Source organism: Flavobacterium sp. 3HN19-14, from assembly GCF_051373205.1.
Taxonomy (GTDB): domain Bacteria; phylum Bacteroidota; class Bacteroidia; order Flavobacteriales; family Flavobacteriaceae; genus Flavobacterium.
In genome coordinates this window covers 1,095,757-1,153,427 of record NZ_JBPPZT010000001.1, presented here as the reverse complement: position 1 = coordinate 1,153,427, position 57,671 = coordinate 1,095,757, and the positions used below count along the sequence as shown (strand labels likewise).

Genomic DNA, 57,671 nt, shown 5'->3' with positions numbered 1-57,671 from the left:
ACTAACTATCTGTTCGGCAACGTCTAATAATATTGAAGTTTACGATCCGATTCCGGTAAATCCGAATATTACCAACTCACAAATCCAGATTTCAGATGTGCAATGGACGAGCAGCACAGGGCTTTCCGGCACTGGTGATTTATACGATGTTATCCCTTCGCTTGCTGTAGGGGAATCTATGAGCTATACCGTCAGGGTGCATGTTCCGGAAAATTATAACATTGGGGCTACTGTTGGCAACATGACAAATAACGTATCCGTAACGAGCGATACTGCGGATCCGCAACTTTCTAATAATTTCAGTACTGATGTGGATACACCTTCAAATCCATTTTTGTATATCAGCAATGACCCGGTATTGTATGCCCCTGATTTTACGCAATCAACCCTTGCAAGGGGATTTGTTGAAGACGTACTGGTTCGTTCCCATTGTGCGGAAGTTTCGAATTTTAAGATGAATGGAAGTCCGGCAAATGAGAAATCCAGTTATGGCATAGCCTATTTTAACAGGGCAGGATCGGATTTTCCAATTGAGGACGGTATCGTTCTTACCTCTGGTCCTGTTGCTTCAGTTGGAGGCCCAAATAATGTCAGCAATCCTATCGGTAATGGTGGTAATGATTGGGCTTCTGATGATATCGGCGATTTGACTTCGTCAACTTTATCACCGCCCGCCGGTATTACCGCGGCACTCCACAACCCTGTTTACTTAAAATTTAATTTTGTTCCTACTTCCCCTAATTTAAGCTTCAATTTTATTTTTGCGGCTGAAGAATATAGTTATAACCAAGGTTATGAATGTGTATTTGCTGATGTGTTTGCGTTTATCCTGAAAGACTTAGATGTACCAGGTTCGCCTCCTGTTAATCTTGCGGTACTTCCAAACACCACTACCCCTGTAAAAGTTACCACTACGCATTATAGTACAGTTCAGTGTCCGGCTGCAGTAGCGCCGCAGTTTTTTGGAAAATACAATTTGGTAACGCCTTACGGTGCAAATCCTGAAGCAAGTGCTGCCATTGCGCTTAACGGGCAAACTAAAAATCTTACTGCGAAAGCAACACTTATTCCGGGTCATCAATATTCAATTCAGTTGATTATTGCCAACTCGCAGGATACTGCGTTCAACTCAGCCGTATTTATTGAAGGCGGCAGTTTTAATTTCTCAAATGAAATTACAGGTCCGGGTAACCAGACCAATTTCGGGGCAAGTAAAGCAATATGTTACGGAGAATCATTGCACCTTACCTATGGAAGTGCTCCGCTTCCGGGCGCAACATATTCCTGGAAAAGGAACGAAATCCGCATTCCTAATGAAACCAGTTACGAAATTGATGTTGCTGAGCCGGGTATTTATAGTGTTGTCGCAGAGTTTAGCGCCAACTGCAGGGTTACAGATGATATTACTGTTAATTTTAGAGCCAAATTACCGCTGTCGGATCCAAAACCGCTTAGAAAATGTACTGTTGGCGGGCCATATACATTTGACCTCGACCAGACCAATGACATCCTGAACGGAGCCAATCCGACGCTTTACGAAATCCACTATTACGAAAATGAGCAGGATGCTAAAGATTATGCGAGCAACGATTTAGAATCGCTCGGAACCCTGCATAATTTTGTTGTAACAGGCGATATAACCACGACGCCAAAGACGATATATGTAAGGATCGATGATTTAGGCCCTTATGGCTGTGTCGAAATCAGGCCCTTTACATTAAGCGCATTTGTGTCAGAAGGAACGATTGCCTATCCGGCAGGGCCTTATTGTATAAATGGAGGCATCCTACAGGCGCAACCATCTGCTAACCTCACACCAGGCGGTCACTATATCGCAACGCCCGCTGGTTTGAGCATTGACCCGCTTACAGGAGCAGTCGATTTGGATCATAGTGCATTAGGCATTTATAATATTGTATATACCATCCCTGCGGGAGATTGTCCACAGTTCGATAGTAATATATTATCGTTTGAAGTGGAACCATGTATCAGCTGTACAGTTACTGCCGGCGGGCCTGCTTCGGTTTGTTTCGGAAGTGCCATCAATCTTACCGCCCAATCAAACAATGCTGCAGCAACTTATTCATGGGTTGGGTCTGACGGATTTGTTTCCAATCAGCAAAATCCTACCGTGACACCATTGCCTGCAGCCGGAACTTATACTTATACGGTAACCTCAACAGTTGGCGGAATCGATTGTGCGACTGCAACAGTGACGGTTGTTGTTGTTGATATTCCAACGGCAGCATTCGTGTCGAATTCGGCAACTATCTGTACCAATTCATCAACCAATATTGTAGTTGAAGGAACACTTGGCGCTGAATTGACTTATAAAATAGGCAGCGATCCCGACCAAACCATTGTGCTTTCGACGGTCTCTTCTCCGGGATTAGGCACGGCATCAATTCCGACCGGAAATCTTTCGAGCGCAACAACCTATACTCTGGTAAGCGTTAGTACCCTGACAACTCCGCCTTGTATCTATACATTTACACCACAGCCATCAATTACAATTTCTGTAGGATTACCGGATGCTACGGTCTCAGCCGTTAATCCTGTGGTTTGCGAGCAGGCTTGCGCCGATTTCATTATTACCGGTACGCCTGGCGCAAATGTTGATTATACTGATGGTACGACAACGGGCATGGTAGTCTTAGATGCAGCTTCAGGTACAGCAACGGTGAGTTATTGTAATCTTGCCGCTAATAAAACCATTACGCTGACAAATATCACAAGTAACAGTACGCCATCATGTTCTAAAGTGCTTAATTCTACGGCTACGGTAACGATGAATCCACTGCCTTCGGTTACGACTTTCACAGCAACACCGAATGTTTGCCAGGGAGCTACAGGTACACTTACAATTGTGGGCACGCCAAATTCAGCAGTGACTTATACCGACCAAAACAACACTGTCTATCCGCCTGCGCCTTTAGATGCTACCGGAAATGCAACCGTGCTTACTGGTGCACTTACTGCGGATATGACTTATACGCTTATCGATATTACAAGCCCGGGAACCGTGCCTTGTACTGCGACCACTAATTTGCAGGCGACAATTGCCATTGCGTTATTACCTGTAATCACTACACAACCGCAAGGCACAACAGTTTGTAATGGCCAGGCGGTGACATTCACTGTCGCTGCGACAGGAACTGATATCCATTACCAATGGATGTTAAACGGTGCCACCAACATCGGAACCGATCAGAATACATTTACAATTACAACACCAACCAATGCCGATGCAGGCGATTATACTGTAGTGGTAAGCAATAGTTGCAGTTCCGTTACTTCTAACATCGCCGTATTGTCTGTGAACCAACCAACGGTCATTACACAGGAACCTTTAGACGCAACCGTTTGTGAAGGGCAGTCAATTACGCTTAGCGTAGCCGCAACCGGGGTAGGTTTGTCATACCAATGGTACAAAGGCACTACGCTTCTTGGTACTGAGATCAACTCCGTTTTAAATATTCCTGCAGCAACAGTTGCAGCTGCCGGGCCTTACCATGTTGACGTTATTAATCCGTGTCAGACTGTTTCAAGTGTTACTGCGAATGTTGTGGTAAATCAGTTACCGGTAATTGTTACTAACCCAACAGGCTCAACAATTTGTTCGGGACAACCATTTACATTGAATGTTGCAGCGACCGGAACCGGTCTCACTTATCAATGGTATCAGGGAACTACGCTTATTCCTTTAGCCACAACTGACACTTATACTGTAAATAGTTCACTTGTCAGCGATACCGGCGATTATACTGTTGTTGTCAGCGGTACATGTACGCCTCCGGTAACTTCTGCAATCGCACAAATGATTGTAAACCGAGGCCGTGCTATTGTCACGCAGCCTGTCGGAGATACCGTTTGTGAAGGGCAGCCAATTAGTCTTAGTATTACAGCCACCGGAACAAATCTGAATTACCAATGGTTCTTAAATGGCGACCTTATGCCGGGAGAAACTGCACCAACACTTAACATTCCGGTGGCAGTTTTGGGCGACGCCGGAAATTATAGTGTTGAAATTTCAACCAGCAGTTGTCCTACATTATTATCTTCTGTAGCTGCGGTAGTAGTGAACCAGCTTCCGGTTATTGTTACCGGACAGGTAGCCGCTACAGTATGCGAGGGCGTTACAGTTACACTAACTGTCGACGCTATTGGAACAGGATTATCTTATCAATGGAAAAAAGGAACCGTCAATGTAGGAACCGATAGTGCTACCTATACAATTGCTCCTGCAACACCAGCCGACACAGCCTTATACAGTGTTGTCGTAAGTGGCATTTGCGCGCCGCCTGTGACTTCAGTCCCTGTACAGGTAACCGTCGATGCGGCACCTGTAATTACTTTACAGCCAGTCGGATTGACAAGATGTGCAGGAGAAACCATTACCCTAACAGTAGCTGCAACAGGTTCAAACCTTGCGTACCAATGGTTAAAAGGCGGACAGCCAGTTCCGGGAGCCAATTCCGATACCTTTACCATAGGAACAACAGTAACAGGAGATTCTGGAACATATACCTGTATGGTCAGCAACAGCAACAGTACTTGTCCGCCGGTTGTATCAGATCCTGCAGAAGTTATCATCAATGTTGCTCCGGCTATAGCTACACAACCGGTATCAAGAATTGTATGTCTTGGCGACCGTGTAGACTTTTCAGTTAACGCTACAGGCAATAATTTAGCTTATCAGTGGTTATATAATGGTGTACCAATCACAGCTGATGGAAATACTAATAGTTATACAATACAAACTACCACTTTGAACAATAGCGGAAATTATAGTGTAATCGTAAGCCAGTCCGTCTTGTCCTTCGGCAATATCGTCGGTGGCAATACTTATTGTAAATCCGTTACCGGAGGCCACAATTACGAATGGTCTGGAACCAGTTATCTGCGGTGGTAGTGCAGCCGATGTCATCTTCACCGGTACGCCAAATGCTGTGGTTACCTACACTGTTAATGGCGGCGAAGATCGGACAATTATTCTCAGTCCATCCGGAAGTGCTATTTTATCTTCTGGCAATCTTGAAGCATCCGTTACTTATCAGCTTGTAAGTGTTGCCACAAATGATACGCCAGTCTGTTCAAAATCGCTGTTAACTGAACCTAATACTACTGCAACGATAACCGTAAACGTATTGCCGGATACCAAACTTGACCAGGATGGCTTTATTTGTACGGATGCCACAACCGGAGCTACTTTACCGGATTCATCATATATCCTTACTACCGGACTTGATCCCGCAATATTCTCGTTTGAATGGTATCTTGACGATGTATTAATTCCGGTGCCAACCAACCAAGTTACGAAGCAGTTTTGGCAGGTATTTATAAAGTGGTTGTAACCTTCCTTGGGTCGGGATGTACACGTACTGCGACCGCTCCGATTATTACCTCGTCTCCACCGGAGACTGTTACAGCCGAGGTCGATACCGAATGGTTTGCTGAAAATGCAACTATTACAGTAACCGTAACGCCTCCGGGGGTTTATGAATACCGACTTGATGACGGCCCTTGGCAAGAAAGCAATATTTTCACGGGTGTAAGAACATTGAGAAATTTTGATGAGTCGGGTATACATACAGTCTTTGCGAGAGACGTAAAAGCCTGTCGCGAAAGGTTTGATACCGTGCCGATAATCGATTATCCGAAGTATTTTACACCAAACGGAGATGGATTTCATGATTACTGGAATATTTCTACATTAAGTGGTTATCCTAACGCAAAAATTTATATATTTGACCGATTCGGAAAATTGTTGAAACAAATCAGTACAACGAGCCTCGGATGGGATGGAACATTTAATGGCTCGCCAATGTTGGCGGACGATTACTGGTTCGTGGTAAAATATACTGAAAGCGGAATCAATAAAGAATTTAAAGCACATTTTTCATTAAAACGTTAACCCAATGAATTTTAAAAGAGATATTTAGTACTATTATTGTTCATATCACAAATTTCATTAGCACAAGAAGGCATCGCAGTTTATTCAGATTATTTGTCAGATAACTATTATTTGATTCACCCGTCAATGGCAGGAGCTGCTAATTGCGCCAAAATCAGGCTTACTGCTCGTCAGCAGTGGTTTGGGCAGGAAGATGCTCCTAAATTACAGACATTGAGTTTTAACGGAAGAATTGGTGAGCAGTCAGGTGCGGGTATTATACTTTTCAATGATAAAAATGGTTACCACTCTCAAAAAGGAGTTAAGCTTACTTATGCACACCACATTATGTTTTCAAGAAGTGATGTAGATTTGAACCAATTATCTTTCGGTATGAGCGCAGGTCTGGTACAGGCGCAACTTGACGAGACGCAATTTCCTGATTACGATCCTGTAATTGGCGGTATCATCCAGAAAGATTCTTATTTCAACGTCGACATCGGTGCTTCTTATAACTACCTTGAGTTTTACACCCATTTGACCGTTAAAAATGCGCTGGCAAGTAAAAGAAGCCTGTATTCAGATATCGAATCTGACAACCTTAGAAAATTATTATTGAGTGCCGGTTATGTTTTCGGCGATAGCGAAAGACTACAATGGGAGCCATCATTCTTGTTTCAGTTGGTAGATGAAACTAAAGAAAAAACAATCGATCTTAACGTTAAGGCTTACAAAGATTTTAATTTCGGTAAACTTTGGGGCGGACTTTCATACAGAAGAAGTTTTGACGCTGCACAATACGAAACCAACGGAAGCGTTTCAAGCCAAAGATTGCAATATATCACCCCTATCGTTGGTGTGAATTTCAAAGTATTCATGGTTTCTTACACATATTCCCACCTCATTGGCGACGTAAAATTTGATCAGGGCGGTTTCCACCAGTTGACATTAGGGGTTAACCTGTTCTGCAAAAGAGAGAAATACGATTGTAATTGTCCTGCAATCAATTAATTTTAAAGTTGATATTAATTCAGTCCCGATAGTTTTTATCGGGACTTCTTTTTAAAAGCTATGCTGATAAAATCTGTAAATGGTAAATCACCGCAAATTCCCGAAGATTGCTATGTTGCCGAAAATGCCACCATCATTGGCGATGTAACTTTTGGAGCTTCCTGCAGCGTCTGGTTCAATGCCGTCATTCGCGGCGATGTGCATTACATTAAAATTGGCGACAAAGTCAATATTCAGGATGGCGCCATCATTCATTGTACCTATCAAAAACACCCTACTGAAATCGGCAATAATGTTTCCATCGGCCATAACGCTATCGTGCATGGGTGTACCGTAAAAGACAATGTTCTGATTGGAATGGGCGCAATTGTAATGGACAATTGCGTGATTGAAAGCAACTCCATCATCGCTGCCGGCGCCGTTGTCACACAAAACACTGTGGTGGAATCAGGTTCATTTACGCTGGCGTCCCCGCCAAAAAGGTGAAAGACATCAACCAATCTGATTTTGCAGGAGAAATCGGCCGTATTTCGAATAATTATGTGATGTATTCAGGCTGGTTGAAGGAAGAATTATAGTCCTAAAAATCCATTTCCGAAACCGGATATTGATTCCCGACGATGCCGGAAAGTACTTTGGGATCAGCATTCGTATAAAAAACCTGCATACTTTTTTTGCAGCATTAAACGCATCATTTGCTTTCAAGACATTCTGCGTCTGACGTGCTACTGCATCGCCTGAATCAATAATCTTAATATGCGGCGGCAGTATTTTTTTATCTGCGGAATCAGGTATGGATAATGGCTGCAGCCCAAAACTAAATAATCGATATTGGCTTCAATCATTGGTTGAAGGTAGGCATGCAACAATTTATCCATTTCAGGCGAATTGATATCGCCATTTTCAATCAGCTCAACCAATCCGTGGCCAACCTGTTCAATGATGTGGGTATCCTGATAAAATTCCACAGCTTTGTTGAAAAGCTCGCTGCTGAGCGTTCCTTTTGTCGCCAAGATGCCTATCGTTTGTGTATTCGAATGAATTGCTGCGGGTTTTATGGCCGGTTCAATTCCGATAAAAGGAACGTCGTATTTTGCCCTTAATTCCTTAATCGCATTTGTGGTTGCTGTATTGCAGGCGACGACAATGATTTTGGCATTCATTTCGAGCAGCAACTCTGTATTTTTCATGCTGAGCGCAATGATAGCGTCTTTTGATTTTTGCCCGTAAGGTGCATTTTTGCTGTCTGCTAAATAAATGGTGTTTTCCTGTGGCATCAGCTGGTGAATTTCCTTCCAGATAGAAGTGCCACCAATGCCCGAATCGAAAAGCCCTATTGGATTGTTATTCATAAAACAAAAGTAAAAAAAAACTGTCCATAGTAGTGGACAGTTTTTGATATTATGATTGGTTTTTTTATTAGAAACCCAATTCCTTTTTAACGTCTGTAGTCAAATCCGACCATCAGCAAGCAATAAACCTGCAGCATTGAATACATATTGGTATCCTTTTGCTTTTCCAACTTTCTGGATAGCAGCTTTTACTTTTTCTTCGATTGGCTTCATCAAATCGCTTTCTTTAGCAGAAAGTTCTTTTGGGCTGTTTCCCTGAAGTCGCCGATTCTTTTTTCCATATCCTGGACTTCTTTCGAACGCTCTTCGTTGATTTTGTCTGTAATTCCGGGAGCTGTTGCCTCATCAGAATATTTTTTCAACTTCACCTGGTATTCTGACACCATGGTTTTGAAATCAGCGTCGTAAGTTTCGCTTAATTTTTGCAATTGTTTCTGAGCATCCATATATGCCGGCATCTTTGTCATTAATTCACTAACGTCGATGTGTGCTGATTTTGCCTGCGCATTAGCCATTTGGGAAGCGCCTAGAACAAGAACAGCCGCAATTAGTAAAGTTTTCAATTGTTTCATCATTTTTAGATATTAAGTAAGTAATTATTTTTGTTTTTAATCGTTTTTGTTTTCTTTATTATCGTCGGTGGTGGTTGATTTTGATTTGTCGGCTTTCGCTTGTTTAGCGGCTTCGCGATCGGCGGCGGCTTTCGCCTTTTTCTCTTCCAAAGCTTTTTTGCGTTCTTCTATTTTTTTGTTTCTTTCTTCAATAGCCGCTTTTTTGACAGCATCGCGGTCAGCGGCAGCTGTTGAATCTTTTACTTTTTTCGCTTCTTTTGCCTCTTCCGTTACAACAGATTTATCAGTAGTTTTTCCTTCTTCAGTTTTAGCAGTTCCACTTTTGGCCGCTGTAGTTCCTCCTTCTGCAGGAGTTGCGGTCGTTTTACCGGCTTTTTCGTCAAGTTTCTGCTGGCGTTTTGCAGCAGCATCGGCTTTCTTTTGTTCGGCAGCAGCTTTCTGTCGGCTACCAGTTTTTCACGGGCAGCTTTCTTTTCGTCAAGTTTTTTCTGTCTTTCAGACAGGCTTCCGTTTTCATCCTGAACATCTTCGCGGTATTCTTTGGCTTCTTCTTCTTTAAGTTCTTTTTTACTCAACTGGCCTCTTTTCGATGATCTGTTTAAAACCCTGATTACCTGATCGCTGATATCGAATCTTTTTGCTGAAAACAACATTGTAAGGTCTGATGATTTATCAAAAACGAAATCATATTTTTTAGCTTCGGCAATATCCTGTACGGCTGTAAAAACCTGATCCTGAACTGGTTTTGTCAGAACAGCTTTCTGTATATTCAGCTCGCCTGTCGGGCCAAATTTCTTTTGTTGAAAGTCAGACAATTCGGTTTCCTGAAATTGTATTTCTTCCTCTCTTTCCTCAATGAGTTCTTTGGTAAGCAAAACCCTTTCGGTCTTAAGCGATTCTTTAAGCCTGGTTATTTCATTTTTTTTGGTTTCTGCATCCTGTTTCCATTTTTGTGCTTTGAGCTCCAATTGGTTTTTGGCTTCGAGGTAATCAGGCACATTCTGTAGAATGTACTCCATATCGATGTAACCAATTCTTACGCCTCTTCCGGACTGAGCCTGCACTGTAAATGTTACAGCAATCAATAAAACCAGTAATAAAAAATGTTTTCTCATAACTTAAAATTGTATTAGAAAATATCGTGCCAAATTTAGAACTGCTGTCCGATGATAAAGTGGGTCTCCCATCCGTTAGGCCTGCCCGAGTTCGAACCCGGAACAGCGTCAAACCCGTGACCAAAGTCGATTCCCAATAAACCAAAGGCGGGCATGAACACCCTGATTCCAAATCCAGCCGATCGCTGCAATACAAACGGATTATATTGCTTAAAATTGCTGTAACCTGCTCCTGCTTCGAAAAAAGTTAACGCATAAATTGACGCTGATTGTGCCAAAGTTATCGGATATCTTAATTCAAGCGAGAATTTATTATAAATAGTCGCACCATCCTGCGATTGTTTTTTAGTCACCGGATCAGTATTAATTGGTGTCAGCGACTGGTTCGGATAACCTCTCAACTGTATGGTTTCCCTACCGTCAAGCGCAAAATTCGCCAGTCCGTCTCCGCCTAAATAAAATCTTTCAAACGGAACATCACCTCTTTCCCTGTTATAATTTCCGAGGAAACCAAATTCAGCCAAAGAGCGCAATACGAATTTACCATAAATTTTTGTATACCAATCAGCTTTGAATTTAATTTTATAATATTCGAGCCATTTGAATTTTTGCTGGTCAACTTTCGACTGGTCTGCAGCAGCTTTTGTGTAGTCATTACCAGGCACGCTTTGATAGGCAAGATTCCCCGGCGCGAGCTGTACGTAATCTGTAGTCTTTATAACGGTGCCGTCAGTATTTGGATTTACCGTATAACCTTGCTTGATCGCTTCCGCGTAGGTAAGCTTGTAACTTTCCTGCTTTTCGAGGTCGCTGTAATCAACGCCATTCCACAACGAGTAAGGCGGTGTAAATTTCGCAGAGACACTGAATTCAGAGCCATAAGTCGGGAAAATAAGATTGTTACCTTTATTATTTCTTTTCAATTCCACTGTGTAAGCAAGGTTTCTCGATGCACCATCACCAAACTTAAACAAACCTGTGTTGTAATTGTTCAAATCGTAATACTGGAAGCTCAATGCCTGTGAAAAGTAGAAATCGTTATCCGGTTCTCTTAACCTTTTTGACAATCCTACAGAAAGGGAGATGATATTAAAGCTTCGGCTCTTATCAACATTATTATAGCCTTGATTCAGGTATTGCTTACTGTAAGATAACGAAGTATTGAAACGCACCGGCTTTTTTCCTCCAAACCAAGGCTCAGAAAACGAAAGGCTGTAAGTCTGGAAATAACTGCTTCCCTGAAGGCGAAGTGCCACTTGCTGCCCGTCGCCCATAGGAAGCGGCTTGTAAGCCTCCTTATTGAAAATGTTGCGCATCGAGAAGTTGTTGAACGAAAGCCCAAGCGTTCCGATGAAACCGCCGCCGCCATAACCTCCCTGGAGTTCAATCTGGCTGGATCCTTTTTCTGTCAATTCATATTCGATATCAACTGTTCCTGCAGCTGCATCCGGGTTTTTGAAGTTTGGCTTGATGGTTTCCGGATCAAAGAATCCTAAAGTTCCAAGCTCACGAATCGTTCTAACCACAGCATCCTTACTATAAGTATTGCCCGGCTTTGTTCTTAATTCGCGATAGATTACCTTGTCGTTGGTCTTATCATTTCCAACTACAGAAATTTTATTGAATTTCGCAATCGGCCTTTCCATGATCCTGATTTCAAAATCGATGGTGTCATTGGCAGTACGCGTTTCTACAGCATTGATTTGCGAAAACAGGTAGCCGCTATTTTGGTAAAGGTTCGTAATATCGTCTGCATCGGGATCTTTGCTATCGGCGATTCTTTTCTCGAGCAATACACCATTGTAAACATCGCCTTTCTTGATACCTAACATCCTGTTCAACCCCTGGTCTGTATAAACGGTGTTCCCGAGAAACTTGATATTTCCAAAATAATATTTGTGGCCTTCCTCGAGTTTGATGTGGATGGCAAGTTTATTTCTCTCCTTATTATAGATGACAGAATCAGTGATGATACGCGCATCGCGATAACCTTTTGACTTGTATTTGTCGATGACGCTTACCAAATCTTCATCATACTTTTCACGGATGAATTTCGATGCTTTGAAAACACGCAGGAAATTGATCTGCTTCGTATTTTTCATTGCCTGGCGCAGCTTCTTGTCAGAAAGTTTGTCATTGCCGTCGAAGACAATTTCGCTGATTTTGACTTTGTTGCCTTTGTCGATATTGATCAGCATTTTCACATTATTGCCAGAAGTTGTATCCGGAATGGTAGTAATTACGGCTTTCGTCTTAAAAAAACCGTCTTTTTTGTATTTGTTTTCGATGTAATTACGCGTCGTGGTGATCAGGTTTTCATTGACGATTTTTCCGGTTGTAAGACCGTTGTCCTTTATTAACGCTTCGGCTTTTGATTTTCTTACGCCATTAATTTTTACATCGCTTAATTTCGGAAGTTCCTTCATTGCGATTTCAAGGTAGATGCTGTCACCTTCAATCCTGTCTACATAAAAATCGATGTCGCTGAAGAGGCCGAGTTTTCCTAATTTCTTAATGGCATTGCTGATTTCTTCGCCAGGAACGATAATACTTTGTCCTTTTTCCAGTCCGGCAAAAGTGGTGATGGCCTGTTGGTTGTAAGTGAGTTTTCCGGTAACTTTTACATCGGCTAAAATATAAGGCTGGCCCTGATCAAAAGCAATTCTTTCTTGTGCTTTTACTTGAGAAATACTTCCAAAAATGATTATTGTGAAGAGTAATTGTATGCTTTTATTTAACACTAAGAAATTATTTAATTTGTTCACTTGTTTTTCCGAATCTGCGTTCTCTTTTCTGATAACTAATGATAGCCTCATATAAATGTTGTTCTGTAAAATCAGGCCATAATACATCGGTAAAATAAAGTTCTGCATAAGCGATCTGCCACAACAGGAAATTACTGATTCTATGCTCGCCACTGGTTCGTATTAGTAAATCTACATCCGGTAAATTTTGCGTGTAAAGATGCTGATTAATAATTGATTCGTCAATAGCGTCAATTGAAATTATATTATTTTTAACTTTACTACTTATGTTTTTTATTGCCGATATCAGCTCTTCCCTTGAACCGTAGCTTAATGCGATGGTAAGGGTCATTCTGGTATTGTCTTTTGTTTTGTTAATGGCTTCTAAAAGTTCTTTTTTTACCTTCGCCGGAAGCATCTCAAAATTGCCGATTGTGTTCAGACGGATGTTATTTTCGTGAAGCGTTTTGAACTCATTTTTGAGCGAATTGATGAGGAGTTTCATCAAAGTGTCGACTTCGAGTTTCGGGCGGTTCCAGTTTTCTGTGGAAAAAGCGTATAGGGTAAGATTTTCAACGCCAAGCCTCGCGCAGGTTTCAACAGCGGCGCGTACCGCTTTTGAACCATTTTCATGACCAAGAGCACGAATCATTCCGCGTTTTTTTAGCCCAACGGCCATTCCCGTCCATAATAATGGCAAGGTGTTTCGGAAGATTGTCTGTGTTAATGGTCTCTAATAAGCTCATAAAATTTTTAATCCTGACAATAACAAGGCGAATTTCCGAAGGTATACGTTAACGTAAACCCGCTGAAAACATACCAATCCTTGTTAGTAGTGTTACCGAATTTTAATCCGGGGTATTTATCCTGACTCGGACTGCTTCCGTCCAGATCGTCTTCAAATGTATATCTTGCGCCGACTTCAAATCCTAAAACCAGGTGCGGCGTAATGTTTGATTTCACGCCAACCGCCATCGGAATATTCATCGAATTGTTCCGCCCGCGTCTTCAGTCTTGCCATTTCGCACGTACTTCGAATCATACATGAAATAACTCAATCCACCATATATATAAGGTGTAACTTGCCTGTCAAGCTCATGCAAATCGAAATCAAAAAAGTTGAATTCGAGTCCCAAAGATAATTCTTTTACGGTATTCTGAAATTCATAACCGCGTTGCTCGCAGCCAGGAGAATCAGAATCTTTGTCCTGCCCGATCAGCCTTCCGACGGTAAACGATGCCCTCCACGAATGGCGCGGGCTCCGGTTCCATTTATAAAGAATACCCACCGCCGGAGCGTTAGGGTAAACATAGTTGGTTCTTCCTACATCACCAATGAAATTAGCGCCTCCGGCAAAAACACCGATTTCATGGATTTGCGAATGCATCAGCGAAACCATAAAAAAGCATAAAAATGTCGTTAAAATTCTATTCATTGGTTTTAAAATAGCGTGCAAATATAACAAATATGACTACCAATCAGCACTGAAAAAAGGAAATCTGTCTATAATTTAGACCAATTGCCCGTTTTCACTGACCAGCGAATTTTGAATTCGATAAAAATTAAACGAAAAGCCGCGCGGATTGTTATAAATGGAAAGTTAAAAAAGACAAGTTAAGACCGCTGCGCTGTTAGAAGCAAGACCGCTGCGCTGCAAGATGAAAGATATTGCGATACTTGTTTGAAGATTAAAGCGAATGTTCCGTTGACCGGAAATAGCTGTCAGATGATTGTTTTTTGTCGTTTGAAGGATGAAACTGAATGTCAGATAACCATTCCGGATTGTCCGAAAATCATTCCTGATATTCCGAAGACCATCCCGATAAGTCCGAAGACCGTTCCGGGTCGTCCGAAGACCATTCCGAGCGGTTTTTCGCGGCTTCCCAATGGTTTTGCTATTAATAGACTAAAAAATAAAATCGCAGATCAGCCTTTTTAGTCTTTCAGCGAAGCGGTCTTGACTCTAACAGCGCAGCGGTCTCCAACTGGTCTAATTCCTCTTATCTTCTCCCCAAAGTAATTTATTGCGGAGCGTTTTCAGGAAAGTCTCATCGGTAATTTCAACCATGTTAATCTTGAATGGCGTCTTTTTAATCGTAAGCACCGATTCATTTGTAATCGAAGTAATTCGAGAGTCAAGTGAAACCAAATATTGCTCCTCCCTTCCGGTAACTTTAAGCCTGATTTCCGTATCATCCGGAATTACCAATGGCCTCGCATTGAGATTATGCGGTGCAATTGGCGTAATCACCAAACTCTGGACTTCCGGCGTCAAAATCGGCCCGCCGCAACTCATCGAATAACCGGTAGAACCCGTCGGCGTTGAAATGATCAGTCCGTCTGCCCAATAAGAATTCAGGAATTCGTCGTTGAGATACGTATCGATTGTAATCATCGAAGTCGTGTCTTTCCGGCTTACCGAAATTTCATTCATCGCAAAATTGATGTCTTCGATTCCGGGATTATCAGGCGTAATGTCAAGGCTTAACAGCGAACGCGATGAGATTTTGTATTTTTTATCGACAGCCATCTGCAGAAATTCTGCGATATTTTCTTTTGTACGGAAGCCAGAAATCCCAATCTTCCGGCATTAATCCCTAAAATCGGGATTTCGAAATTGCGCACCAAAGTCGCCGCACGCAAAATCGTTCCGTCGCCGCCGATGCTGATGAGCATATCGAAACTGCTGTCGAGTTCTTTATAGGAAGAAAAAGTATTGTAGTCTTTTTTAACGAGCTGTTTCTCGTAAAGCATTTTCAGGAAATCAGCCTCAATCACCATTTCAACATGATTATCGTTGAAGAAAACAAAAATATCCCGGATAATCGGTTCGGTGCTGTTTTGGTAATATTGTCCGTAAATGGCTACTTTCATAATTTGAAAATTAGATAATTAGATAATTAGATAATTTATAGATTGTGCGCACATTATCTAATTTTCTAATTGACACATTATCTCATTATATATTAAGGTATTTATCGAGATAATCCGAACGCTCTTTCAAATCATTCAAATAAATATCTTCCTGATGTTCGGAGATGATTTCATATTCATATCGCCTGAAAGTCTGAATAATTTCGTTCATGCTGCCCAAAGCGATTTTAACCGTCACCTGAATTGTATCAACTTCGGAATTCGAAACGAAAGCGCCCAGAACTTTCCCGTTATTGCTTTCTACGATTTGAATAATTTGTCCCATCGAATAATCGACGACATTTTTTTCAACGATGATGATACCGCCCTGTTCTTTTAAAAACGGCGTTTCATTAAAGAATTTGATGATATCAGAAATTTCATAATAACCAACATATTTATTCTCTTCGTCCAGAACCGGAATCACATCAGAATGATTTCTCGCAAAAACTTCGAGCACATCCATCCAGATCATGTTTTTCCGCGCAAAAAATCCTTCTAAAGTATAGCGATAGTGTGATAAGGTTTTATCAGAGTCAAAGGCTTCAACGTCTTCTGCGGCAATACTTCCTATATAAATTCCGTCTTCGATCACGGGAAAATGCGAAAAATTATTGTCTGCAAAAAAATCCTGAACCTCAGCAATATTTTCGCTGGCATCCAACGGTCTGAAATCGGCGTTGATGTAATCTGTAATCATAGTCATAAAAATCCGGCTCATAAGTGATGCAAAATAATCAAATTTTAGCACAAAACACCTTGTTTAACTTTGTATTTTTGTAAGGCATTGGCTCAAAAGCCGTACAAATAGTATTCCAATGACAAAATTAAGCGTAAATATCAATAAAATCGCCACACTCAGGAACGCCCGTGGCGGCAATGTCCCTGATTTATTGAAAGTCGCCAAAGACATCCAGCAGTTTGGCGCGCAAGGCATCACGATCCATCCGCGGCCTGATGAGCGCCATATCCGTTACCAGGATGCTCGCGATTTAAAATCGGTTGTTTATACAGAATACAACATCGAAGGAAATCCCGAGAAAAGTTTCGTCGATTTGGTTTTGGAAGTCAGGCCGACGCAAGTGACACTTGTTCCTGACGCCGTTGATGCCATTACGTCAGATGCCGGTTGGGATACTGTTAAGCACAAAGATTTTCTGACGGAAATTACGCAGGAATTCCATCGCAACGACATTCGGGTTTCAATTTTTGTCGATCCGGTAAAGGCGATGGTCGAAGGTGCAAAAGCGACCGGAACCGACCGGATTGAATTGTATACTGAAGCGTTTGCACACCAATACGGTTTAGGAAATAAAGATGGAGTTCAACCTTACACGGAAGCTGCGATTCTGGCGAGCGAATTGGAATTGGGCATCAACGCCGGGCACGATTTAAGTCTTGACAACATCCGATTTTTCAAACAGAACATCCCAGATTTACTCGAAGTGTCGATTGGACATGCCCTGATTTCCGAAGCGATTTCCCTGGGACTGGATAATGTCGTGAATATGTATCTGAATAAATTAAGGTAATCTCAATACTCAATATGCTCTACTCAAAAATAGAAGGAACCGGAAAACCGCTCCTCATCCTACACGGCTATCTCGGCATGTCCGACAACTGGAAAACGCTTTCAGGCCAGTACGCTGAACAAGGTTTCGAAGTGCACGCGCTTGATTTGCGCAACCACGGCCGCAGCCTGCATTCTGACATTTTCACTTACGAAGTAATGGTTGAAGATTTAATTCAATATTGCGAAAGCCATAAACTCGAAGCCATCGATATTATCGGGCATTCGATGGGTGGAAAAGTCGCGATGTTTTTCGCTACTTCACATCCTGAAAAAGTTGAAAAACTGATTGTTGCCGACATCGCGCCGAGGTATTATCATCCGCACCATCAGGATATTATGGCAGCTTTGAACGCCGTTGATTTCTCCCAAAAACCATCAAGAGCAGCAGTTGAAACGCTGATGTCAGAACACATTCAAGATTTCGGGACGCGGCAGTTTTTGATGAAAAGTTTGTATTGGAAGGAACCGGGGCAACTTGATTTTCGATTCAACCTGAAGGTTTTCAATGAACAAATTGATAACATTGGCAAGGCGCTTCCTGAAAATGCGATTTTCGAAAAACCGACTTTATTTCTTAAAGGCGAGAAATCCAACTACATTTCCGAAAAAGATGAAGCCGATATAAAACATCATTTCCCCGATTCAAAAATTGAAATTATCGCGAACGCAGGACATTGGCTGCACGCCGAAAATCCGACGGCTTTTTTTGATAAAACTATCGCTTTTTTAAAGTAAATTTATTGTATGAAATTCATCATCAAAGTTATCCTTACCGGACTTTTCATCGCTGTATTGTCAAACTTCATGAAAGGTATTCACGTTCCGGGATTATTAGCGTCAATCGTTGTCGCGCTGGTTTTAGCGGTACTTAACGCGGTCGTTAAACCAATCCTGATTTTACTGACTTTGCCGGTTACAATCGTTACATTAGGTCTTTTCCTGCTCGTCATCAACGCTGCAATGGTGCTTTTGTGCGCAGAAATTGTGGATGGATTTAAAGTCGATTCGTTTTGGTACGCACTGCTGTTCAGCATTCTCGTTTCGCTTTTTCAATCTTTGGTTTTCGGAACTTCGGTTGAAAAAAGGCAGAACAGAAATTAATCCACTCCACTTTTACATTGTGCCTTCGCGGTAAAAAAGCTTGCCAGACTTGCAAAAAAGTTATAATTTTGCCACCCAATTTTAGTACGTAAAAAGATGAACATCACAAGAAATAATACAGATGCCTTAAACGCGGTAATCACAATAGAGCTCAATAAAGCCGACTTCGCTCCGAAAGTTGAAAAATTATTAAAAAACTACCAGAAAACTGCGACAATTGCAGGTTTCAGAAAAGGCGGCGTGCCAATGGCAATGATCCGCAAGCAATACGGCAAAGCCATTTTGCTCGAAGAAGTGAACAAAGTTTTACAGGAAAACCTCAACAGATATTTGCAACAGGAAAGGCTTGACATTCTTGGAAATCCGCTGCCGAAAGCAGACGAGAATTTCGACTGGGACGCCGACGATTATAAATTTGAATTCGATTTGGGATTGACGCCAACTTTCGACATCAACCTTGACGACATCAAAAACGTAACAAAATACAAAATCATTGCTGACGACCAAATGTTGGACGATCAGGTCATGAGAATCCGCAAACAATACGGGAAATTAATCCCGAAAGATACCGTTGAAGCAGGAGACGATATCGCCGGAATTTTCAACAATGAAGAAAAAGGCATCAACAATCCAGCAACAATTACGTTGGATATTTTCAAAAATAAAGCTGCCGCTGATGCTTTCCTAGGTAAAAAAGTGGGCGATGTAGTAACATTGAATACAAAAGGGCTTTTCCCTGACGACCACCAATTGATGGATTATCTAAAAGTAGGTCACGACGACGTTCACGGACTCGACATCGACGTAAATTTCACCATCGAAGAAATCAATACGACAGAACCTGCAGAACTAAACCAAGAGTTGTTTGACAAACTTTTCGGCGAAGGAAATGTTTCTTCCGTAGAAGATATCAAAGCGAAAATCAAGGAAGACGCCGAGAAACAATTCGAAGTGCAGGCCAATCAGAAATTCCTGAATGACGTGACAGAATCACTTTTGAAAAATACTAAATTCGAATTACCTTCTGCGTTCTTAAAAAGATGGATCCAGACCGTTGGCGAAAATCCGCTGACGCCGGAACAGGCTGAAGTTGAATTCGAAAGGTCAGAAAACGGTCTGCGTTACCAATTGATTGAAGGAAAAGTCATGACACAGAACAATCTTCAAATTACTTTTGAGGATTTAAAAGCTTATACTGCCGAAGTCATCAAAAAACAAATGGCGCAGTTCGGGCAAATGAACCCGACAGAAGCTGATGTTGAAGGCATCGTGGCGCGTGTGCTTTCTAACCAGGAAGAAGTAAAAAGATTGTCAGACCAGGTGATGAGCGAAAAAATGCTGGGCCTTTACAAAGAGAAAGTAAATTCAAACGAAAAAGTGGTGACGTACAACGAGTTTGTGGCCGCTTCATACGGAGAATAATCTGATAAAAATGATTATATTTGAGCGTCAGAATGTCATTCTGGCGCTTTTTATCGTTTAAATGGTTTTGGAATAAATTTTGTTGCCGATGCAATGTCAGTCCAACCTTTGACGTTTAATTTTAATCTATAACAAAAACTACTTATGAATTACGGTAAGGAATTTAAAAAATTTGCTACAAAACACCAGGGCGTCAATGCCATGTATTTTGATAAAATCGTAGGCGCGATGACGCCGACCAATATGACGCCTTATATTATCGAAGAAAGACAGCTCAATGTTTCGCAATTGGACGTTTTTTCCCGTTTGATGATGGACAGGATCATCTTCCTCGGAACAGGAATCGACGACCAGATCGCGAACATCGTTCAGGCACAGCTTTTATTTTTGGAAAGCGCCGATGCGTCAAAAGACATCCAGATTTACATCAATTCTCCGGGCGGAAGCGTTTACGCAGGACTCGGAATTTACGACACTATGCAATACATCAAACCTGATGTAGCCACTATCTGTACCGGAATGGCAGCTTCAATGGGTGCTGTACTATTGTGTGCCGGTGCCGCCGGAAAACGTTCGGCATTGCCACATTCACGCGTAATGATCCACCAGCCGTCGGGAGGCGCACAAGGTGTTGCCACGGATATGGAAATCAACTTACGCGAAATGCTGAAACTGAAAGAAGAATTATACCACATCATCGCCAACCATTCAGGGCAGAGTTTTGATAAAGTCCATAAAGACAGCGAACGCGACTACTGGATGAAAGCCGACGAGGCGAAAGAATATGGCATGATTGATGAAGTGTTGAGAAGAAATTAAAAAAGTGATCAGTGTTCGGTGTTCAGTATTCAGACTGATCACTGAACACCGACCACTGATTACTAGAAAAATATGGCAAAAGAAGTATTAGAGTGTTCATTCTGCGGGAGGAAAAAGCCAGAAACCAATTTATTGATTGCGGGTATTAACGCGCATATTTGTGACCGTTGCATAGAGCAGGCGCACGGCATCGTGATGGAAGAATTGAAATCGGCCGGAAGCGCGAAGCTTGTCGGCGATTTGGTTCTGAAAAAACCTAAGGAAATCCGCGCATTTCTGGACCAATATGTTATCGGACAGGACCAGACCAAAAAAGTAATGTCTGTCGCCGTTTACAATCACTACAAAAGGCTGATGCAGCAGCAACTCGATGACGAAGTCGAAATCGAGAAGAGCAACATCATCATGGTAGGGCAAACCGGAACCGGAAAGACATTGGTCGCGAAAACCATCGCCAAAATGCTCGACGTTCCGTTGGCAATTGTCGATGCAACGGTACTGACTGAAGCCGGTTATGTCGGTGAAGACGTTGAATCAATTTTGACGCGTCTATTACAAGCTGCCGATTACGACGTCACCAAAGCCGAACGTGGCATCGTATTCATTGACGAAATTGACAAGATTGCCAGAAAAAGCGACAATCCATCAATCACGCGCGATGTTTCGGGTGAAGGCGTACAACAGGCTTTATTGAAATTACTCGAAGGAACGGTCGTGAATGTTCCGCCAAAAGGTGGACGAAAACATCCGGACCAAAAATTCGTTGAAGTCAATACACAGAACATTTTGTTCATTGCCGGCGGCGCATTCGACGGTGTCGAAAGGATTATTTCCAAAAGACTAAACCGTCAGGCAGTAGGTTACAGCACTTCTAAAAATGCCGACAACATCGACAAAGACAATTTATTGCAATACATAATCCCGAAAGACATCAAGGATTTCGGATTAATTCCTGAGATCATCGGCCGTTTGCCGGTCTTGACACATATGGATCCTTTGGATAAGGAAACCTTGCGCGCCATCCTTACACAACCGAAAAATGCGCTCGTAAAACAATATCAAAAGTTATTTTTAATGGATGATGTAGAATTTACAATCACCAACGAAGCACTCGATTTTATCGTCGATAAAGCAATGGAATACAAACTCGGCGCCCGCGGATTGCGTTCTTTATGCGAGGCGATTCTGACCGATGCAATGTACGATTTGCCAAGTTCCGACGAAAAAATCCTCGAAATTGACATGGATTATGCGAAGGAAACTTTGAATAAAAATTTATTGAAGCGTTTGGAGATAGCTTCTTGAGAGACAAGACCGCTGCGCTGTTAGAAACAAGACCGCTTCGCTGCAAGACAGAAAGAAGATTAGATATATTGACCGCAAATTTGCTGAAAAGGCGAATTTGCGGTTTTCTTTTTTACTCCTCGAACTAATAAAACCATTGGGAACCCGCATAAACCGCTCGGAATGGTCTTCGGACGGCTCGGAACGGTCTTCGGAATGATCGGAACACACTTCGGAGACTCAGAAATGAACTTCGGACAATCCGCAACAATCATTTGACTTCCAATTTCGACCTTCAGACAATAACAAATCATCTTCAGACAAGTATTTCAGGTCTACGGAATATTCTCTTCAATCTTCGGAGTGCTATCCGCAGCTTACTAAAATCTTTTTTCTTGCAGCGAAGCGGTCTTGTGTCTTTCATCTTTCAGCGAAGCGGTCTCAAATCAAACAAAAAACCCGTTCCAAAGCAACAGAACGGGCCTTTCAACCTAACTAAACAAATTGTAATCTTTATTTTAATCCGCCGCCGCCCTGGTTGACTTTGTCGGTATTGATATTCGTTTCTTCTTTTTCCAATTTTAAGTTCCCGAAATTGTAAGTGAGTGAAATCCGGAAAGTCCGGCTGTCCTGTTTTTCGTAAAATCGGGTGTCGAGATTTTTTCCTGCAATTAGCGCGTGCACTTCATTCTGGTTGAAAACATCAAAACAATGCAATCCGATTTTGAGGTTTTTGTTCAGGAAATCTTTGTTGAATGAGATGTCAAATTGCTGTATCGGCTTTTCGATGTGGTAAATTTCCCAATTCCCTTTTGGCAGGTAAAAATAATTCATCGTATTGGTAATGTTCCAAGGTAAAAGCAACTGCGCCTGCGCTGCATAATTGAAATTTCCCTTCGTAGAATATTTGAAATCAAAACCATCGATGTTGTTTTTTGCATAATTGATATTGATGAAAATATAATTCATCTTGTCAATCGTATTCACCCTTCTCATGAATTCCTCTTTTCCCTTAAAGAAATAATCAAGCGGAATCGGGAAATTGGCAAATGCACTGAAAGTACTGATTTTGTCGAAAGATTTAGAAGTCTGGTTGGCTACCAATTCGCCGTCCTTAGCACTGAAAACGAACATGCTTTTGTCTTTTGCGACAGTATAATTCGCGCCAATCTGAACATAATTGAAAGCTGACATTTTCAACTCATAATTATCGAAATAAACTGGTTTCAGAGCAATATCGCCTTCAGAAGTGTTGTATTTATCGAAGGCATTGCTGTTGTTCGGGTCGATTTGGTTATAGCCCGGTTGTGCAATTTTCTTAGAAAACGAACCGATGAAATTGATGTCTTTCGTCGCTTCATACATCACATTCACACTTGGAAAAAAGTTATTGTTGACGTATTTTATTTTGTCGGTTAATGTACTCGAAGCCCTTTCGACATCATAATTTTCATAACGCAAACCTGCGGTAAAATTGAACTTTTTGACTTTCTGCCTGGCTTCTGCATAAAAAGCGAGATTGTTTTCGGTATAATCAAAATTGATTACCGAAGCGTAATTTCCTGAGCCAAAAATCCCGCTGTTGTTGCTGTTGATGTTGTATTTTCCTAAATCATTCACTTTCGTGATGTTGTATTTCCCGCCTGTATTGATTGCAAAACCGATTTTTTCAAACGGAAATGAAAAGTCATATTTCAGATAATAATTCTTCAAATCGAAATTGATGTTGCCATTGTTGTAACTAAAGGCATTGTCTTCAAAAGCAGTCGCTTCATTGATTGGATTTCGCTTAAAAAAATTAGAATAAGCAGTAATGTCAAGCGTTCGGCCAAGTGTGTCGAGTTTGGTTTTGTATTGTAAACTCAACTCATGGACATTGTTTTTATCTTTCGTAATGCCGTTATTTTCGTAATTGATGCCTTCCCCTATTGTCGAAGCTTCCGTAACGCCTCGGTTATTTCCCAAATTCAAATTGTAATTGAAAAGCAAATTCGATTTTTCGGTCAGTTTATAATTCACTCCCGAACGAAAATAGAGATTGCGGAAAGTGTTAACGGTGTAATTGCGCTGCGAAAGTGTTTTCACTGGTGTGAACGATGTGAAATCCTGATCGGTCCCATGTATCTGATCGGTATCGATATAATTATAGCCCAGCATCGTTTGCCAGCTCAGGTTTTTCTCTTTGCCGTTCATCAAAATCTGCGGACTCGGTTTCTGGTATTTATTGAAATTATAGTTGATGTTGAAACTGGCATTCACACCTTTCATCCGCTTCGAAGCCGTGACAATATTGATGATTGAACCGCTGGCATTCGCGTCGAAAGCCGCGCCGGGATTGTAGATCAATTCTACTTTTTCAATGGCTTTTGCCGGAAGACTGGCAAGGTAATTCTGCAGGTCAGTTCCGGTTAATGAACTCGGCGCGCCGTCGATATAAATGATGACATTTTTGCTGTTGAGCGTCAATCCGCCCACCGGTGATGCCACCACGCCCGGAAGCCTTTTGACGGCGTCGAGTGCATTGCCGCTGTTGAGCATCCCATTGTCTTTGACGCTGACAGTTGTTTTATCAGATTCGACTTTGATGTATTGCCGGCGATTGCCGAAAATCTGTATTTCGTTGAGCTGCGTCAGTTTTTGAAGCAATAATACCGGTTCGTAAAACAATCGGATTGGTATCGTTTGCGGTGATCTCAAAGTTGATTTTTTGTTCTTCAAGATTGTTTCCTGAGATGGTAAATTCGTATTGCCCGGGCACTAAATCGTCTTCAAAAGTAAATTTGCAGCCGGTTCCTTTGTAATTTCCAATAAGGTTTTTTTGATTGCTTTGAATGTATTCGAGAACAAAAGTCCGTTCGGTTACATCTGTTTCGCAGCTGACATTTTCAAGATTGGTTTTAACTTCGAGATTAGTCTTTTTTGGCTTCGCCTGATTGTTGAAGCCTGAATTCCTGGGCATGTAACGAAAGCCCAAGACACACCATAAGTGCGGTGATTAATGATTTCATTGTTGATTGATTTTTTTCCGCTGCGCTCCAAAAGTTCGGCACGCCTCGGGTGATTGATGATTGCAAGTAAGACGCACCAAATAAAATAATGTTACAATAAATGTGGGGATTTTTTTTGAAATAAATAAAATACGGGGTTACCCGATAAAATGCATTAACGACATTCGTGAATACGGAATTAAACTTTAACAATTTTTACGGCAAACCCGTAACCGAAATTTTCGTTTTTTTCGTAGGGATGCATGACCCCTTCCCTGAAGGTAAAATACGATTTTTTACGATACGTTGTATTACGGGTTTGCCGTACTTTTTCTTAAATTTTCGCAACAACTTTAAATTGAACTCAGGAAAGTTCATTAAAAATAAAACGCGGATTCACAGATTGAAAAACCTATGAATCCGCGGCCTTTAAAATCCTGTAATTTTTGGAATCAGGATGCGAATTTTTTTATCTTTTTTATTGGAAGCGAAGATTTCATTCCCGGCTTTTCAGTCTTCCCGTAATGATTGGTGCATTTCCAGCCGCTTCTTCCACAGGAAACCAATGTGATTGCCGATGCGAGTAAAGCTAATTTGAGTATCTTTTTCATGGATTTAAATTTTGCTATAATAATTCAAAATCTATGCCATAAATACTGAAAATCTGTAGGTTAAGGAAAATCTGACTAAAGACTAAGCTCCTTTAGTTGCTCCACATAATGCCTTTGATTCGACAATCGTGGAATCTTATGCTGTCCGCCGAGCTTGTCCTGATTTTTTAACCAGTCATAAAAAAGATTTTCACGCGCAACATTGATTACGGGCGCATTTAATGTCATATTATTATAACGTTTGGCTTCGTAGTCAGAATTGAGCGACTGTAGCGTTTCATCCAGAATTTTATTAAAAATTGCCATGTCAGAAGGCGTTTTCCTGAACTCGATAATCCATTCGTGGGCGCCTTTTTCCTTTCCGTTCATAAAAACAGGAGCAACGGTATAATCGATGACTTCGGTTTGGGTGATTTTGCAGGCTTTTGCGATAGCATTGTCGGAGTTTTCGATAATCAATTCTTCGCCAAAAACATTGATATGGTGTTTTGTCCTTCCTGTAACCCTTATCCTGTAAGGATTTAATGATGTAAAACGCACAGTATCGCCAATCTGGTACCGCCATAATCCGGAATTGGTCGTGATGACAATTGCGTAATTTTTATTCAATTCCACATCGGAAAGACGGATGACTTTTTGTTCAGCAGTGCCGTAAGTTTCCATCGGAATGAATTCATAAAAAATCCCGTAATCAAGCATGAGCAGCAAATCATTCGAATCATTTAAATCCTGAATCGCAAAAAATCCTTCCGACGCATTATAAATCTCATAATACTGAAAATCATTTTTCTGCAGGATTTTTTTATACTGTTCCCGATACGGGTCAAAACTTACGCCTCCGTGAAAATAAACTTCAACGTTCGGCCAGATTTCAGAGATGTTGTCACGTCCGGTCTCTTCTAAAATCTTATTCAGCAAAACCATCATCCACGATGGAACGCCGGCAAAACTGGTAACATTTTCGTAACGCGTTTCATTGACAATCGCGCCGAGTTTGGTTTCCCAATCGCTCATCAATGAAACGCGGTTGCTTGGTGTGCTGCTGAATTCGGCCACATCGGCATATTTTCAATCAGAATTGCTGATAAGTCGCCAAAGAAAGTATTATTGTCTTCATACAATTGCTTGCTCCGCCCAGTCGAAGGCTTTTCCCGGTAAACAATTGCGAATCCTCGTTATTATTAAGGTAAAGGCACAGCAAATCTTTCGCTGCTTTGTAATGACAGTTTTCCAGCGCTTCGTAGCTTACCGGAATGAATTTGCTTTTAGAATTGGTTGTTCCGCTAGATTTTGCGAACCATTTTACAGGCGTGTTCCAGAAGATATTTTGTTCGCCTTTGCGCGTTTGCTCGATCAATCCTTCTAAATCTTCGTAAGTTGAAACAGGAACCCTTTCGGTAAAAGTCTGGTATGTTTTGACGGAATCAAAATCGTATTTTCTGCCAATCTGCGTGCTTTCCGCGCTTTTGATTAAATTCAGCAGCAATTCCTCCTGCACCTCATTCGGATATTTGAGGAACAATTCAATCTGGTGGATTCGTTTTTTCAATATCCACGAAGCAACGGAATTGATTATTGGTAGCGGCATAGAAATTTCAGATTTTAGATTTCAGATTTTAGAATGACGTAAAACCATATCTTTGCATTGATTCAAATGTAACAAAAAAACAAAGCAATTCAAGGTTTCGTGCGTAAAATCTGAAATCTAAACTCTGAAATCTAAAATGACTTACGAAGGCGTACTCACGAAAATGCAGACCGAATTCGGCAATCCGATCCAATATTATATTGTTTTTGAAAACAGTTTCCTGAATGTAAACCAGTTGCTCGACAAGAAAATCGAGTTCAGTTTTTTGGGATATCAATGCCTGAATTGCTCGAAAAAGAAGAAAATCTACCGCCAGGGACATTGCTATGACTGCTTTTATGCAAGTCCGGAAGTCGGCGACTGGATCATGAAGCCCGAACTCAGCACTGCGCATTTGGGCATTGCCGACCGCGATCTGGAATATGAAACCCGTGTTCAGTTACAGCCGCACATCGTTTACCTGGCATTGTCGAGCGAAGTGAAAGTGGGTGTTACCAGAAAAACACAAATGCCGACGCGCTGGATTGACCAGGGTGCTGAAAAAGCGATTTCGATTGTGGAAGTTCCTAACCGATATCTCGCCGGAATCACCGAAGTCGAACTGAAAAATCATTTTTCAGACAAAACCAACTGGCGCAAAATGCTGACCAACGATATTTTGGTTGACGATTTGCTGCAACACAAAATAAAAGTAGAAAGTTTGTTGCCGGATGAGGTGAAGGAATTTTTTAATCCGGAACACGTTGATGTTTACGAACTCAATTATCCGGTTTTGTTCTATCCGAAGAAAGTCAACAGCCTTAATATTGAAAAGACGCCGGTTTTTGAAGGAAAATTAATTGGAATCAAAGGCCAGTATTTGATTTTTGAAGACGGCACTGTCTTTAATATCCGTAGTTTTGAAGGCTTTATTGTGAAGATAAATGTGTGAGTTATTCACACAACATATTTGTTTATCAGCCACAAATTTCATGAATTCTCACGAATTAATTTGTGCAAATCTGTGTAATTCGTGTTTAACAACCTATTAAATAAATGAATTTACTTTCGCTCGAAACCAGTCCTTACCTGCTCCAACACGCCCAAAATCCCGTGCATTGGAGAGCTTGGAATCCAGAATCACTGGCCGAAGCTGTCGAAAACAACAAGCTCATCATCATCAGTATCGGTTATTCCGCATGCCATTGGTGCCATGTGATGGAACACGAAACTTTCGAAGATGAAGAAGCGGCGGCTGTGATGAATGCCAGTTTCGTCAATATAAAAGTCGATCGCGAAGAACGTCCTGATGTAGATGCCGTTTATATGAAAGCAATTCAAATCATGACCGGTCGCGGCGGCTGGCCGTTGAATATTGTTGCACTTCCTGACGGAAGACCAATTTGGGGCGGCACGTATTTCCGCAAAAACGAATGGATCAATACGCTCGGGCAATTACAGGAATTGTACCAGTCGGCACCGGAAAAGATGATCGATTATGCCGAAAAACTGCATGGCGGTATTGAAAGCCTGAATATCATTGACACAAAAGATTTCAATCCGGAAATGCAATCGCAAATCCTTGAAAATCTTGTGGCAAAATGGACTAAAAGTTTCGATTTAGAATTTGGCGGCATGGCGCGCGCACCGAAATTCATGATGCCGAATAACTATAAATTCCTTTTGCGGTATGCATATCAGAATAATGATTCAGAATTACTTGATTTCGTCAATCTGACACTTACCAAAATGGCTTACGGCGGATTGTTTGACACGGTTGGGGGTGGATTTTCGCGTTATTCTGTCGACATGAAATGGCATGTGCCGCACTTTGAAAAGATGCTGTATGACAACGGGCAATTGGTTTCGTTGTATTCGGATGCTTATAAATTGACTAAAAATCAGCTTTATAAAGAAGTAGTTGAAAAAACGCTGGATTTCATTGAACGTGAGTTGTCCAATGATGAGGGCGGATTTTTCTGCGCGCTCGACGCAGACAGCCTAAACGCAGAAAACCATCTCGAAGAAGGCGCTTTTTACGTCTGGAAAAAAGCAGCATTGCAGCAATTGATTAAAGACGATTTCTCATTATTTTCAGAAGTCTTCAACATCAATGATTTCGGTTATTGGGAAGAAGAAAATTATGTTCTTATTCAAAATCAACCACTTCAAAGCATTGCCGAAAAACACAAAATCACTGCGGAATTACTTCAGCAAAAAAAACGAAACTGGGAGCAATTGTTATTCACCGCAAGGCAAAAGAGAAGTTATCCCAGACTCGATGACAAATGCCTGACGTCGTGGAATGCCATTATGCTCAAAGGCTTCGTGGACGCTTACAGTGCTTTTCAAAATAAAAAATACCTTGAAATTGCGTTGAAGAATGCCAATTTCATCCAGCAAAAATTATGGTCGCCGGAAGGGAATTTATTCCATAATTATAAGAACGGAAAAGCAACGATTAATGGTTATCTGGAGGATTATTGTTTCGTAATTGATGCGTTTATCGCTTTGTATGAAATCACTTTTGATGAAAAATGGCTGCATGCTGCCAAACAATTGACAGATTATTGCTTTGCGCATTTTTACGATGAAAAATCGATGTTCTTTTCATTCACGTCAAATCTGGACGACGCCTTGATTGTAAGGCATTATGAAACTGAGGATAATGTAATTCCCGCCTCAAACTCTGTGATGGCTGATAATCTGGTACGATTGGGATTGTATTTCAATAACTCATTTTACGAAAATACAGTTGAAAAAATGCTGCAGAAAATCATCCCGAATGTCGATTATCCTTCGGCTTTTTCTAATTGGCTGAATGTTTTACTGCACTTTTCACCTCAAAATTGTGAGCTCGCCATTTGCGGTAATGATGCTTTGGATTTCAGCAGAAAATTACAACTGCAATACCATCCGAATGTGATTCTTGCCGGCAATTCAGAAAAATCAGGATTGCCATTTTTGCAAAATCGTTTTAACGAAGACAAAACGCAGTTCTATTTCTGCCAAAACAAGACCTGCCAATTGCCATCGGAAAATTTTGATGAAATCGTTAAAAAAATCAGCGATTTGACTTCTCATCCTTAAAAAACGGTAAAAGCTATTGTTTTTTTAAAAAGCTAATAATCTTCTCTTTACATTTGCGGAACAATTTTTTTACATTGCCATGAAAAATTTTTCCCCAAATCGTTTCAGGACTTCTTTGAGTTTTGCAATATTGTTGCTTCTTACGTTTTCAAACCATAATCTTTCTGCGCAGAATTTCACCAATAGTAATCTTCCGATTGTCATCATCAATACCGATGACGGGGAAGAAATTCGGATGATCCGCGTATTTTCGGCGACATGAAAATCATCTACAAGGGCGAAGGCGTACAAAATTACCTGACCGACCAAAATACACCGGCATTTCTGAATTATAACGGCCGAATCAGCATAGAAATTCGCGGTTCGAGTTCGCAGGCGTTGCCTAAAAAACCATACGGATTGACAACTTTAGAAGCTGACAACAGTACAAATAACAATGTAAGTTTACTCGGAATGCCTGCCGAAAACGACTGGATCCTGAACAGTCTTGCGTTTGACCCTTCGCTGATGCGCGATTACCTTTCGTATAATCTTTCGCGTCAAATCGGCAATTATGCGTCGAGAACTGCTTATTGTGAAGTGGTTATCAATGGTGAATATGTGGGTTTATACGTGCTTCAGGAAAAGATAAAAGCAGATTCTAACCGCGTTGATGTTACTAAAATTACGAATACGCAAAATACAATTCCTTTGGTTACGGGAGGTTATATTACAAAAGCAGATAAAACCACAGGTGGCGACCCGGTGGCGTGGAGCATGCCGTCATATACCGGTTGGGAGACGAATTTTATCCACGATTTGCCGAAGCCGGAGAACGTGACTTCACAGCAGAACTTCTACATACAAAATCAGTTTGCCAAACTCGCCATCACATCGAACACAAATAATGTTTCTTTTACAAATGGTTATCCTTCGATTATCGATGTGCCTACTTTTGTCGATTTCATGATTTCGAATGAATTGGCAAGCAACGCCGATGGATATGAGTTGAGCACCTACTTCCACAAAGACCGCAACGGAAAAATACAAGCCTGACCAATCTGGGATTTCAACCTCACCTATGGCAATGATTTATTTTTATGGGGATATGACCGAAGCCATTACGATGTATGGCAATTCAGCAACGGCGATAATGAAGGCGCGAAATTTTGGACGGATTTGTACAATAATGCCGAATTCAAATGCTACTTGTCTAAAAGATGGCATGATGTCACACAGCCCGGGCAACCGATGAACCTCACTTCGTTGCAAACTTTCATAGATAATACAAAAAATTATATCAGTCTGGCTGCTGCGCGTGAAAATCAAAAATGGGCACGGTTCCGAATATTTCCTCTGAAATTCAAAACCTTAAAACCTGGCTCAGTAACCGGATTAACTGGATGACCAATCAACTGGGGTCGTATTCGGCTTGCAGCAATGTTCCGGTTCCCTCGCTTGTGATTTGCAAAATCAATTACAATCCGGCCACCAATTCGACTTTTACCAACAGCAATGACCAGGAATTTATCGCCATCAAAAATACCGGAAATACGACCGTAAACCTGACCGGCGTTTATTTTCTCGGCACGGGATTCGTTTACCAGTTTCCGGCGAATCAGATGTTGCCTGCCAATACAACCACTTATCTTGCCAGCAAATCGACGGTTTTCCTGAACCGGTATGGTTTTGCTGCCAATGGCGAATTCACGCGCAATATGTCGAATAAAGATCAGGATATGATTTTGGCTGATGGCTTTGGGAATGTTATCGACCATGTTCATTATTACGACAGCACGCCATGGCCAAATGCAGACGGCAACGGGAGTTATCTTCAGCTGACAGATACTGCATTGGACAACAATCTGGCTTCAAGCTGGGTTGCGATGGACAATAATACATTAGGCACAGGTGATTTCGATTTTACAGCAGACGATACTTTACAAATTGCCCCAAATCCGGCGACAGATCTGTTACAGGTAAAAGCAGCAAAAACTATTTCTCAGATTGAAATTTCAGATGTTAACGGAAGAATCATCCGGCATGCTCACGCCCGACTCAAATGCCGTTGACATCAATATCAGCCAGTTTGCTTCGGGAATGTACATGATCAAAGTGACGTCTGAAGCACGCACTTCCGTACGTAAAATCATTGTGCATTAATGACTTACAGATAATTTTCGTAATATTGTAATTCACCAAAACGACACTATCATGGGACTAGGAGATTTTTTCAGGAATTTATTCGGCGGCAAAAAAGACAACCCAACTCAGGTGCCTGTCGGCGTAACTGTTGAAAAAGTAAAAGAAGAAGCTTCATCCGCTATCGAAAAAACAACTGATTTTGCAAAGGAGACTTATGAATCCGTCAAGTCCGAAATGGAAGAATTCGAGGAAACTGTAAAAGAAAAAACCACTGATATCGCCGAAAACGCAAAAGAAAAAGCCGATTTGGCCGAACAAAAACTCGAAGATGCAGCGCGCGATTTAAGGCACAACGCCGACGAAGAATCCGATTAAATTGCGTTAATTTTTAACTTCGCTTTAAAAAAATAAAATCATATAAGCAGTACATTTGCCTTCTGATTCCAAACCCGGAACAGAAGGCTTTTTTAATTATATGTTATGACATTATTTGTTTACCAGATTCCAACTTACGCGGAACAATTTATAAAATCTGTAGTCGATTATTGCCCAAAATTACTTTCGGCATTCCTCATCCTCTTTGTCGGTATTTACGCCATTCGCTTCATCAACAGGCTGATAAAAAAGATCATGGTAAAGCGCAATCTCGACCCGACTTTATCGAAATTCCTCGCCGATATTTTGATTTGGGTGTTGCGCGTGTTGCTTTTTATCTCGTTTATCTCAAAGCTTGGCATTGAAACTTCCTCGTTTGTTGCGATTTTAGGCGCTGCCGGATTGGCTGTCGGATTGTCGCTTCAGGGATCGCTTTCCAATTTTGCCGGCGGTATGCTCATCATCATGTTCAAGCCGTTTCGTGTCGGTGATACGATTGAGGCGCAAGGCGTTATCGGCACTGTTTCTGAAATACAGATTTTTGTCACCAAATTGATTACGGGCAATAACCAGACGATTTTTGTGCCGAACGGGATATTGTCAAACGGCACGATCACCAATTATTCTGTCGCCGGAACACGCCGCGCCGATTTGATTTTTTCTGTGGCTTATGATGCCGATTTGAAAACCGTAAAAAGCATCATTCTTAAAGTTTTAAATGATAATCCGAAAGTGCTTAAAGCGCCTGTTCCTACGGTCGCTGTAGCTGAATTGACTGACAGCTCCGTTAAACTCGCTGTACGTCCGTGGTCGTTGATTGGCGATTTTGGTGATGTTTGTTCGGATACTCTGGAAAATTGCAAGATTGAATTGTATAAAGCAGGGATCGAAATTCAGCCGTTTGTGAAGGAATCGTCGAAGAAATAAACATGCAAAGCTGTCAGAAAATGGCAGGTTTTTTTGTAGAATGTCCTAAAACAAAAAAGCTTCCCATTTCTGGAAAGCTTTTTTTTGTGCGGATAATAGGAGGAGAGCCTATAGTTTCTTAAGATTTATTAAAATTGTTTTATAGTTGCCAATCCCTTTATACATGGTAATTGACAGTTAATTAAATTTCCTGTAATTTTATTACATTAAGTAACATTATTCAAAAAGAGGGTATTTTTTGGGGTAAATGGCTTTCGTATATGATGCAAATTTTGTATTTATGTAAAAAGATTTAAACATGGCAAGCACTACCTTCAGAACAAAGACCGAAAACGACTGGAATAGCCTCTATTACAGATTTAAACAAGGAAAACAATTTGAAGCAGAACTATCAATAGGGGTTCAAGTACCGAAAGGCAGATGGTCACATTCTAAACAGGAGATTTTGGCAACTACGTTAATGGATTTCAAAAAAACTAACGCTCAACTTAAAGAGTTTAATATTTTCATTAATCGGGAATATCAAAATTCAAAATTAGTTGGAGAAATTCTTGCCCCTCGTGCTTGGCTTAAAGAGAAAATAAAAATATTTTTCAATCAGGAAACCTCAAATCCCGATATTGATAAAACAATCTTTCTAAGCAACTTCATTGATGCGTTTATGGAGGAGGCAAAGACAAAACGAACCAAAAAAAATACACCTGTAAAAAGCCGTACTGTTCAGCATTATCAAACTACTTTGAACAAAGTGAAAGATTATGAAATACACATAGGCAAAAGGATTAAATTACTTGATTTAAATTTAAAGTTTCATAATAGATTTATTGAATTTCTTGAATTTGAGCAGCATTTGAATCCTAACACAATTGGGGGCTACGTAGATGATATTAAATTATTCTGTAGCAACGCTGATAAAAAAGAATATCCCGTTTGTAAGGATTTTAAACTTACCGAATTCTACAGCCCCTCAAATGAAACAAGTGATATATATCTCAACGAAACAGACATTAAAAAGATTTTTGAAAAGGATTTTCCACAAGATTATTTAGACAATGCACGAGATTGGTTTATTATTGGACTTTGGACAGGATTAAGAGTTTCAGATTTATTAACCCTTGACAAATCCAACATTGACGGGGAATTTATTTTTCAAACAAATGCAAAGACAGATTACCCAACTATCATTCCAATACATGACCAAGTACAGAGCATTTTAGACAAACGAAAAGGAGATTTTCCTCGTCAGATTTCTGACCAAAAATTTAATATTTATATTAAGGAAGTTTGTAAAATAGCTAAAATATCCGAAGTAGTTTCAGGTTCAAAAGTAGTTCCGATAACCATCGAACGGAATGGAAAAAAGGAAATAATACATCGCAAAAAATTCGGCAAGTATGAGAAACATGAATTAGTTAGTTCGCATAGTTGCAGACGCTCGTTTGCGTCCAACCTGTACGGCAAAATTGATTCGTTAACTATAATGAAGATTACCGCCCATAAAACAGAATCACAATTTTTAAAGTATATAAAAATTACTCCGAAAGAATATGCACTAAAACTAAAACAGCACTGGAACAAGGTCAAATTTTAAAATATAGGAGGCGGTTGGGTAAAAACCTGCAATGCACCCCACTCTTTGAAGACCAACCCCATATACATACCCACATAAATATAAATTCCCGTATAGTATAAGTAACACAACAGTTGCATGAAAATTAAATCTTCAAAACACACAGTTTTAATCATTTTATAGGGTGTGTAGTCAGGTAGTTGGAAATATAAATTTTAATATTATATAGCTATCACTACCTCTGATGCGAAATTGAGCCATTATGAGAAAATGGTTTAAAAACAAGGATATGGGGAGGCTACCAATATAACTATGTAAGAGAATTAAAAAAGTTCTTTAAACTCAACACCTAAAGCATTTGAGATTTTCACCAATGTTTTAACTGTAGTGTTAATTCGGGCTTTCTCAATTCTCGTAATCTGAGATTTTGGTATATCACAATCATTGGCAAGATTCTCTTGTGAAAGATTTTTATTCTCACGCAGCATTTTTATGCGTAAGCCTAAATCAATCAAAAATTTGTCCTCTGAAATAACCATATACAAAGGTCATACGATTCAATAATTTTATTGGGAGCATCAATGCTCCCGTTAGATTAAAATCGTAAGTTTGTCATACTCACACAAACAAGCACTTATATGAAATATTTTTTAGCTCTTTTTTTATTCGGTATGATTTCATGTTCATCGACTGATGATAATAATCCTGAATCTCAACCAGAACCAAATAACCCAACGCCTCCCGTAATAAACACTACCGATATAGTTAATATCAATCCTCGTAATGCTACCAGTGGTGTAGAGGTTCCTTCATCTTTGGGTACATATTCTTACACAGAGAAAGGGATTTGTTGGAGTGTGGCTGAAAATCCTACCATTAACGATAATCATTCGGTCGAAAGCACAGAAATCTACTATTTAAATGATACAAATACTGGAATTCACATTTCAAATATTACCGAACTTACACCAAACGTTAAATATTATGTTCGGGCATATATTAAAAATATGAAAGTAGGAACAGGCACAGAATCAAATACGTTTGAAATTGTTTATGGAACAGAAAAAGCTTTCACAACTTTGACAGAAACAAGTTTACAGGTGGGCAGCCAATTCGCAGGAGGCACTATCGCCTATATTTTACAATCAGGAGATTATGGCTTTAACAGCAATGAAAAACATGGAATTATCGCTTACCCTTCAAATGCAGCAATTTATACTTGGGGATGTTCATCGCTATACATCGGGGCAAATGCCGACGGTATTGGAGCAGGAAAAAACAATACAAACAAAATAACAGACAAGTGTGGTCTTAATACTGCTGCTGGCAGATGTTATCGTTTAGCTGATTCTGGATATAATGATTGGTATCTTTCTACAAACGCAGACTTAGTGAAAATAAAAACGAATCTCTATGAAAATAACGTGGGAGGTTATACAAGCGGTTCGTATTGGACATCAACGGAAGTGACTGCAACAAGAGCAAAGTGTTTGAGTTTCGGAAGTGGTCAAACCGAAGATGAAAAATTTTTCATCTATAAAATAATTCCTGTTAGAACATTTTGATTAATAATTAAACTTTAAATCAAGGGTAATAAAATTTTTGAATTATGGGAAAGACAACACTTACATTAAACCAAGATTATTTTACTTCAGAAGTAACTGAAGCATTTTTATTGGACTTTGAAGAAGCCTGTAAAGGAATGGAACTGTCGAGTTTCACAGAGTTATTTATAAAATATGATTTAGAGTTTATCGAAGACTATAAAGAAGTTTTTGATTTAATTGCTGATATAATGACAAGTTGGAAAAACCCAGGGAGGCAACAAAATTGTTAGAGGTTTCGCAACACGATTCAAAATGTTTGTTTTGCAATATTGGTAAAGCAGTAAAGGTCTACAGTTGGACTTCTATACATCAAGATGCCAAACCGCCCATGAATAGAGTTGTTTACAAAAATAAGGTTGGGTTTTTCTTTGGATATGAGCAAAATCAATTACGTGAGTTTGGAGTTTGCAATGGCTATGTGAAATAACAAGTTTTAATTATGACATTTTAAAATGATATTGTATGTTTTGGAAAACTAAATCACCACAGCAAAAACTACAAGAAGAAATTGCTGAAATGTATCAAAATACCGTCAATTTAGCCTTGAATCAATCCTCAGAACCATTCATGCAAGCGACTTATGTACGGATGGCAATACAAACTTGTAATGATACTGCGAAAAGTAAAGTTGGTCTTTTAGCAAAAAAGTATAATTTATCTGAAGGAATAGTTTGGTCGATAATTGTCGATTCTAATAAATCTGCGATTGAATACTTCATCAAATAATTAAAAAGACAGAAACCCGCGAAAGGGCGGGTTCGTAGATACTCATACATTCAACAAATACTCCCTTTAAGCAGCATTTATATATTCTGATTCTGGGGAAGAATGGCATTCTAAAAGATGCCAAAACTTTTCAATCATGCTTTTCATTAAAGCGTTTTTAATTGTGTTAAGGTTATATTTTACACATAGAGCATGGAAGTCCTTTTTATGCCTTGATTGAATCTTTAATGACTTCGTTTCTTTCAAAATAATCCAGAAGTTTGGATTGGTATAACGATATAACTTCTCCCTATCCTCTATGGGCATCATTACGGCATCATAGTCGTCAATTATTGTACATTTCTTTACCTCTTCCATAAGAAATTTAAAGAGCCTTTCAATTACCGTCCTATTCTGTAAATCTTCGAGATTTTCAATCCCAAATTCTCTAAGTTTCCTCTTACTAAGAATTTTAAGTTCCACTCTGAGGATGTGCGCATTTACATGATATTGTTTTGACTTATTGTAAACTTTGAGATGGTAATCAGTTCGCTGAAATTCTTTGTAATCTCCCTTACCCCTAAACGGCAAATCTTTATTGTGGTCACGAAAATCGCACATCAACAAATGATTCTTTAAAAAACGTTGTGGATTCATAGGAATATGCATATTAAGTCCAATTTCCAATTGACTTATTGAAGTCCTTCCTGAAACATTGAAATAGGAAATAATTTCATTAATTATGGTAGTCATTTGACAAAAATTAAAATCGTCATAGTTTTGAGAGTTGTCCTCATCTATCAAATTTTCTAACTTATGGATGCTTCCTTTGATGTATGCCCTTTTTTCATTGATTACGACCTCCAGATTGCCCAACTTTCCCTTTTTGGGATAATCCTGTACCTCATTCGTCAAAAAGCTTTTAGAGGCTTTTAAATCAACTGTGCCGTCACTAAGAATAAAAGATTCAAAACTATCCTTTCCCGAAATGTAAAATTTAATATTATCTATCATTACGCAGCATTGTTAAGTTTATTCATTACTTCATTTCTAAGATAGAAAACCTTCCTTCCAATTTTGTGGGCTGGGAGTGTCGAATCATTATTCCAATGGAACAAAGTAGTAAAAGAAACTTTGAGTAATTTACTCGTTTCTTCTCTTGTAAGAAGTTCGTTGATTCCTTGTCCTGAAGGAACTTCTTCTACTGGGTTTGTTGTAAAACCTTCAAACGCTTCTCTAATTAGAGAAATGAACTCTTCTTTTGAAAAATCCACAAACTTTATAGTATTCTGTACCATAATTTAAGATGTGTTTTAGCCACTTCATCACGGTGGTTTTTGATTTGATAAAAAATTGTTTGGAGGGTGTTGCGCAAAACCATATTCCGAGGACAAAGTTAGGAGGCACGTTGCCTAAAAACCAGCACTTTATGAGCGTGTTAAAATCAATTTTACAGCGTGGCATTTGTAAGTTATTGATTTGAAATCTATTAAAAGTTAAGATAAAACAGTCTCAAAAATTTTAACATTTGAATTTAACATTTTAAGAATATTTAAGATTTGTATTGATTAAATTTTTAATTTTGATTCACCCCCGTAAGCTGCAAGTTAATTGTGGCTACGGGGTTTTGTATTTTAACTACTAACCAAAGCAAATAATTATGGAATTAAGAAAAATGATTATTCATGAAATAAAAAAGAGAGCGGAAGTACTGTTGCCGAATCAGTACTTTCAGACGAACTTATACCCGTCGATGAAAATTCTATAGCATTGATTACTGCACTTGCAGAGAGTTACAGAAGCGACAGAATAATTTATGCAATTTTTGATGATTCTGAAGGCAAATATTTTCCTGAGAAGTTTTTTGAATATAAGAATGGCGGGCGTTCTGATGATAGCTATGTGAATTTCAGCAGGCAAGTGATTGGAAATCTGCAAGGCATTATTCAACCAATCGGATTTGCAACTGGCGGATATTTTGTCTTCGCCGAATATGATTCTAACGGATATTCATTTAATTCGGTTTTTCTTATACGTGACGTAGAAGGAAAAATTTTGAATAAAACAGAACATTCATACAATATTGGCACAGTTGAGTATGTCGACACTAAGAATCTCGCAATGGCATGTCGAATTAACGAAACTCGTTTAGATGATGGCGAGCCAAATTATCTTTCATTCATACAACTTCGTCAGCAGGCTGTATCGGAATATTTCAAAAATTGGATTTCAATTCAGCAAATTGAAAGTAGTGGTCAATATACAAAAACCTTATATGATATAATTTCGGGCATTGAGCCTCCAATAGATGAGGAAACTGGCGAGCAGTATAGTGTTCCAACATTTAGAAATATGGTTTACAGTTATGCAATCGGTAGTGCTGGGGAACAATCAATGTAAGGGATATGAGCCAACACTTTTATGAAAATCCAGATATTATTTCAAACTATGCCGATGAGCACGAAATGGCATTAGATACCGAATTTAAATACAATAAAAGAGAATTGAGAAGATTTATCAAATTAGATGTGACCAGAGATGGTATTAGTTTAAAAGTTTCCAGAGGTACAGCTGATGAAAAAATTAGATTTTCGGATGCAGAACCAAATTTAGTCATTATAGATTCGCTGACCTTTGCAAATGCAATGAGAAATGAGCTAAATAATAACTAATGGAGGGGCTATTTAAACAATTATATGATATTTTCAAACAAGGTAATTCTAACATTATCATTGGAGATGCAGTAGAATTTGAGTATTCAGAAAGCACACAACAAATCCTAAATGAAAATAACATTTCCAACACTCATGTACGAAATGTACTTCGTGTCGATTTAGAAGATATGCCTTTTTTGATTTACGAGACATTTAATGATTACTTGAAAATTTCTGAAATTTCAAAGGGTAAAGATTGTCTGATACTAAATATATCTGGTTCCCCATATTCACTAATAGGAGCTGTAAACTATGTGGGATTCGAACTTGCAGTAAATAATTACTTTTTTTCAAATGCTAAATGTTTCGTCGAACTCATCAATTTTATAAAAAGCAAAGAATCCGAAGCTGAAGATGCTTTTCATTTCGTTGATTATGTAAATCAACCAGCCATGAAATTTGTATTTACAAGTTTAAGTGATAAGGGAAAAGTCATAGTTGAGTATGGAAAAAGTGTTAACGCAGTAGATGAAAAAACTGACTATCAACCTTTAATTTCCGAATTCAAGGCTTGCTTTAATGACGAAGGAACCCATCTTGCCAAATTTTTAAAAAGTGCAATAATTGATAATGCAAGCAGATATAAGCAAGATGAGCGAATGCTCAAAATCTTTGAGAATTTGAAACCTATTTTATATTCTGCAAAAATTAATTTCGAAATTTACATTAACAATTTGTCAATAGATAAAATTGTTAAAGAGTATGACGAATACAAATCGAAGTATTTTAAAGAGATTACCGAAATCTTAAATAATCTCACTCAAAAAATAATTGGACTTCCCTTATTATTGGCAGGAACATTATTTGCAATTGAAAAAATTAAGGATAGTCCATTATTTTTATGGGTTTTAATTGGTTCCGTAGCTGCAACAACATTTTACTTAATTGTTCTTTTAAAAATTAACTTTAAAGATTTAGCTCAAATAAAAGACACCGTTGAACAGGATTACAGAAAACTTATCGAAAATAATTTCTTTTTGAAATTTAAAGAAGAAAAGCAGCCGTTTGAGAAAATTAGAAAAAGGGCAATAGAAAAAATAAGATATCTGAATTCAATATGTGAATCTTACTATTGGATTTTAAGTGTATCAAATCTTTTTACAATCGGTCTCATGCTAACTTATCTAAATATCGATACTGGTATTATTGTTTTACTCATGTTTATTTCGGGACTTGCTACTATTCAATTCAGAACTTTTATAACTTCAAGTGTCGAAGATTAAAAAGCATTAAAAGAGACTCAACAAGATTGACTTTCTAAAACAGGGTAAAAGTTGGGGTATTTTAGCCAAAACAAAAAAGCTTATTTACTTTATAATCAAGTAAATAAGCTATATCGTTGGTGCGGATAATAGGACTCGAACCTACACGCCTTGCGGCACCAGATCCTAAGTCTGGCATGTCTACCAATTTCACCATATCCGCAAAATTGTCGATGAATGTTCATTCAATCGGAGTGCAAATATAAACATAACTTCCAACTTTCAAACAAAATAATCAAAAAAATATTCATGCGCTTTTTTGTACTTTTGAATTTCAAACCAATCAGCCACTTATGGAAAATATAAAAAAATACGTTCAGGACAACAAAGAACGTTTTATCGATGAACTCATAGAATTGCTCAAAATTCCGTCGGTAAGTGCCGATACCGCTTATTCACAGGATGTTATCGACACCGCAGATGCCGTAAAAACCAGCCTCGAAAAAGCCGGTTGTGATTTTGTGGAAATCTGCGATACGCCGGGTTACCCGATTGTTTATGGCGAAAAAACCATTGATAAAAATTTGCCGACCGTCCTCGTTTACGGACATTATGATGTGCAACCGCCGGATCCGATGGATTTATGGACATCGCCTCCTTTCGAGCCAGTCATCAAAAAAACAGAAATCCATCCTGAAGGCGCTATTTTCGCCCGCGGTTCCTGCGATGACAAAGGCCAGATGTACATGCACGTAAAAGCGTTGGAATATATGGTGCAGTCGAACACACTTCCGTGCAACGTAAAATTCATGATTGAAGGCGAAGAAGAAGTCGGCTCGAAAAGCCTCGGCTGGTTTGTCGAAAACAATCAGGAAAAGCTCAAATGCGATGTGATTTTGATTTCTGATACCGGAATGATTTCCAACCAACAGCCTTCCATTACAACCGGATTGCGCGGATTGAGTTATGTCGAAGTTGAAGTGACCGGTCCGAACCGCGACTTACATTCCGGATTGTACGGCGGTGCTGTTGCGAACCCAATCAATGTTTTAGCACAGATGATTGCTTCGCTTCACGACGAAAACAACCATATCACGATTCCGGGATTTTATGACAATGTAGAAGAATTGTCTCTCGAGGAAAGAGCAGAAATGGCCAAAGCGCCTTTCGACCTTGAAGCATACAAAAAAGCGCTCGACCTTAACGACATTTATGGTGAAAAGGGCTACGTGACCAACGAAAGAAATTCTATCCGGCCGACTTTAGACGTCAACGGCATTTGGGGCGGCTATACCGGCGAAGGTGCGAAAACCGTAATCGCAAGCAAGGCTTTCGCTAAAATTTCCATGCGCCTTGTTCCAAATCAGGATTGGCAGGAAATCACCGAACTGTTCACCAAACATTTCGAAAGCATCGCGCCAAGCGGCGTCACCGTAAAAGTAAAACCGCACCACGGCGGGCAAGGTTATGTCACACCAATTGACAGCATTGGCTATCAGGCGGCGAATAAAGCTTATACAGAAACCTTCGGCGTACCGGCAATTCCGGTGCGTTCTGGAGGCAGTATTCCGATTGTTGCATTGTTCGAAAAAGAACTCAAAAGCAAAACCATTTTGATGGGATTTGGCCTCGACAGCGACGCGATTCACTCGCCGAACGAGCATTTCGGGATTTTTAATTATCTAAAAGGCATCGAAACGATTCCGTTATTTTATAAATATTTCGTCGAGCTTTCGAAATAGTTTCAATAACACGAATTGCACGAATTTCCACAGATTAAAAATTCTAAATCTGTGGAAATTCGTGCAATTCGTGTTATTTTTCCCCATTCCAACCATTTCATAACTTATCCGCATCTTATAAGAAATACAATATTTTTCTTATGAGACACTTTCTTTTGTTATGTTTGATGAGCGGTTCTTTTTGCATAAATGCACAAAATTATGGAGGCACAATTACTTTTATAACAGCCGATAACGGAAGTCCGGCTGATTGGGTCATGGTGTATTCAGACAGCGGCCTGATGGGGTATCTGAATGCCGACGGAAAAGAAATCGTACCACCTATTTACGTCACGATTGACCCTTTCGGGGAATACCATGAAAACTGGGCAAAAGTGCAATCAGAAAACGGCAGAAGCGGTTTCATCAACCAAGACGGGCAAATCGTTGTGGAAGTAAAATATGACGAAATCGACAAATTCGGCGTTTATAAAGAAAACTGGGCGATGGTCAGTATTGATGGGAAATACGGCTTTATCGATACGGCCGGAAGAGAAGTCGTCAAGCCGCAATATGCAGAAATCCCTAAAAAGAAACAGTAATTAATGTCGGAAAGCGAACTCATAAAAGGTTGCCGGAAGCAGGATTCTAAAATCCAGAATCTTGTTTACAAAGCTTATGCGCCCAAGGTTTTCGGTATCTGCAAAAGGTACATGAAGGATCGCGAACGCGCAGAAGAAATGGTGATGAACGCATTCCTGAAGGTATTCCAGAAAATAAACCAGTTTAAAAGCGAAGGCAGTTTTGAAGGCTGGATTTTGCGGATTGCCGTGAATTGCTGTTTGATGGAATTGCGCAAGAAAACCAATTTCGAGGCCGAACTGAAACCTGACATCATCCAATTATCTGTAGAAAATACTGTGATGAATGATTTGGCGGAACGCGATATCGAAAAAATGCTGTCCATTTTGCCTGAAGGCGCGCGCATCGTCTTCAATTTATATGCCGTTGAAGGTTATAAACATGCTGAAATTGCCGAACAACTTGGCATTTCCGAAGGCACATCCAAATCACAACTGAATTATGCGAAGGAGAAACTCAAAAGAACTTTCTTCAATACCGATTCAAAAATCAACGAGTTATGAAAGATCCGGAATTATACGATTTTTTCAAAAAAGGAAGCGAAGCATTCGACGAAATGCCATCGGCTGACCTTTGGGGAAAAATCGATGCAGGCCTGAAAGAAGGCAAAAAAGCAAAATCGGCACAATCGCTTCTGATTAAAATCTTACTTTTATTAGCTGCCGCAGCTTTAACGGCTTGGATTTATTTTGAATTGACTAAAGAAAATAGTGCTTTCCCAAAGGAAATAAAAAATACGATTCCGCTAATCGAAATTAAAACTGAAACAGCAGATACCTTGAGAAAAGTCGACAGTATAAATGAATCTCAAATGCTTCAGGAAAATCCGAAAGCCATAATTTCTAAACCAAAAATTACCGCAGCAGCACCGGAAGTACAAGTTGTGGAAGAAAACGAATTATACGCATGGCCTGCAACAAAATCCGAAGATCCGGTTAATCAAAACGAAGTGATAGCTGCCAAAAAAGAAGATATTGCTGAAACCACTGTCTTCAAAAACCGGATTGTCATGCGCACTACCAAAAAACTAACGGATGCGCAATATGATGAACTTATCGCCAATGCCATCGAAAAAAGCAAAGACAACTATGGCATGATGCTGATTGTCATTGCGTCGGGACGGCCTGCATATCGCAAGGTCATTCCGGGAAATAAGTTAAAAGTCGAAACAACTGTAAAGAAAGTCGGATGGGATACAGCGCAATACACAAAATTAACAGGCACTAATGAAATTTACTTCGACGCAATAGTAAAAAACCAGCAAAATCTTGATGTCAGACCTGACTTTCCGGGGGGCATAAATGCTTTCTACGATTTCGTCCAAAAGAATTTCCACACTCCGGATGAAGATGTTTCCGGAAAAATTATGGTACAGTTTACTGTCGAAATTGATGGCTCTTTATCTGACATAACTGTATTAAAGGATTTAGGTCACGGCACAAAAGAAGAAGCGATAAGGGTTTTTAAAAGTTCACCGAAATGGATTCCGGGCTATTTGAAAGGAAAACCTGTGCGGGTTTTGTATTCCGTTCCGATTATGATAAAGGCTCAGCAATAAAAAATTAAAATAATTTGCGTATTTAAAATTTAAATCTACATTTGTAGAATAAATTCTAAAAACGTAGAGCAATGCAATTATCCAATTCAGAAGAACAATTAATGGAGCATCTCTGGAAACTTGAAAAAGCTTTCATGAAGTGACCTGCTCGAAGCCTATCCCGAACCCAAACCCGCAACCACAACCGTTGCCACTTTGCTGAAACGCATGATTGACAAGCATTTTGTCGCTTATAACGAATTCGGCAATTCGCGTGAATATTATCCGCTCGTAGCGAAATCAGATTATTTTTCGAAACACGTAAACGGACTCATACGTAATTTCTTCAACAATTCCGCCTCACAATTTGCTTCTTTCTTTACGACCGAAACCAATCTTTCGGCTGCAGAACTTGAAGAGCTCCGCAAAATTATCGACCGTCAAATCGAAAAACAGCAACAATGAACGACTTCCTGATCAAATCGGCCATCAGCGCTATTGTGCTGCTCGCGGCTTATTATTTGTTTCTCGAAAGGGAAAAAATGCACCGTTTCAATCGGTTTTATCTTTTGGGAAGTATTGTGGTTTCACTGGTAATTCCGTTTATTTCCATCGAAATCATTCAAACTATTGAGATGCCGGCAATGCCGACTCCGATGCCGTTTCAAATGACAGCGCCAATTGAAGAAGAAATCGATTTTACGCCTTATGTCATCGCGGGAATTTATGCTGTCGTGACGTTATTCTTTACCATCAGGTTTGGGCGCAATCTTTCAAAAATCATCCGAAAAGAAAAATCAGCAGAAAAGATTTCCTATAAAAATGCAACTTTGGCTTTGGTTGATGAAAATACGCTTCCGCATACTTTCGGCAATACGATTTTCATCAACAAAACCGATTATGAAAACCGCAATATCGAAGAAGAATTGTACTTGCATGAACTCACGCATGTAACGCAGAAACACACTTGGGATATTATTTTTATCGAAATCGTAAAAACAATTTTCTGGTTCAATCCGATTTTCATTTTTTATAAAAAAGCGATTCAACTTAATCATGAGTTTCTGGCTGACGAAAAGGTTGTCAAAGCACGCAACGACGTTCCATTTTACCAGAAATTGCTGTTGTCTAAAACGAATTATCCAGAAATAGAACTCGCCAGCAGCCTCAATTATTCCTTAACCAAAAAACGACTGATTATGATGACAAAGACCACTTCCGCGACTGCGGCATTGCTCAGAAAAATGATGATTGTACCATTGCTTTCAGGATTGATTTTCTTTTTGTGCACTGAAACGGTTGCACAGCAAAAACAACCAACCAAGGCGAATCAAAGTCCGGAAGCAAAGGCTGATTACCGAAAAAAACAGGATGAATATTTCGCCGGTACAAGAATTATCGCCTACAAATCCGGCGTAATGACCACTTTAGGAAAAACGGAAGGCAAAGATATCGTTCTGGACAAACGCTACGAAGATCTGACCGAGGATGAACACAAAAAATATGAACCAATGCTTATCGTTCGTGAACCTTTGCAAAAAAAATCACCTACTAAACAAGAGCTTGACGGTTTTAAAAATGCTAAAAAATATGCCATTTGGATAGATGAAAAAAACGTACCCAATTCAGAACTTTCAAAATACAAGCCTATTGAAATCGCCTATTTCTCCGGAAGCGTAATCCTGAAAAATGCGCGAACAAAAAAACACCCGCAACCTTTCCAATACTGGTTTTATACCCAATCTTATTTTGACGAACACGATATTGGAAAAAGAGAAAAAATACGCCGGCGACAAAATCGAAATATTTGAAAGTGTATCGTTATCTAAAAACTTTAAAACCGGCCTTCCTGAAAAAGAAACGGTAATTTCCAACGAAAAACCAGCAACGCAGGATTTCCAGGACGATAAAGTCTACACCGAATCCGATGAACGGCCGGAACCAAAAAACGGCATGGCAAAATTCTACGAAGAATTCATGAAAGACTTCAAGGTTTCTCCTGAAATAAAAGGAACAGCGCGCATTTACATCCAATTCATCGTCGAGAAAGACGGCGCGATTTCCAACACAAAAGTCCTGCGCGACGCCGGGTTCAACAGCGGTGATGAAGCCGTGAGAGTCCTCAAAACCACGCAGTGGAATCCAGGGAAAGTCAATGGCAAAACCGTAAGGGTCATGTTTACATTACCAATTTCAATCGTTCAACAATAAATCCAATCTTATGAAAACAAAAAACATTTACTTTTTAACCGCCATTTTTGCACTCATCAGCGGCGGTATTTATGCACAGGAAGCGCCTTCAGCAAACAAAGGCGAAACTGCCGACGAATCAATTTATAACTCGGTCGAAGTAAGGCCTGATTTTCCAGGGGGCATGAAGAAGTTTTATGAATTTGTCGCCAATAACTACGAAACGCCCAAAGGCTTTAAGGGCAATGGAATGGTAATGTTGCAGTTCATCGTGGAAAAAGACGGCACTTTATCCGGTATCAAAGTCTTGAAAGACCCGGGCGCAGGTGCCGGTGATGAAGCGGTAGAGTGCTTAAAGCCAGTCCGCAATGGAAACCCGGCATTCAGAACGGCAGACCGGTAAGGGTGTTGTATACGTTGCCTATTTCTATAAAGGAAAAAAAATAAAATTTCAAATCCACTTTACGGTGGATTTTTTTATGGCGTTCTCTTTCAGACCTAACAGGTTTTAAAACCTGTTAGGTTTCCGTAAAACAAATTAAACCAGCGATTTACAACATAATAAAATTTTTGGCGTTAAATTTGTAAACATCAATCATCACCCGAGGCGAAGCCGAACTGTTTGGAGCGCAGCGGAGAAAATCAATATTAATCAATCATGAAAAAATTCTTCATCCTGTGTTCGGGAGCCGACAAAAACTCCTCGAAACCTGTTCCGAAGGCGAACAGACCAAATTCGCCGGCATCGGTGCGACCGTTTTCTTCACTGCCGTCATGGCTTTTATTGCGAGTGCTTATGCGCTTTTTACAGTTTTTGATAACATTTCGCCCGCCATCGCATTCGGGGTTGTCTGGGGTTTATTAATCTTCAATCTTGACCGTTTCATCGTTTCGACAATTCGCAAACGCGATAAATTTTCAAGTGAATTATTGCAGGCAACACCAAGGATTATCTTAGCGGTTATCATTGCCATCGTCATCTCAAAACCTTTGGAAATCAAGATTTTTGAAAAAGAAATCGACACGGTTTTATTAAAGGAAAAAAATGCGATGGCGCTCAATAACAAAAAAGAAGTTGCCGGTTATTTCAAGTCGGATCTCGATAAAAACAAAGCCGAAATTGACAGCCTCAAATCTGAAATCACAAAAAAGGAAAAAGAAGTCAACACTTTATACGAAACCTACATCACCGAAGCTGAAGGTACAAAAGGCACGATGAAACTCGGCAAAGGCCGGTTTTCAAAGAAAAAATTGCCAAGCACAATCTCGCCAAAGCCGAATTGGATACAATACGCAAAAACAATCTTGCGAAAATAGCCGAGAAAGAAGCCAAAACCAAAACGCTACAGGCGGATCTTGACAAAAAAGTAGCCGACACCCAACCGATCATCGATGGTTTCGATGGATTGATGGCACGCATCAACGCACTTGGAAAACTGCCGCAATTCCCGTCGATATTCATCATGTTGCTGTTTCTCGCGATTGAAACTTCACCAATTATTGCCAAATTGCTTTCCCCGAAAGGCGAATATGATTTTAAGCTCGAAGATCTCGAAACCGCTTTAAAAGCAACGTTGGCGCAGGACAAATACCAGCGTGATTTGCTCGTGAAAACCAGCGCGTCGATGCACGACAAAGTTTACGCCGATATTGCAGAAGACAAGGGTTTGTATCATTTACAACGCCAAAAAGCTACGGAATTGCTGGAATTGCAGGCGCATAATTTTGTAGAAAAGCAAAAGAGAACTTTATAAAAGTTAACCGCAAAATGCGCAAGGTTTTTCGCTAAGAACGCAAAAAACCCAACATCGATATGTTGGGTTTTTCTTTATCTACAAGTTTTTTTAGTTTTTGCGTGCTTTGCGAAAAACTTTGCGTCTTCGGTAAAAATTACATATGACTAAGGATTTCTTTCTTCAAAGCATCATATTCGCCTTGCAAAATCAATCCGTTGTCTAATAATTTTTTATAATTCTGCAGTTTTTCGAACAATTCTTCGTTTGATAGTTCTGCCAATGTGCGCTCGACCTTGCCTTCTGCCTGTTGGTTTGCTGCCAAATCCGGCGACGAAAATTCAGGTTGCGCGATGGGCATTATTTCGGCGAAATCGGTTACTTCTTCGGTTTCCATTTCTTCAACCGCCTCGATTACTTCTGCTGCTTCAGCAGGAATTTCGGCAACTTCGACTTCGTCTTTGATTGTTGGCGTTTCAAAAGCTACGGAAACTTCGGCAATTGGTCCGTTTTTTAAAATATCGAGTTGTTCTTTTGAAAAAGTATATAATTTTCTCGCTTGTGTTTTCGGGATATAATCAATAGAAATCGACAAATCGGTTTTGGTCGTAAACGAAACTTCAGAGCCTAAAATATTCTCTTTTACAAAAACACTTTCGATATCATCCCAGGTATAATCGTTGAAATCCATTGACAATCCGAGGTTTTTCGGACTGCACAAAATGATTCTTTTATTCGTCACCACCAAACTGTCGGGGAAAACTGTAACCGGCTTTTTCTGTACGCCGATGTAGCCAATTTCTTCGCCTTTCATCAAAAGGTCGTTGAGTTTTGAAGTGATTTTTTCTACTGCTTTCGGATCCTGCTCTTCGTTCAGGAATTTTTTGAGTTGTTCGTTCATGGTGCTGTTAGCTAATTTGCCGGATTGGTGCAAAAGTAATGCCTAATTGTCTAATTGCCAATTTCGGCCTGCAATTTTTTGGTCAGGCTTTTGAAAACCAGCCCGTAAGAATCGGTGATGAGTTCCTTCAGTAATTTGTCTGGAACATCGGCATTGATTTTTACGGTGTTCCAATGCGTTTTGCTCATGTGCCAGCCTGGGTTGATACCGTCGTATTCGGCGCGGAGTTCTTCGGCTTTGTCCGGGTCACATTTGAGATTTACCGACGGATTTCCTTTTTCCCATTCAGATAAAGAAGAAAGTGCAAACATTTTACCGCCAACTTTAAAAACCAAAGTGTCTTCATCGAACGGAAAATGTTCGGTAACGCCTTTTTTGGCAAGACAAAAGTCGAAATATTGCTGGATGTTCACCTAAATAGAATATAAAATTGGCTTGCTCGGACTTGCGTCGTTTTCAAAAGACGCGATTTGCAGGTTCAGCAGGTAAGTTCCGTCGGGAATTTCATCAGGAACAAAAATCAATTCCGTAATCGTACAATCCAAACGTGCATCGTCATTGAGATTATCTACATCTTTTACATTCCAGAATGCTTTGTGCGCTAATAATTTTCCTTCGTCATGCTCTTTATCAACACTCGGCAAATCAATCAGCAAATGCTTGATTCCGAGTTCGCGAATGTATGCCGCAGCAGATTCATGCAGGTAAGGCGGATTCGTATGCGAATATTTTCGTGATAATTTATCATTCCCGTTAGGCAAAGTCCTGATTACAATCGCTTCCGGATGTTTGCCTTCAAGCGCCGCCATGATCTGGATTTTCGTAATCACGCGGTCTTCTTCCTGCTGATACGGATTCAGTGTTACCAATTCTGCCAAAAAGGAAAACGATTGTAACGATTGGTTGATGCTGTAAAACCCGCGCGTGATATGCCCAAGCATTCGGTGTGCGTGCCATGTCCGTGCGGATTGAAGAAGATATTGTTGAAATTCGTAGATGATTTTCCTTCAGAGACTTTTCCGATCCAGTCGCCAGAAACTACCGGTTCAATCACAGGTTTTTCAAGGTACCATGCAATTGGATTGGCGTCGGTGTTGGTTAACGGAATCGAAATGTCGATTGGTTTTGAAAAATCGACTTCAAAGGATTTGTTGTTATGTTGGATTTTTGCTTTCATATTTTACCGCAAAGTGCGCAAAGTTTTACGCAAAGGCCGCTAAGTTTATAGGTTATTTACAATTCTTTTAATTCCTTTTTTATCAAAATTACATTAAAATTCATCAACAGACCCAACTTGCAATTCGTAAGTTTTAGATAAGTCAGAAGTTGAGCAAAGTGAACGTCATTAAGTGCCTCGACAATTTTTTTTCTAAGATCAGTTTATTCTCAATCATAATATCGATGCGATAGCCAACATCGAGACGCACCTCCTCATAAACTAATGGTAAAGCTTTTTGCTTTTCGATAAAAAGACCTGATTTTTTTATTTCATAAAACAGACACTTCTCATAAGCGCTTTCCAGTAATCCTTAACCAAGATTTTGATGCACTTTTAAAGCACAATTAAAAACGATTCGTGACAATTCGTTTTCTGACATAGTTGTATGGCGTATAATATTAAAGTCCTTGCGAACTTGGCGTAAAACTTTGCGAACCTTGCGGTTAGCCTAATCCAAATTTACCAAAAATAAATCTGATGCAATTCCGTCTGAGAGAAACTTTCCCTTTTTGGTAGTTTTGAGCGTATCATTTTCTATCGTTAATTTCTCGTCATCAATATATTTTTGTGCATTTGCAATAAGATAATCGAGGATTTTTTTTCCGAATTCATTTTCAATCCGCGAAAGCGAAATACCCCAAATGGTGCGCAATCCGGTCATGATGTATTCGTTGTAACGGTCGTTTTGGGTGAGGATTTCTGTTTCTGACGGTAATTTTCCGATTGCAATTTCTTTCAGATAAATCGAGTTGTTGGCGATGTTCCAACTTCTTGAAATGCCGTCATAACTGTGCGCAGATGGCCCGATTCCGAGGTATTTTTTGCCCAGCCAGTAAGCTGAATTGTTCCTTGAAAAATAATTTTCCTTTGCAAAATTCGATAACTCGTAATGTACAAAGCTATTCGCTTCAAGCGCTTCGACTAAAATTTCAAAATGTTCCTGCGCAACATCGTCTTTAGGCGCATCAATTTTTCCGGTTTGGATGAGTTTTTTGAGTGCAGTTTTCGGCTCGACCGTAAGTGCATAACTTGAAATGTGCGGAATCCCGAAAGACAAAGCCGTTTCGATATTTTCACGCCATTTTTCGTTGCTCATTCCGGGAATTCCGTAAATCAAATCCAATGAGATATTATCGAAATACTGCGTTGCAATTTCGAGGCTTTGTTTCGCTTCTGCTGCATTGTGCGCGCGGTTCATCATTTTCAAATCGTCTTCAAAAAATGACTGGATGCCAATACTTAAGCGATTGATTGGCGTTTCGGCCAGCGTTTTGATTCGGGATTCCGATAAATCATCCGGATTGGCTTCTAATGTGATTTCAGGCGCGGAAGTGACATTGTAATTTTCATAAACTGATTGTATCAGGAAATTGATTTCGCCATTGGAAAGCACGCTTGGCGTACCGCCGCCAAAATAAATTGTTTCGATGGTTTCATCTTTAAATTCACTTTTGCGAAGCTGCATTTCTTTGGCCAAAGCCAAAACCATCGCGTCCTTATTCTTCATTGAAGTCGAAAAATGGAAGTCGCAATAATGGCAGGCTTGCTTGCAGAACGGGATGTGGATGTAGATTCCGGAACATATTAATTAGACAATTGGATAATTAGAAAATGAGATAATTGAAATGTACTATCAGAATGCGTTTAGTTGTTATAATATCGAATTGCCATTTTCTAATTTTCTCATTTTCTAATTTTTTCCTCATTTTGCTTCACAAAAGCATCCCAGCCCGAATAACTTTTGCTGCCAATCACTTTTCCCGAATTGAAAAAATGGCAAACCGCCGCTGCAAGCCCGTCGGTACTGTCGAGGTTTTTAGGCAGTTCTTTCAATCCTAAAAGCTGCTGCAGCATTTTGGCAACTTGTTCCTTGCTCGCGTTTCCGTTGCCGGTAATGGCCATTTTTATTTTTTTGGGTTCGTATTCTGTAATAGGGATTTGCCGCGACAAACCAGCTGCCATCGCGACGCCTTGTGCCCTTCCGAGCTTTAACATCGATTGTACGTTTTTGCCGAAAAATGGCGCCTCAATCGCAATTTCATCGGGATGGTGCGTTTCAATCAATTCGATGGTGCGTTCAAAAATGACTTTGAGTTTGGTGTAATGGTCGTCGTATTTGCCGAGAATCAGTTCGTTCAACTGGATGAATTGCATGGTCTTCCCGACAACTTTGATCAGCCCGAAGCCCATGATGGTCGTTCCCGGATCGATTCCCAATATGATGCGCTCGTTTGCCAATTTTAATTTGTTATTTTGCGTGATGATTTCAATATCCCACAAAGCTAAACAATTCCTGATTGTCGTCGCGAAACTTTTGATTGTTGGCGGCGCTTTTTATTTTGTCTACAGCCAATTGGTGAATAACGACAAACTGGACTGGCAGCTTTTTGTTGAAAAATTTAAGAAAAACTGGTCGGTTGCGGGAATTCTTTTTCTGCTATTATTGAGTTTCCTGAACCGCTTTTTTGAAATCCTGAAATGGCAGAATCTGGTGTCATCGATTAAATTAATTTCTTTAGCAGAAGCCACAAAACAAGTTTTAGCTGCTTTGACCGCCGGAATTTTTACTCCGAACGGCGTTGGCGAATATGCCGGAAAAGCATTGTTTTACGAGAAATCATTCGCAAAGAAAATCGTATTCCTGAACCTCATCTGCAATGGCATTCAAATGGTGCTGACGGTTATTTTCGGCATTTTCGGATTGCTTTATTTCAACGCGGAATTCAATGTGATTACGACCAAAACCATCGCTGTGATTTTCTCACTGACTTTGATTGTAATTCTTATCTCATTTTTTCTGAAAGGAATCACTATTAAAGGCTATTCACTTGAAAAATTCGTGCATAAAATTAATGCAATTCCGAAGCCTGTTCATCAAAAAAATACTGCTTTGGCATTGGCGCGTTATCTGGTTTTTTCGCACCAATATTATTTTTTATTCCTGGCTTTTGATGTCGATTTGCCTTACCTGACATTGATGTCGGCGATTACGAGTGTCTATTTTCTGGCGTCTTCGCTGCCAACTTTCCAATTTCTTGATTTTGCAGTAAAAGGAAGCGTTGCCGTTTATTTCTTCGGAATCCTGGGCGTGAACGAATGGATTGTAGTTTTTATCGCAACGCTGATGTGGTTATTCAATGTGGTTTTACCGGTTTTGATCGGGAGTTATTTCGTATTGAAATTTAAAACTTCAAAGTCATGATTGCGGCCGGATTGATTATTTTTTTCATTTACCTGTTTGTCATTTTCGGAATTTACAGCGGCTTTTTGAAAGTGAAGCTTTTTGAGGCCAAAAACAATTATCCTGAAACCAGATTTACGATTATCGTGCCGTTTCGCAATGAGGCTGGAAATTTACCATCGTTACTGGAAAGCCTTTCAAATCTCAATTATCCGGTTGATTTATTCGAAGTCATCCTGGTAGATGATGCTTCGCAAGATGGTTACAGATTGCAGATTGCAGACAGCAGATTTCAGGTTGTTGCCAATCACCGAACTTCGAATTCTCCAAAGAAAGACGCGATACTGACAGCGATCCAATCTGCCAAACACGATTGGATCATAACTACAGATGCCGATTGTATTGTGCCAACAAATTGGCTTTTGTGTTTTGATAATCTTATCCGGAAAAATGATGCTGAAATGGTTGCGGGTGCGATTGTCTATCGTGGCAATAAATCCTTTTTACACGCTTTCCAGCAGCTCGATATTGCAAGTTTGCAGGCAGCAACGATTGGCGGTTTTGGATTGAATAAAGCATTTATGTGCAATGGTGCCAATTTCGCTTACACGAAAGATTTGTTTGAAAAACTCGGCGGCTTTGAAGGCAACACCGACTTTGCCGGCGGCGATGATGTTTTTTTACTGCAGAAAGCCGTTCGCCATTTTCCCGGGAAAGTGCATTATTTAAAAGCTACTGAAGCTATTGTGCATACAAAACCTGAAAACAGCTGGAAAAGTTTATTCTTTCAGCGCGTGCGTTGGGCAAAAAAGACATCGGGTTATCAAAGCGTTTATGCGAAATTGCTGGGAATTGTCATTTTTGCGACGAATTGCTTTTGGATATTGGGTGCTGTTTGGGTATTTGGATTTCGGAGAGAATTCCCACTTCTTACATTTACGGTGATGAAATTTACTGCAGATTATTTCCTGATTACTTCAGCAAATCGATTTTTAGGACAGAAGACACGCTGGTTTTTATTGGGAAGTTTTATTTATCCGTTTTTTAGCACGGCGGTGGTTTTGTATTCTGTATTTGGAAAATTTGAATGGAAAGGCCGGAAGTTCAGAAAATAACGGATGCCCTAGCCCGGATAGTAATGGAAATCCTTTTCTTTTTTTCTTTAAAAAAGAAAAGATTGCAATGGATAGCCGGAATAGCTTCTTAAAAAAGAACACGAATTTCACAAATTCACACAAATTAATTCGTGGAAATTTGTGAAATTTGTGTTTAACTTTTTCTACTCCACTTTTAAAATTACCGGAAGGATAAATTGCATTTTTACCGGAATGCCGCGTTTGAGTGCCGGGTTGATTTTTGGAAAATCCGACAGGCGCGCGTTGAGGATGCTGTCGATTTTGACACGGTCATAAGTCACAGAATCTTTCGGAAACTGCGGTTCGAATTTTATCGTCGCATCGGGAAAAACGGTGACTTTGACTTCAATTGTGTCGAGTTCGGGATATAGGATTGACAACGTATCTGCGCTTAATTTCTGCTGGATGGTGCTCGTGAGGAATTCAAAAAAGCATTGTTGTCGCAGGGTTTTGTCTTCTATTTTTTCGCATTCGGCGACCGATGGGTATTCATCGACTTCCTTCCAGTTGATTTCTTTTAGTTTTTCCTGCAGCAATTCGTTTTTAGACGGCACTTCACGGTTGAAGTACTGACACGAAGCCAGCGACAGAAAAAGCAGTAAAAGCGTCGTTTTTTTCAAAATGCTATTCTCTGGAATTTAGGTAAACCTGGTAATCTTTGCCGAACCATTTTTCTTTTGATTCAGAAGAAACTTCTTTTTGTCTTTGTACAATCGCCCAAGGCGTTCGTTGTAGATGGCAATTTTTATGGTGTAGGTGTAATATTCTTCTTTGGTGAGCGCGGGTTGGCCTTCGTCCATTTTGGAGAAAAAATCAAAAAAAAAGCGCATCGAAATCCTTTTTGGTAAAGGCCAATACCTCTTTTTGTATTTTTTATACAATTCGAGTTTCAGGTCGATATCCGGATCTGCTTTGCTGGTCTCCTGTGCAATTGTATGCGGAGCGGCTACAAAGAGGAAGAAAATAAGAAGAGAAAATCGAAACAGGCTTTTCATATTTGCTGAATTTGTTTCAAATGTAGTGAAATTTAGTAGTTTGGTGCAATTTGGAAAATTGAAACCTCTTTAAATCAAAAAAGCCATCCCAAAAAGGGAAAGCTTTTCATTGGTCTAACTACTAAACCTGCCACGCTTTACAAGGGCGTGACGTAAACAACACAACTAATCTTCGATGCTTTTCTTGGGCAAAAAAGCCTTTCATTACGAAAGGCTTTTCCCAATTTAGCGGTCTGGACGGGACTCGAACCCGCGACCCCGTGCGTGACAGGCACGTATTCTAACCAACTGAACTACCAAACCAGCGCTTAATTGCGAGTGCAAATATAGGATAGATTTTCTATTCTGCAAGGCTTTCAATGAAAAATTTAAAATAAAATTTCAATATTTTATCCAAAACTTTGTTTTTCAACAAGGTATGTCGTCAGGATTTTTTCGAAATTTTCGCCTGTACTTACCGGAACATACTTGATTTTGTTCTGCGCACAGGTTAGCGCAAGCCTTTTGAAATAGGCATCAGCCTGCTTTTCATATAATTCTTTTACATTATCAGCGAAAATATTGACTTCGTCTCCCGTTTCAAGATCGATGAATTTCCTCGGGGCATTGTCGAAATCGAAATTGAGTTCCGTTTTATGGTCGATTATATGAAAAAGGACAACTTTGTGCTTGTCGTGTTTTAAATGCTGCAATGCGTTGAACAACGCCTCTTCTCCGGACGCTGTCTGGAACATATCCGTAAAAATGACAATCATTGAGCGGCGGTGCATTTTTTCAGCAATCTGGTGCAGGAATTTTGTCGTATCGGTATTTTTAGATTGTTTCGGACTTTCGAGCAATTGCTCCAGCTTGTTCAAGATCATGCGGTGGTGGCGCTCGCTGCCTTTTCGGGTGCGTAATATTCATAATTATCCGAATAAACGCTGATTCCGATTGCATCGCGTTGCTTTTTCAGCAAATTCATAAGGACTGCGGAAGCCAGTACCGAAAAGCCAATCTTGTTTTCATAAAACGGCTGGCTGTCTTTTAGTTTCGGATAATGCATCGAAGACGAATTATCGATGATCAAATGACAACGCAGATTGGTTTCTTCTTCATACCTTTTGGTGTACAAACGGTCGGTTTTAGCATATAATT

General features: G+C 39.9%; 51 protein-coding genes, 2 tRNA genes and 12 pseudogenes (2 of these 65 only partly in view). 38 read left to right on the top strand and 27 right to left on the bottom strand.

All coding sequences use genetic code 11. The annotated features are described in order from the left end of the window. From ACSLFW_RS06020 to ACSLFW_RS05995, 6 genes and pseudogenes are all read left to right on the top strand, one after another. Positions 1 to 27 carry the 3' end of a hypothetical protein gene (locus tag ACSLFW_RS06020; RefSeq protein ID WP_436555032.1) on the top strand. 1,896 nt of this gene lie to the left of the window's left edge, so only the last 27 of its 1,923 coding nucleotides appear in the window; the start codon falls outside the window, past its left edge; it ends in the stop codon at positions 25 to 27. A 70-nt stretch (positions 28 to 97) separates the two neighbouring features. Next, positions 98 to 4,912 (top strand): immunoglobulin domain-containing protein, encoded by a 4,815-nt coding sequence (locus ACSLFW_RS06015; RefSeq protein WP_436555031.1) that lies wholly within the window; start codon positions 98 to 100, stop codon positions 4,910 to 4,912. Next, positions 4,836 to 5,354 carry a hypothetical protein gene (locus ACSLFW_RS06010; protein ID WP_436555030.1) on the top strand — a complete coding sequence of 173 codons (519 nt, stop codon included), beginning with the start codon at positions 4,836 to 4,838 and terminating at the stop codon, positions 5,352 to 5,354. The genes ACSLFW_RS06015 and ACSLFW_RS06010 overlap by 77 nt, the downstream gene beginning before the upstream one ends. After that, on the top strand, positions 5,327 to 5,914 hold the full coding sequence (locus ACSLFW_RS06005; protein ID WP_436555029.1) for a T9SS type B sorting domain-containing protein: 588 nt from the start codon (positions 5,327 to 5,329) through the stop codon (positions 5,912 to 5,914). The genes ACSLFW_RS06010 and ACSLFW_RS06005 overlap by 28 nt, the downstream gene beginning before the upstream one ends. Positions 5,915 to 5,956: 42 nt before the next feature. Next, positions 5,957 to 6,904: a PorP/SprF family type IX secretion system membrane protein gene (locus tag ACSLFW_RS06000; protein ID WP_436557385.1), complete on the top strand. Its 948-nt coding sequence runs from the start codon at positions 5,957 to 5,959 to the stop codon at positions 6,902 to 6,904. A gap of 60 nt (positions 6,905 to 6,964) precedes the next feature. Next, positions 6,965 to 7,482: pseudogene (locus ACSLFW_RS05995) on the top strand (gamma carbonic anhydrase family protein). 2 nt (positions 7,483 to 7,484) lie between these two features. Here the strand turns inward: ACSLFW_RS05995 and murI are convergent. From murI to ACSLFW_RS05945, 10 genes and pseudogenes are all read right to left on the bottom strand, one after another. After that, positions 7,485 to 8,256, bottom strand: a pseudogene (gene murI, locus ACSLFW_RS05990) (glutamate racemase). Between the two features lie 67 nt (positions 8,257 to 8,323). Next, positions 8,324 to 8,828, bottom strand: a pseudogene (locus ACSLFW_RS05985) (OmpH family outer membrane protein). 269 nt (positions 8,829 to 9,097) lie between these two features. After that, positions 9,098 to 9,943, bottom strand: coding sequence for an OmpH family outer membrane protein (locus ACSLFW_RS05980; protein WP_436555028.1), 846 nt, complete (start codon positions 9,941 to 9,943; stop codon positions 9,098 to 9,100). Positions 9,944 to 9,978: 35 nt separating this feature from the next. Continuing rightward, positions 9,979 to 12,759, bottom strand: a complete 2,781-nt coding sequence (locus ACSLFW_RS05975; protein ID WP_436555027.1) for a BamA/OMP85 family outer membrane protein — start codon at positions 12,757 to 12,759, stop codon at positions 9,979 to 9,981. Further along, positions 12,692 to 13,433 (bottom strand): annotated as a pseudogene (locus ACSLFW_RS05970) (isoprenyl transferase). The gene ACSLFW_RS05975 and the pseudogene ACSLFW_RS05970 overlap by 68 nt, the downstream one beginning before the upstream one ends. Before the next feature lie 7 nt (positions 13,434 to 13,440). Beyond that, positions 13,441 to 13,674, bottom strand: coding sequence for a DUF6089 family protein (locus ACSLFW_RS05965; RefSeq protein WP_436555026.1), 234 nt, complete (start codon positions 13,672 to 13,674; stop codon positions 13,441 to 13,443). Continuing rightward, entirely contained in the window at positions 13,671 to 14,123 is a 453-nt protein-coding gene (locus tag ACSLFW_RS05960; RefSeq protein WP_436555025.1) for a DUF6089 family protein, read from the bottom strand. Before ACSLFW_RS05960 ends, ACSLFW_RS05965 begins: the two co-directional genes overlap by 4 nt. A gap of 329 nt (positions 14,124 to 14,452) precedes the next feature. After that, positions 14,453 to 14,575 carry a hypothetical protein gene (locus ACSLFW_RS05955; RefSeq protein WP_436555024.1) on the bottom strand — a complete coding sequence of 41 codons (123 nt, stop codon included), beginning with the start codon at positions 14,573 to 14,575 and terminating at the stop codon, positions 14,453 to 14,455. 103 nt (positions 14,576 to 14,678) lie between these two features. Next, positions 14,679 to 15,562: pseudogene (locus ACSLFW_RS05950) on the bottom strand (NAD kinase). Between the two features lie 85 nt (positions 15,563 to 15,647). Continuing rightward, positions 15,648 to 16,307: a CBS domain-containing protein gene (locus tag ACSLFW_RS05945; protein ID WP_436555023.1), complete on the bottom strand. Its 660-nt coding sequence runs from the start codon at positions 16,305 to 16,307 to the stop codon at positions 15,648 to 15,650. A 112-nt stretch (positions 16,308 to 16,419) separates the two neighbouring features. On the opposite strand from ACSLFW_RS05945, the gene ACSLFW_RS05940 reads away from it, so the two are divergent. The 6 genes from ACSLFW_RS05940 to clpX all read left to right on the top strand — a co-directional run bounded on the left by ACSLFW_RS05940 (position 16,420) and on the right by clpX (position 21,821). Next, positions 16,420 to 17,133 carry a pyridoxine 5'-phosphate synthase gene (locus tag ACSLFW_RS05940; RefSeq protein WP_436555022.1) on the top strand — a complete coding sequence of 238 codons (714 nt, stop codon included), beginning with the start codon at positions 16,420 to 16,422 and terminating at the stop codon, positions 17,131 to 17,133. Positions 17,134 to 17,147: 14 nt separating this feature from the next. Continuing rightward, positions 17,148 to 17,909, top strand: a complete 762-nt coding sequence (locus tag ACSLFW_RS05935; protein WP_436555021.1) for an alpha/beta fold hydrolase — start codon at positions 17,148 to 17,150, stop codon at positions 17,907 to 17,909. A gap of 9 nt (positions 17,910 to 17,918) precedes the next feature. Then, positions 17,919 to 18,275, top strand: coding sequence for a phage holin family protein (locus tag ACSLFW_RS05930; protein ID WP_436555020.1), 357 nt, complete (start codon positions 17,919 to 17,921; stop codon positions 18,273 to 18,275). Positions 18,276 to 18,371: 96 nt separating this feature from the next. After that, positions 18,372 to 19,697, top strand: a complete 1,326-nt coding sequence (tig, locus tag ACSLFW_RS05925; protein ID WP_436555019.1) for a trigger factor — start codon at positions 18,372 to 18,374, stop codon at positions 19,695 to 19,697. A gap of 144 nt (positions 19,698 to 19,841) precedes the next feature. Further along, complete coding sequence (gene clpP, locus ACSLFW_RS05920; protein WP_436555018.1) at positions 19,842 to 20,516, top strand: ATP-dependent Clp endopeptidase proteolytic subunit ClpP; 675 nt, start codon at positions 19,842 to 19,844, stop codon at positions 20,514 to 20,516. Between the two features lie 72 nt (positions 20,517 to 20,588). Continuing rightward, positions 20,589 to 21,821: an ATP-dependent Clp protease ATP-binding subunit ClpX gene (gene clpX, locus ACSLFW_RS05915; protein WP_436555017.1), complete on the top strand. Its 1,233-nt coding sequence runs from the start codon at positions 20,589 to 20,591 to the stop codon at positions 21,819 to 21,821. A gap of 492 nt (positions 21,822 to 22,313) precedes the next feature. Here clpX and ACSLFW_RS05910 read toward each other — a convergent pair whose 3' ends face one another. From ACSLFW_RS05910 to ACSLFW_RS05900, 3 genes and pseudogenes are all read right to left on the bottom strand, one after another. Then, a complete protein-coding gene (locus ACSLFW_RS05910) occupies positions 22,314 to 24,497 on the bottom strand; it encodes a TonB-dependent receptor domain-containing protein (RefSeq protein WP_436555016.1) in 2,184 nt (727 codons plus the stop codon). Positions 24,498 to 25,239: 742 nt separating this feature from the next. Next, on the bottom strand, positions 25,240 to 25,398 hold the full coding sequence (locus ACSLFW_RS05905; RefSeq protein WP_436555015.1) for a hypothetical protein: 159 nt from the start codon (positions 25,396 to 25,398) through the stop codon (positions 25,240 to 25,242). Positions 25,399 to 25,473: 75 nt separating this feature from the next. Then, positions 25,474 to 26,986, bottom strand: a pseudogene (locus tag ACSLFW_RS05900) (GH3 auxin-responsive promoter family protein). A gap of 136 nt (positions 26,987 to 27,122) precedes the next feature. Between ACSLFW_RS05900 and ACSLFW_RS05895 the strand changes: the two are divergent. From ACSLFW_RS05895 to ACSLFW_RS05855, 9 genes are all read left to right on the top strand, one after another. Beyond that, on the top strand, positions 27,123 to 27,917 hold the full coding sequence (locus tag ACSLFW_RS05895; RefSeq protein ID WP_436555014.1) for a DUF2797 domain-containing protein: 795 nt from the start codon (positions 27,123 to 27,125) through the stop codon (positions 27,915 to 27,917). Between the two features lie 104 nt (positions 27,918 to 28,021). Beyond that, a complete protein-coding gene (locus tag ACSLFW_RS05890) occupies positions 28,022 to 30,055 on the top strand; it encodes a thioredoxin domain-containing protein (protein ID WP_436555013.1) in 2,034 nt (677 codons plus the stop codon). Positions 30,056 to 30,134: 79 nt separating this feature from the next. Beyond that, on the top strand, positions 30,135 to 30,317 hold the full coding sequence (locus ACSLFW_RS05885; protein ID WP_436555012.1) for a hypothetical protein: 183 nt from the start codon (positions 30,135 to 30,137) through the stop codon (positions 30,315 to 30,317). Next, complete coding sequence (locus ACSLFW_RS05880) at positions 30,314 to 31,090, top strand: CotH kinase family protein (protein WP_436555011.1); 777 nt, start codon at positions 30,314 to 30,316, stop codon at positions 31,088 to 31,090. The genes ACSLFW_RS05885 and ACSLFW_RS05880 overlap by 4 nt, the downstream gene beginning before the upstream one ends. 275 nt (positions 31,091 to 31,365) lie before the next feature. Further along, positions 31,366 to 32,106: a lamin tail domain-containing protein gene (locus ACSLFW_RS05875; RefSeq protein ID WP_436555010.1), complete on the top strand. Its 741-nt coding sequence runs from the start codon at positions 31,366 to 31,368 to the stop codon at positions 32,104 to 32,106. Then, positions 32,078 to 32,197, top strand: coding sequence for a T9SS type A sorting domain-containing protein (locus ACSLFW_RS05870; protein WP_436555009.1), 120 nt, complete (start codon positions 32,078 to 32,080; stop codon positions 32,195 to 32,197). The genes ACSLFW_RS05875 and ACSLFW_RS05870 overlap by 29 nt, the downstream gene beginning before the upstream one ends. A gap of 51 nt (positions 32,198 to 32,248) precedes the next feature. Further along, on the top strand, positions 32,249 to 32,554 hold the full coding sequence (locus tag ACSLFW_RS05865; RefSeq protein ID WP_436555008.1) for a hypothetical protein: 306 nt from the start codon (positions 32,249 to 32,251) through the stop codon (positions 32,552 to 32,554). Positions 32,555 to 32,659: 105 nt separating this feature from the next. Further along, positions 32,660 to 33,481 carry a mechanosensitive ion channel family protein gene (locus tag ACSLFW_RS05860; protein WP_436555007.1) on the top strand — a complete coding sequence of 274 codons (822 nt, stop codon included), beginning with the start codon at positions 32,660 to 32,662 and terminating at the stop codon, positions 33,479 to 33,481. Between the two features lie 298 nt (positions 33,482 to 33,779). Further along, positions 33,780 to 35,072, top strand: a complete 1,293-nt coding sequence (locus ACSLFW_RS05855; protein ID WP_436555006.1) for a phage integrase SAM-like domain-containing protein — start codon at positions 33,780 to 33,782, stop codon at positions 35,070 to 35,072. Positions 35,073 to 35,374: 302 nt separating this feature from the next. Here the strand turns inward: ACSLFW_RS05855 and ACSLFW_RS05850 are convergent, their stop codons facing one another. Next, a complete protein-coding gene (locus tag ACSLFW_RS05850; RefSeq protein ID WP_436555005.1) occupies positions 35,375 to 35,566 on the bottom strand; it encodes a helix-turn-helix domain-containing protein in 192 nt (63 codons plus the stop codon). 123 nt (positions 35,567 to 35,689) lie between these two features. On the opposite strand from ACSLFW_RS05850, the gene ACSLFW_RS05845 reads away from it, so the two are divergent. The 3 genes from ACSLFW_RS05845 to ACSLFW_RS05835 all read left to right on the top strand — a co-directional run bounded on the left by ACSLFW_RS05845 (position 35,690) and on the right by ACSLFW_RS05835 (position 37,384). Beyond that, positions 35,690 to 36,616 carry a hypothetical protein gene (locus ACSLFW_RS05845; protein ID WP_436555004.1) on the top strand — a complete coding sequence of 309 codons (927 nt, stop codon included), beginning with the start codon at positions 35,690 to 35,692 and terminating at the stop codon, positions 36,614 to 36,616. A 44-nt stretch (positions 36,617 to 36,660) separates the two neighbouring features. After that, positions 36,661 to 36,888, top strand: coding sequence for a hypothetical protein (locus ACSLFW_RS05840; RefSeq protein ID WP_436555003.1), 228 nt, complete (start codon positions 36,661 to 36,663; stop codon positions 36,886 to 36,888). Positions 36,889 to 37,120: 232 nt separating this feature from the next. Beyond that, positions 37,121 to 37,384 carry a hypothetical protein gene (locus ACSLFW_RS05835; protein WP_436555002.1) on the top strand — a complete coding sequence of 88 codons (264 nt, stop codon included), beginning with the start codon at positions 37,121 to 37,123 and terminating at the stop codon, positions 37,382 to 37,384. 66 nt (positions 37,385 to 37,450) lie between these two features. On the opposite strand, the gene ACSLFW_RS05830 is transcribed toward ACSLFW_RS05835, so the two are convergent. Beyond that, positions 37,451 to 38,377, bottom strand: coding sequence for a hypothetical protein (locus ACSLFW_RS05830; protein WP_436555001.1), 927 nt, complete (start codon positions 38,375 to 38,377; stop codon positions 37,451 to 37,453). Next, positions 38,377 to 38,661, bottom strand: a complete 285-nt coding sequence (locus ACSLFW_RS05825; protein WP_436555000.1) for a helix-turn-helix domain-containing protein — start codon at positions 38,659 to 38,661, stop codon at positions 38,377 to 38,379. The genes ACSLFW_RS05830 and ACSLFW_RS05825 overlap by 1 nt, the downstream gene beginning before the upstream one ends. A 418-nt stretch (positions 38,662 to 39,079) precedes the next feature. Here ACSLFW_RS05825 and ACSLFW_RS05820 point away from each other — a divergent pair. The 3 genes and pseudogenes from ACSLFW_RS05820 to ACSLFW_RS05810 form a co-directional block, all read left to right on the top strand. After that, positions 39,080 to 39,763: pseudogene (locus tag ACSLFW_RS05820) on the top strand (nucleoid-associated protein); the annotation flags it as partial. A 5-nt stretch (positions 39,764 to 39,768) separates the two neighbouring features. Next, complete coding sequence (locus tag ACSLFW_RS05815; RefSeq protein WP_436554999.1) at positions 39,769 to 40,035, top strand: hypothetical protein; 267 nt, start codon at positions 39,769 to 39,771, stop codon at positions 40,033 to 40,035. Further along, positions 40,035 to 41,300 (top strand): hypothetical protein, encoded by a 1,266-nt coding sequence (locus ACSLFW_RS05810; protein ID WP_436554998.1) that lies wholly within the window; start codon positions 40,035 to 40,037, stop codon positions 41,298 to 41,300. The genes ACSLFW_RS05815 and ACSLFW_RS05810 overlap by 1 nt, the downstream gene beginning before the upstream one ends. A 117-nt stretch (positions 41,301 to 41,417) precedes the next feature. Here ACSLFW_RS05810 and ACSLFW_RS05805 read toward each other — a convergent pair. Beyond that, positions 41,418 to 41,502: transfer RNA gene (locus tag ACSLFW_RS05805), tRNA-Leu, on the bottom strand. A 130-nt stretch (positions 41,503 to 41,632) separates the two neighbouring features. Between ACSLFW_RS05805 and ACSLFW_RS05800 the strand changes: the two genes are divergently transcribed. The 9 genes and pseudogenes from ACSLFW_RS05800 (at position 41,633) to ACSLFW_RS05760 (ending at position 49,123) form a co-directional block, all read left to right on the top strand. Next, a complete protein-coding gene (locus ACSLFW_RS05800; protein WP_436554997.1) occupies positions 41,633 to 43,021 on the top strand; it encodes a dipeptidase in 1,389 nt (462 codons plus the stop codon). 140 nt (positions 43,022 to 43,161) lie between these two features. Then, positions 43,162 to 43,602, top strand: coding sequence for a WG repeat-containing protein (locus tag ACSLFW_RS05795; protein ID WP_436554996.1), 441 nt, complete (start codon positions 43,162 to 43,164; stop codon positions 43,600 to 43,602). A gap of 3 nt (positions 43,603 to 43,605) precedes the next feature. Further along, on the top strand, positions 43,606 to 44,145 hold the full coding sequence (locus ACSLFW_RS05790; protein WP_436554995.1) for an RNA polymerase sigma factor: 540 nt from the start codon (positions 43,606 to 43,608) through the stop codon (positions 44,143 to 44,145). After that, positions 44,142 to 45,200, top strand: coding sequence for an energy transducer TonB (locus tag ACSLFW_RS05785; protein WP_436554994.1), 1,059 nt, complete (start codon positions 44,142 to 44,144; stop codon positions 45,198 to 45,200). Before ACSLFW_RS05790 ends, ACSLFW_RS05785 begins: the two co-directional genes overlap by 4 nt. Before the next feature lie 71 nt (positions 45,201 to 45,271). Beyond that, positions 45,272 to 45,644, top strand: a pseudogene (locus tag ACSLFW_RS05780) (BlaI/MecI/CopY family transcriptional regulator). Further along, a complete protein-coding gene (locus ACSLFW_RS05775; RefSeq protein ID WP_436554993.1) occupies positions 45,641 to 46,990 on the top strand; it encodes a M56 family metallopeptidase in 1,350 nt (449 codons plus the stop codon). The pseudogene ACSLFW_RS05780 and the gene ACSLFW_RS05775 overlap by 4 nt, the downstream one beginning before the upstream one ends. Next, positions 46,944 to 47,390, top strand: a complete 447-nt coding sequence (locus ACSLFW_RS05770; RefSeq protein WP_436554992.1) for an energy transducer TonB — start codon at positions 46,944 to 46,946, stop codon at positions 47,388 to 47,390. Before ACSLFW_RS05775 ends, ACSLFW_RS05770 begins: the two co-directional genes overlap by 47 nt. 10 nt (positions 47,391 to 47,400) lie before the next feature. Then, positions 47,401 to 47,772: an energy transducer TonB gene (locus ACSLFW_RS05765; RefSeq protein WP_436554991.1), complete on the top strand. Its 372-nt coding sequence runs from the start codon at positions 47,401 to 47,403 to the stop codon at positions 47,770 to 47,772. A 275-nt stretch (positions 47,773 to 48,047) separates the two neighbouring features. Further along, a pseudogene (locus ACSLFW_RS05760) lies at positions 48,048 to 49,123 on the top strand (DUF4407 domain-containing protein). A 136-nt stretch (positions 49,124 to 49,259) separates the two neighbouring features. On the opposite strand, the gene ACSLFW_RS05755 reads toward ACSLFW_RS05760, so the two are convergent. The 6 genes and pseudogenes from ACSLFW_RS05755 to ruvC all read right to left on the bottom strand — a co-directional run bounded on the left by ACSLFW_RS05755 (position 49,260) and on the right by ruvC (position 53,460). After that, on the bottom strand, positions 49,260 to 50,003 hold the full coding sequence (locus ACSLFW_RS05755) for a PH domain-containing protein (protein WP_436554990.1): 744 nt from the start codon (positions 50,001 to 50,003) through the stop codon (positions 49,260 to 49,262). A gap of 50 nt (positions 50,004 to 50,053) precedes the next feature. Next, positions 50,054 to 50,416 carry an MmcQ/YjbR family DNA-binding protein gene (locus ACSLFW_RS05750; RefSeq protein WP_436554989.1) on the bottom strand — a complete coding sequence of 121 codons (363 nt, stop codon included), beginning with the start codon at positions 50,414 to 50,416 and terminating at the stop codon, positions 50,054 to 50,056. Continuing rightward, positions 50,417 to 51,180 (bottom strand): annotated as a pseudogene (locus ACSLFW_RS05745) (cyclase family protein). 56 nt (positions 51,181 to 51,236) lie between these two features. Continuing rightward, positions 51,237 to 51,490 (bottom strand): annotated as a pseudogene (locus tag ACSLFW_RS05740) (GxxExxY protein). Positions 51,491 to 51,670: 180 nt separating this feature from the next. After that, a complete protein-coding gene (gene hemW / locus ACSLFW_RS05735) occupies positions 51,671 to 52,789 on the bottom strand; it encodes a radical SAM family heme chaperone HemW (RefSeq protein WP_436557384.1) in 1,119 nt (372 codons plus the stop codon). A gap of 116 nt (positions 52,790 to 52,905) precedes the next feature. After that, the gene (ruvC, locus tag ACSLFW_RS05730; RefSeq protein WP_436554988.1) at positions 52,906 to 53,460 is read right to left on the bottom strand and encodes a crossover junction endodeoxyribonuclease RuvC; all 555 of its coding nucleotides are present in this window, start codon (positions 53,458 to 53,460) and stop codon (positions 52,906 to 52,908) included. A 22-nt stretch (positions 53,461 to 53,482) separates the two neighbouring features. Here ruvC and ACSLFW_RS05725 point away from each other — a divergent pair, with 22 nt between their 5' ends. Together ACSLFW_RS05725 and ACSLFW_RS05720 are read left to right on the top strand one after the other, a co-directional pair. After that, the gene (locus ACSLFW_RS05725) at positions 53,483 to 54,424 is read left to right on the top strand and encodes a hypothetical protein (protein ID WP_436557383.1); all 942 of its coding nucleotides are present in this window, start codon (positions 53,483 to 53,485) and stop codon (positions 54,422 to 54,424) included. Then, on the top strand, positions 54,421 to 55,518 hold the full coding sequence (locus ACSLFW_RS05720; RefSeq protein ID WP_436554987.1) for a glycosyltransferase family 2 protein: 1,098 nt from the start codon (positions 54,421 to 54,423) through the stop codon (positions 55,516 to 55,518). Before ACSLFW_RS05725 ends, ACSLFW_RS05720 begins: the two co-directional genes overlap by 4 nt. A gap of 164 nt (positions 55,519 to 55,682) precedes the next feature. Here ACSLFW_RS05720 and ACSLFW_RS05715 read toward each other — a convergent pair whose 3' ends face one another. From ACSLFW_RS05715 to ACSLFW_RS05700, 4 genes and pseudogenes are all read right to left on the bottom strand, one after another. Then, on the bottom strand, positions 55,683 to 56,159 hold the full coding sequence (locus tag ACSLFW_RS05715) for a hypothetical protein (protein ID WP_436554986.1): 477 nt from the start codon (positions 56,157 to 56,159) through the stop codon (positions 55,683 to 55,685). A gap of 18 nt (positions 56,160 to 56,177) precedes the next feature. Next, on the bottom strand, positions 56,178 to 56,534 hold the full coding sequence (locus ACSLFW_RS05710) for a hypothetical protein (RefSeq protein WP_436554985.1): 357 nt from the start codon (positions 56,532 to 56,534) through the stop codon (positions 56,178 to 56,180). A gap of 229 nt (positions 56,535 to 56,763) precedes the next feature. Further along, positions 56,764 to 56,837 (bottom strand) — tRNA-Asp (locus tag ACSLFW_RS05705). Between the two features lie 86 nt (positions 56,838 to 56,923). Further along, positions 56,924 to 57,671 (bottom strand): annotated as a pseudogene (locus ACSLFW_RS05700) (DUF58 domain-containing protein); it runs 181 nt beyond the window's last position.

Bases quoted from the DNA above. Each gene is read 5' to 3' on its own strand.
- ACSLFW_RS05980 (WP_436555028.1), bottom strand. From the start codon at position 9,943: ATGAGAAAACATTTTTTATTACTGGTTTTATTGATTGCTGTAACATTT.
- ACSLFW_RS05975 (WP_436555027.1), bottom strand. From the start codon at position 12,759: ATGAGGCTATCATTAGTTATCAGAAAAGAGAACGCAGATTCGGAAAAA.
- ACSLFW_RS05965 (WP_436555026.1), bottom strand. From the start codon at position 13,674: ATGAATATTCCGATGGCGGTTGGCGTGAAATCAAACATTACGCCGCAC.
- ACSLFW_RS05960 (WP_436555025.1), bottom strand. From the start codon at position 14,123: ATGAATAGAATTTTAACGACATTTTTATGCTTTTTTATGGTTTCGCTG.
- ACSLFW_RS05945 (WP_436555023.1), bottom strand. From the start codon at position 16,307: ATGACTATGATTACAGATTACATCAACGCCGATTTCAGACCGTTGGAT.
- ACSLFW_RS05940 (WP_436555022.1), top strand. From the start codon at position 16,420: ATGACAAAATTAAGCGTAAATATCAATAAAATCGCCACACTCAGGAAC.
- ACSLFW_RS05935 (WP_436555021.1), top strand. From the start codon at position 17,148: ATGCTCTACTCAAAAATAGAAGGAACCGGAAAACCGCTCCTCATCCTA.
- ACSLFW_RS05930 (WP_436555020.1), top strand. From the start codon at position 17,919: ATGAAATTCATCATCAAAGTTATCCTTACCGGACTTTTCATCGCTGTA.
- tig (WP_436555019.1), top strand. From the start codon at position 18,372: ATGAACATCACAAGAAATAATACAGATGCCTTAAACGCGGTAATCACA.
- clpP (WP_436555018.1), top strand. From the start codon at position 19,842: ATGAATTACGGTAAGGAATTTAAAAAATTTGCTACAAAACACCAGGGC.
- clpX (WP_436555017.1), top strand. From the start codon at position 20,589: ATGGCAAAAGAAGTATTAGAGTGTTCATTCTGCGGGAGGAAAAAGCCA.
- ACSLFW_RS05905 (WP_436555015.1), bottom strand. From the start codon at position 25,398: ATGAAAAAGATACTCAAATTAGCTTTACTCGCATCGGCAATCACATTG.
- ACSLFW_RS05895 (WP_436555014.1), top strand. From the start codon at position 27,123: ATGACTTACGAAGGCGTACTCACGAAAATGCAGACCGAATTCGGCAAT.
- ACSLFW_RS05890 (WP_436555013.1), top strand. From the start codon at position 28,022: ATGAATTTACTTTCGCTCGAAACCAGTCCTTACCTGCTCCAACACGCC.
- ACSLFW_RS05885 (WP_436555012.1), top strand. From the start codon at position 30,135: ATGAAAAATTTTTCCCCAAATCGTTTCAGGACTTCTTTGAGTTTTGCA.
- ACSLFW_RS05880 (WP_436555011.1), top strand. From the start codon at position 30,314: ATGAAAATCATCTACAAGGGCGAAGGCGTACAAAATTACCTGACCGAC.
- ACSLFW_RS05875 (WP_436555010.1), top strand. From the start codon at position 31,366: ATGGGCACGGTTCCGAATATTTCCTCTGAAATTCAAAACCTTAAAACC.
- ACSLFW_RS05870 (WP_436555009.1), top strand. From the start codon at position 32,078: ATGCTCACGCCCGACTCAAATGCCGTTGACATCAATATCAGCCAGTTT.
- ACSLFW_RS05865 (WP_436555008.1), top strand. From the start codon at position 32,249: ATGGGACTAGGAGATTTTTTCAGGAATTTATTCGGCGGCAAAAAAGAC.
- ACSLFW_RS05860 (WP_436555007.1), top strand. From the start codon at position 32,660: ATGACATTATTTGTTTACCAGATTCCAACTTACGCGGAACAATTTATA.
- ACSLFW_RS05855 (WP_436555006.1), top strand. From the start codon at position 33,780: ATGGCAAGCACTACCTTCAGAACAAAGACCGAAAACGACTGGAATAGC.
- ACSLFW_RS05845 (WP_436555004.1), top strand. From the start codon at position 35,690: ATGAAATATTTTTTAGCTCTTTTTTTATTCGGTATGATTTCATGTTCA.
- ACSLFW_RS05840 (WP_436555003.1), top strand. From the start codon at position 36,661: ATGGGAAAGACAACACTTACATTAAACCAAGATTATTTTACTTCAGAA.
- ACSLFW_RS05835 (WP_436555002.1), top strand. From the start codon at position 37,121: ATGTTTTGGAAAACTAAATCACCACAGCAAAAACTACAAGAAGAAATT.
- ACSLFW_RS05830 (WP_436555001.1), bottom strand. From the start codon at position 38,377: ATGATAGATAATATTAAATTTTACATTTCGGGAAAGGATAGTTTTGAA.
- ACSLFW_RS05825 (WP_436555000.1), bottom strand. From the start codon at position 38,661: ATGGTACAGAATACTATAAAGTTTGTGGATTTTTCAAAAGAAGAGTTC.
- ACSLFW_RS05815 (WP_436554999.1), top strand. From the start codon at position 39,769: ATGAGCCAACACTTTTATGAAAATCCAGATATTATTTCAAACTATGCC.
- ACSLFW_RS05810 (WP_436554998.1), top strand. From the start codon at position 40,035: ATGGAGGGGCTATTTAAACAATTATATGATATTTTCAAACAAGGTAAT.
- ACSLFW_RS05800 (WP_436554997.1), top strand. From the start codon at position 41,633: ATGGAAAATATAAAAAAATACGTTCAGGACAACAAAGAACGTTTTATC.
- ACSLFW_RS05795 (WP_436554996.1), top strand. From the start codon at position 43,162: ATGAGACACTTTCTTTTGTTATGTTTGATGAGCGGTTCTTTTTGCATA.
- ACSLFW_RS05790 (WP_436554995.1), top strand. From the start codon at position 43,606: ATGTCGGAAAGCGAACTCATAAAAGGTTGCCGGAAGCAGGATTCTAAA.
- ACSLFW_RS05785 (WP_436554994.1), top strand. From the start codon at position 44,142: ATGAAAGATCCGGAATTATACGATTTTTTCAAAAAAGGAAGCGAAGCA.
- ACSLFW_RS05775 (WP_436554993.1), top strand. From the start codon at position 45,641: ATGAACGACTTCCTGATCAAATCGGCCATCAGCGCTATTGTGCTGCTC.
- ACSLFW_RS05765 (WP_436554991.1), top strand. From the start codon at position 47,401: ATGAAAACAAAAAACATTTACTTTTTAACCGCCATTTTTGCACTCATC.
- ACSLFW_RS05755 (WP_436554990.1), bottom strand. From the start codon at position 50,003: ATGAACGAACAACTCAAAAAATTCCTGAACGAAGAGCAGGATCCGAAA.
- ACSLFW_RS05725 (WP_436557383.1), top strand. From the start codon at position 53,483: ATGATTTCAATATCCCACAAAGCTAAACAATTCCTGATTGTCGTCGCG.
- ACSLFW_RS05720 (WP_436554987.1), top strand. From the start codon at position 54,421: ATGATTGCGGCCGGATTGATTATTTTTTTCATTTACCTGTTTGTCATT.
- ACSLFW_RS05710 (WP_436554985.1), bottom strand. From the start codon at position 56,534: ATGAAAAGCCTGTTTCGATTTTCTCTTCTTATTTTCTTCCTCTTTGTA.